The following is a 57671-nucleotide window of genomic DNA, read 5'->3' as shown; positions in this document are numbered from 1 at the left end:
CCGTCACGAACACCGGCGGAACGCCCCTCGCCGCTCCGAGCCTCGCCGACGCGGACGGCACGCGGGCTGCCGCGGAGGCGGATCCGCTCCAGCCCGGCGCCAGCACCACGCTGCGCGCGGTCACGCCGGTGGCCGAAGGAGCCCAGACCTTCTCCGCCGAGGTGCGAGCGGAGCCGCTCAACGCAGACGGCGTCCGCCTGCGCATCGCTCCCGCGGCGGGCGGCGTCCCCGCCCGGATCGTCGGCGCCGGCGAGACGGCCCCGCCCGCCGAAGAGCCGGAAGGCCCCGAGCCGCCGCGCGGCGGTGACGCCCCCGCACCCCAGCCGGCCCCGCAGGAGAGACTCGCCCGCACCGGCGGAGCCGGTACCGCCTGGCAGATCGGCGCAGCGGGAGCAGCGCTCGTCGCAGCCGGTCTCGCGCTGAGCGGTGCGCGGCGACTTCGCCGCCGCTGAGATCCGCCCACGGCGCCCGTGCGTCACGCCGCCGGGAGCGCCCCCGTCCCCCATACTTCATCCAGACCGGACCACCGCAGAAGGAGCCGCAGAGCATGACCCCCTCAGAAACCCATCCCCGCGCGCGGCGGGGCGGCGCACCCCGCGCCGCCGTCGCCACCGCGGTCCTCGCCGCGGGCGCGCTCATGCTCAGCGGATGCGGCTCCTCCGACGGCGGCGCGGGCGGCGCCCGGGACGCCGTCAACGTCGTCGCCCCGGCGCAGCCCGAGAGCCTCGACCCGCAGATCGCGACCGACGCGATCATGGCGGAGATCACGCTTCCCGTCTACGAGACCCTCGTCACGGCGGACGCCGATCTGCAGGCGAAGCCGATGCTCGCCGAGTCCTTCGAGAGCAGCGAAGACGGTCGCGAGTACACCTTCCACCTCCGCGAAGGACTCACCTTCCAGGACGGCAGTGACCTCGACGCTGACGACGTCGTCGCCTCGATGAACCGCTGGAACCGGGTCTCGATCGCCGCCCAGGAGGCCTTCGCGGGGACCGAGTGGAGCAAGGTCGACCAGTACACGGTCAAGCTCACCGCCCCCTCGGCCAGCTTCCTCCACCTGCTCTACCTCTCCCAAGTCACGACCGCATATCCGGCGATCATGCCCTCCGAGGTCATCGATCGGGTCGGCGACGAGCCGATCAGCGACGTCGCCGACGTGATCGGCACCGGCCCCTACCAGCTCGAAAGCTGGGACGCAGACCGCTCCATCGTGATCTCGAAGTGGGACGGCTACCAGTCGCGCGAGGAGGCCTCGAGCGGCTTCGCGGGCGCCAAGAACGCGCAGCTCGAGCAGATCGTGTTCAACTTCGTGGCAGACGCCTCCACGCGCGCGCTCGGCGTGCAGTCGGGTCAGTACGATGCGACCACCGAGCTGCCCTTCGACAGCCTCGAACAGTTCGCGGACGACCCCAATCTCGTGCTCGACACCTACCTCGTCGGTCCCATCAACCTCGTCTACAGCGACGACCCGTCGAGCCCCTTCTCGAAGCTCGAGAACCGGCAAGCGATCAACGCCGCGCTCGATCGCGACCCCATCATGCTGGCCGCCGTGGGCTCCGAGAAGCTCTACGACCTCGTCCACCACAACATGACCGAGAACCAGCAGGCCATCTGGGACACCGAGGTCGGCAAGGCCGAGTTCAATCGGCACGACGCAGAGCGGGCGAAGGAGATGCTCGCCGAGGGCGGCTACGCGGGCGAGACGGTCACGCTGCTCGCCAACAAGGACTACAGCGAGGCCTACAACGCGGCCGTCGTCGTCGCCGAGCAGCTGAAGTCCCTCGGCGTGGACGTGCAGCTTGACGCCTACGAGTGGGGCGCCTTCAGCGAGAAGTACCGCGAGAACCGTGACGAGTGGGACCTGGTCGTGTTCCCCTTCAGCACCGAGGTGGATCCGACCCAGACCATCGGGTTCCTCCCGGACCGCGCCGGCTACTTCGACGGCCCCGAGCTGCAGGAGCTGCTGCAGCGCTTCCGATCCGCCCCCACCCAGGCGGAGGCGAGCGCGCTCTACGACGACATGCAGGGCTACATCGAGCAGACCCGCCCGATGAGCCGCATCGGAGACGCGCACAACGTCTACGCTGCGAACAAGGACCTCGAGCTGCCCTGGTTCAGCGAGCACTTCGTGTGGTGGAACGCCGCCTGGAAGCAGAGCTCCTGACCATCTGAGGCCCCGCCACGCGGGGGCGGCGGCGCACGGTGCCCCGCCTCGGTCTCGGGGGCTGGGAGAGGTGTATAAGAGACACCCCCCCCGTCGTCCCCGATCCGGAACCCCGATGCTGAAATTCATCCTCCGCAGGCTGCTCAGCCTGATCCCCGTACTGTTCGTGGTGTCGGTCGTGATCTTCTCACTGATCCACCTCACCCCGGGAGACCCGGCCCGCCGCATCCTCGGGCAGAAAGCCCCGGACGAGCAGGTCGCCGCGCTGCGCGAGACGATGGGCCTCGAGCAGCCGGTCGTCACGCAGTACCTCAACTGGGTGGGCGGCGTCCTCCGCGGCGACCTCGGCGACTCCTACTTCCTGCACAAGAGCGTCGTCGAGGCGATCGGCGACAACGCGGTGCCGACGATCCAGCTCGCGCTCATCGCGATCCTCGTCGCGCTCCTGCTCTCCGTGCCCTTCGGCACCCTCGCCGCCCGGTACCGGGGAGGCGGGCTCGACCGCGCCGTCACCGGCTTCACCCTCGTGGGCATGACCGTCCCGAGCTTCGTGCTCGCCCTCGCGATGATGCTGCTCTTCGGGCTCGCCCTGCGCTGGCTCCCGCTCTCGGGCTACGTCAACCCGTTCGACGACTTCGCCGCAGGCATCAAGACGCTCATCATGCCGGGCGTCGCGCTGGGCGCCATCACCGCTGCGCTCATCACCCGCACCACCCGCGCCGCCGTGCTCGACGTGCTCAGCGCCGACTACATCGAGGCCGCCCGATCACGTGGCGTCACCGAGGCGCGGCTGCTGTTCTCGCACACCCTGAAGAACGCGAGCCTGCCGATCCTCACCATCGTCGGGCTCTCACTCGGCGGGCTCGTCACGGGAGCCGCGGTCACCGAGACGATCTTCAACATCCCCGGCCTCGGGCAGCTGCTCGTCACCGCGATCTCACGGCGCGACTACCCCGTCATCCAGGGCGTCATCCTGTTCGTCACCCTCATCTACCTGCTCACGAACCTGCTCATCGACCTGCTCTACGGCATCGTCGACCCGCGGGTCCGCGTCGGAAAGGCCTGAACCGATGGCCGAGAATCCCCCCTCGACACAGCGCACGACGGTACCGAGCACCACGATGCTGTCCCTGCAAGCGGAGCCGAAGCGCATCAGCCTCTGGCAGCGCATCCTCGGCAGCACCGGCCTCGTGACCGGCGCCATCGTGATCCTCGCCATCATCGTCGTCTCCTCTCTCCTGCCGCCCCTGCTGCACCTCGACCCCTACGCCGTCGACCCCGCGCAGCGACTCGGCGCCCCCTCCGCAAGCCACCTCTTCGGCACCGACAACTTCGGCCGCGACCTCTTCGCCCGCATCGTCTCCGGCGCCTCGACCTCGCTGCTCGTCGGCTTCGTGGTCGCGCTCGTGAGCAGCGTGCTCGGCGCGATCATCGGGGTCGCGGCAGTGTTCTCACCGGTGCTCGACGCGATCCTCATGCGGATCTGCGACGGGCTCATGGCGATCCCCGCGATCCTGCTCGCGGTCGCCCTCGCCGCCGCGCTCGGGCCGAGCGTCACCAACCTCATCATCGCGCTCGCGATCGTCTACACACCGGGGATCGCGCGCCTCGTCCGAGCGCGCGCCCTCGCCGTCACCTCCGAGACCTTCGTGACCGCCAGCACCATGCAGGGCGCCGGAATGCTCCACATCATGTGGCGGCACATCCTGCCCAACACCCTCTCGGTGCTCGTCGTGCAGGCGACCTTCACCTTCGCCGAGTCCATCATCACCGAGGCCGCCATGAGCTTCCTCGGCGCAGGGGTCCCGGCCCCGCACGCCAGCTGGGGCAACATCCTCTACGACGGCAAGGCCGTCATCATGCAGGCACCCCAGATGATCCTCGTCACCAGCGCGTTCCTCATCGTCACCGTGCTCGCGCTCAATCTCATCGGAGACGGGCTCCGCGACCTCGTCGATCAACGCTCCCGGGCGCTCGTCGGCAGGCCCGGACTCTTCGCACGGCTCGCAGCCACCGTCGTCCCCCGCCGCACCACCACCGAGGAGCCGCAGCGATGAGCACACCCGCCTCCCCTCCCGCAGACCGTCGAGCCGTGACCGCCGCCGGCCCGGCCGGTGCTCCGCTCAGCATCCAGCGCCTGAGCCTCGACATCGACTCGCCCCAGGGGACCGTCCACGCCGTCGCAGGGATAAGCCTCGAACTGCGGCCGCGCGAGATCCTGGCCGTCGTCGGCGAATCGGGATCCGGGAAGACGCTCACCGCCCGCGCCGCGCTCGGCCTCCTGCCACCGCGCACGCGCGCGGGCGGCGCGGTGCTGCTCTCCGGCACCGGGGTGCTCACCGCGAGCCGGCAGCGCCTGCGCGAGCTCCGCGGCAGCGACGCGGCAATGATCTTCCAGGAGCCGTCGACCGCACTGAACCCGGTGTTCCGAGTGGGGTGGCAGCTGGAGGAGGGACTGCGCGCGCACGGCATGTCCGACCGTCGCGAGCGACGGACGCGCGCGGTCGCCATGCTCCGCGCGGTGGGCATCCCCGATCCTGAGCGACGCATCGACGACTACCCGCACCAGTTCTCGGGGGGCCAGAAGCAGCGGATCGTCATCGCGATGGCGCTCGCCCTACGGCCCGCTGTGATCATCGCCGACGAGCCGACGACCGCGCTCGACGTCACCGTGCAGGCCGAGATCCTCGAGCTGCTGCGCGAGTGCCGCGACGAGTTCGGCGCCGCGATCATGCTCATCACCCACAACATGGGCGTCGTCGCCGACATCGCGGATCGCGTCGCCGTGATGCACCGCGGCCGGCTCGTCGAGCAGGCCCCCGTCGATCAGCTCTTCGCCGCGCCGCGCGAGGCGTACACGCGTGAGCTGCTCGCCGCCGTGCCGAGGCTGGGTGCGGGGCGCGACGGCGCGGCCGACGGGCTGCCCCGGGTGGCGGAGCGCGCGGCCGCGGCGGCGAGCGCATCCGAGGCGGACCCCGCAGTGCGGGTCACCGGCCTCGAGGTCATCTACCGCGGCGGTTTCGGCAAGGATCCCGTGCGGGCGGTCGGCGACGTGAGCTTCGAGATCGGGCGCGGCGAGGTGCTGGGCCTCGTCGGCGAGTCGGGCTCGGGCAAGTCGACGATCGGTCGCGCGATCGGCGGACTCGAGGCGATCGCTGCGGGATCGGTGCGCGTCCTCGGCGCCGAGATGCGGCGGTTGCGCGGGCGGTCGCTGCGGGAGCTGCGGCGCCGGATCGGTTTCGTCTTCCAGGACCCGGCTGCCTCGTTCAACTCCTTCATGACGGTCGAGGAGTGCATCGTCGAGCCGCTCCGCGTGCACCGCGAACCCGGCGGCACCGCCGCCTACCGCGCCCGTGCCGCCGAGCTGCTCGACGCCGTGGAGCTGCCCGCCGGCTTCGCCACCCGCTACCCCTTCGAGCTCTCCGGCGGCCAGCGGCAGCGCGTCGGCCTCGCGCGGGCGCTCGCCCTCCGTCCCGAACTGGTCATCGCCGACGAACCCACCTCCGCGCTCGACGTCTCGGTGCAGGCACGGGTCCTCGAGATCTTCACCGCGCTCCAAGCGGAACTGGGCTTCGCCGCGCTGTTCATCAGCCACGACCTCGCCGTGGTGGAGCTGCTCGCGCACCGCGTCGGCGTGCTGCGGCGCGGCGAGCTGGTGGAGCTGGGGCCGACCGAGCGCGTGCTGCACGAACCCCGGCACGAGTACACGCAGCGCCTCATCGCAGCCGTGCCGGTGCCCGATCCCGTCGTGCAGCGGAGGCGCCGGAGGCAGCACGACGCCGAGCACCCGATCCTGCTCGGAGAGGAGACCGCATGACCCCCGAAAGCCCGGTCCCGGGCCCCGTCCGCGCCGAGCTGGTGCTGCTCGGCGGACGCGTCCGCACGGGTGCGCCCGAGCACACCGGCACCGTCGCACCCCCCGGAGCGCCGGGAACGCCACAGGCGGTCGCCGTCAGCGGGCGCCGCATCGTCGCCGTCGGCACCCGTGCCGAGGCGGCCGACTGGGACGCCGAAGGGGGCGAGGTGATCGACCTCGGCGACGCGACGATCACCGCGGGCTTCGTCGACGCACACGTCCACCCGCTCTCGGGAGCCGAGTCGCGGCACCGCGCCCTCATGCTGCACGACTGCGAGAGCCTGGAGGAGGTGGCGGAGCGGATCGCCGCCTTTGTCGCGGACCGGGGGCCAGATGAGTGGGTGCGCGGCTTCGGCCTCTCCTTCGACCTGTTCGTGGGCCGAGAGGTGACGAACGAGCCCTTCGCCGACGCCTTCGGCGGGCGCCCCGGCTACCTGCTGCTCTTCGACGGCCACTCCGTCATCGCGAGCCCCCGGGCACTGGAGCTCGCCGGCATCGACGGTCCCCGCGACTTCGGCAACAACTCCTCGATCGAGGTGCACCCGGACGGCTCCCCCACGGGCTACCTCATCGAGTCCGACGCGGAGATGCTCGTCACGGAGCTCTTCCCGCGAATGCCCTTCCCGCAGCGGGTCGAGGCGGTGCGCGACAAGCTCGCCGAGTTCGCAGCCACCGGCTACACATCGCTCCACCAGATGAACATGGAGGACGGCGACATCGAGGTGCTGGGCGCCATCGAGGAGGACGGGGAGCTGCCGGTGCGCCTGCGCGTCTCGCCGCTGTGGCGCGCCACGGAGCCGTGGGCGGAGACCCTGCAGCGCATGCTCGCGCTGCAGGGCGCCGGAGGCCGCCGCTGGCGGATCGAGGGCGTGAAGTTCATGCTCGACGGCAGCATCGACAACGGCTCGGCGTGGTTGTTCGAGCCGGACACGCGCGGCGGCGGGCGAGAGCCCTACTGGGTGCCCGGCGAGCGCTTCACCCGCACGATCCACGCGCTCGCCGAGCGCGGCGTGCCGACCGCGACCCACGCGATCGGCGACCGGGCCGTCGAGTTCGTGCTCGACGCCGTCGCCTCGATCCCCGCTCACGCCCCGCGGGTCACGCACCGCGTCGAGCACCTGGAGACGATCCCGGACCGGCTCGTGCCGCGCTTCGCCGAACTCGGCGTGCCCGCAAGCATGCAACCGATCCACGCCTTCACCCAGCGGCCCGACGGCTGCGACATGTGGACGACCCTGCTGGGCCGCGGTTCGGAGCGGGCGGGCCACGGCTGGCGGGTCGCGGATCTCGACGCCGCCGGGGCGACGGTGGCTCTCGGCTCCGACTGGCCCGTCGAGGAGTTCGATGCGCGGCGGGTGTTCTCGGCGACGGTGACCCGCCGCAGGCACGGCTCCGACCGGCCCGCCGTCGACCCCCACCAGGCGCTCAGCCCCGAGCGCGCGCTGGCCGGGCTCACCCGGAACTGCTGGGCGGCGATCGGGCGACCGCAGGAGGGCGTGGTCACCCCCGGCGCACTCGCCGACCTCACCGTGTTCGCCGCCGACCCGCTCGCGGCCAACCCGGACGACTTCGCGCAGAGCGCCGTGCTGCTCACCGTGGTGGACGGGCGGATCGCCCACCGGGGCTGAAGGCGGGTGGACGCCTCGCCGTCTGCGGGCTCGATCCGGATCGCCCCTCGAGGATCAGCGGGTCTCCGGGGCCGCCTCGATCGCCGCTTCCAGCCGCTCCAGCTTCCCGTCGAGCTCCCCCTCGTACCCGGGCCGGATGTCTGCCTTCATGACGAGCGACACCCGCGAACCGAAGGGAAGGACAGCTTCCGTCGCACGCTTCACCACGTCGAAGACCTCGTCCCACTCCCCCTCGATCTCGGTGAACATGGACGAGGTGCGGTTCGGCAGCCCGGACTCGCGGACCACGCGCACGGCGGCCGCGACGGCCTCGTGCACCGATCCGTCGGGCGAGCTGCCCGCGCCGGATGGGGCGACTGAGAATGCGAGGATCATGGAGCTTCCTTCCGCCTGGGTCGTTCGCAAGCCGCCGCGGTCACCCGCGGCCGCCCGCAGCCGTCTTCGTCCAGGCTACCGGCCCGCCACCGGTCCGCACCGGAGCGGCTGCGGATGGCGGGGGCCGGTGCTCTGGCAGGGCGGGGCGCGGGAAACATAAACTGTGTCCATGAGCATGGGGGTTGCACGGGAGCCGGACGCCGACGGCCGCGCGCCGGGCGGGACGAGCACGGACAGGCGACAGCCCTCCTGGGCGGCCAGGGTGATCCGCCGCACGCCCCTCACCATCGGGCTCGTGCTCGCCCTGCTCGTCGTCGGCGCCTCGACCGGCTCGCTGCTCGCCCCCGCCTCCCGGCAGCCCTGGTACCCGGAGATCGCGACCGGCCTGCCCGCCCTCGCAGAGGGCCACTGGTGGAGCCTCTTCACCGCCATCTTCTTCCTCGACCGCCCGATCGTCTACCTCGTGCTGCTGCCCCTCGTCGTGGGCGGCATCGGCTGGGGAGAGTGGCGCTTCGGCTCGCTGCGCACCGCCGGCATCTTCATCGCCGGTCATCTCGTCGGCGTGCTCGGCGGAGCGGGGGTCCTCGCCCTCGTCTCCCGCACCGGCTGGCCCTGGGCCGAGCGGCTCGCAACCGAGCTCGACGTGGGGCCCTCCTGCGGCGCGCTCGCGGTCCTCGTATTCGCGATCGCGACGCTCCCCGCGCCGTGGCGCCTGCGGGCGCGCATCGCGGTCGGCACCTGGGCGGGAGTCTCCCTGCTGTACCTCGGCCAGCTGCACGACCTCGAGCACGCAATCTCGGTGCTCGTCGCGCTGCTCGCCAGCGGGTGGCTGCCGGCCTTCCGGCGACCGGCGGGCCGCCCCACCCAGCGCGAGTGGCGGCTCATCGGGCTCGCCGGGCTGATCACGGTCGGCGCCGTCCAGGTGTTCGACCTCATCGTCCCCTTCGACGGACCTCTCGGCAGCAACGACCCCACCGCCTCCCTCGTCGACGTCGCCGTCGACGTGGTCGTGATCCTCGTCATCGCGAACGGCATCCGGCAGGGGTACCGGCTCGCGTGGCTCGCGGCGATCCTGCTCGGCGCCTACAACCTCGCCGCGGCCGCGCTCGGTTTCGCGATCCTGCCCCTGCTCGTCGACGCCGGCGTGCTCTCGGGACCGGGAGACGTGCTGGGGCTGCTCATCGCCCCGACCATCCTCTGGATCGGGATGATGCTGCTGCTCATCTTCGGCCGGGGCGCCTGGCGTGTACGGCTGCGCGCCTCCCGCCGCAAGCTCGACGCCCAGCCGCTCACCCGGCAGGAGCTGATCGAGCGCCTGCGACGGCACGGAGGAGACACCATCTCGTGGATGACGAGCTGGGACGCGAACACCCGGATCGCCGCGGCGGGCGACGGCGCCATCGCCTATCAGGCGCACGCCGGCGTCGCAATCATGCTCGGCGACCCGATCGTGCCCGACGGGACCCGCGCCCAGGCACTCTCCGACTTCGAGCGCATCGCCCAGCAGGCGGGACTCATCCCGTGCGTCTTCTCCGCGAGCGGGGCGAGCGCCGCCGCCCGCCCGGCGGGCTGGCGCTCCGTGATCGTCGCGGAGGACACCATCGTCGACCTGCCGGGCCTCGCCTTCACCGGCAAGGCCTGGGGCGCCGTGCGCACCGCGATGAACCGCGCCGCTCGTGAGGGGGTCGAGTTCCGCATGGTGAGACTCGCCGAGGAGCCGTGGAACGTGCTCGCCCAGGTGCGTGCGATCTCGGAGCAGTGGACGGGCGACAAGGGCCTGCCCGAGATGCGCTTCACGCTGGGCACCGTTGAGGAGGCCCTGGATCCCGAAGTCCGCGTCGGCATCGCCGTCGACGGCGAGGGCAATCTGCACGGCGTCACCTCGTGGCTGCCCGTCTACGGACCCGCCGACCCCGAGACCGGCGCCGCGCAGGTCGCCGGCTGGACGCTCGACCTGATGCGGCGGCGCGACGGCGGCTTCGGTCCCGTCATGGAGTTCCTCATCGCGGCATCCGCGCAGCACTTCTCGGAGGAAGGGTACGCCTTCGTGTCGCTCTCGGGGGCGCCGCTCGTCCGCCCCGAGCAGGCCGACGCCGGACCCGTCGATCTCGTGCTCGAACGGATCGGCGGCCTCATCGAGCCGCTCTACGGCTTCAAGTCGCTGCACCGCTTCAAGCAGAAGTTCAACCCGCGCCACGAGTCCCTGCACCTGCTCTACCGCGACGAGGGCGACCTGCCGCGCATCGGCATCGCCCTCACCAGGGCCTACCTCCCCGACGCCTCGCTGCGCGACCTCGTCGCGTCCGCCACCGCCGCCGGAAAAGAACGATGAGCGCGGGATGAGCGCCCCCGGCGCGGACGGCGAGACCAGCCGGGACGACAGGCAGCGGGGGCACCGCTTCCGCCCGGTCGCGGGGGCGGTCGTCAGCATCGGAGCCGAGGCTTTCGGTCTCCTCCTGCAACTGCTGCTCGTCGGCCTCGGCTGGCAGATCATCTGGGGCAGCGAGGGCGAGCTCGCCGAGGACGAGGCGCTGCTGCTGATCCTGTGGTGCCTGGTCGCCACGCTGTACCTGGGTCTGACGCTGATCTGGCTCAACGTGCTCGTCCGCCTCGACACCCCCGACCCGGCCGTCGCCCGGCTGATGGTGGGCCACCCGATCACCCGCCTGCTCTCGATGGCGTTCACCTTCGGCGCGAGCCTGCTCGGCCTCACCGTCGCGCTCGACCTGATCACGAGCATCGGGAAGGACATCCACGATCCGCTGCTCGAGGGAAGCGCCGTGTGGGCGATGCTGCTCTCGTGGGTGCTCTTCAACTGGGGCTACGCGCGCATCTACTTCTCACGCTTCCACCGGTCCGCGCGGCCCCCGCTGGAGTTCCCGGACACCGATCAGCCGCGCATCGTCGACTTCGCCTACTTCGCGTTCACGAACGCGACCACCTTCGCCGTGTCCGATGTGCGGGTGCTGGACACCCGCATGCGCTGGACGGTGGTGTGGCACACCACCCTCGCCTTCTTCTTCAACGCGCTGATCATCGTGCTCACCATGAACGTGATCGCGAACGGATCACTGTTCGCCGCCCTGTTCGACTAGTGATCGGGCGTCACCGAGGATCGCCCTGAGCGAACCCGGCGCGAAATGGGTCTACAGTAGAGCTGTTCCGGGGTCGGTGAGAATCCGAACCGGCGGTCACAGCCCGCGAACCTCGCACCCGCGAGGCCGAACCGGTGGGATTCCGGTGCCGACAGTGATGGCCGCGACACGTGTCGCGGTCGAGTCTGGATGAGAGGAGCGCTGCCTTCGCGCACGCGAAGGCCGGCTGAGGCAACCCGGGCACGGAAGAAACGGCGAACGGGATGCTGGAGCGGACGCTCATCGAAGACGCGATGCGGCGCGCCCTGCTCATCGCGCGCCGAGGTCCCGCCGACGATCCGAACCCGCAGGTCGGCTCGGTGATCCTCGCACCGGACGGCCGCATCGTCGCCGAGGGCTGGCATCGCGGTTCGGGTTCCCCGCACGCGGAGGTCGACGCCCTCGCGCAGCTGCCGGAGCACTGGCGGGGGCGCACCGCAGAACTCACCGCCGTCGTCACTCTCGAACCCTGCAACCACACCGGGCGCACCGGGCCGTGCGCCCGGGCGCTGATCGAGGCGGGAGTCGGAGCGGTGGCGTTCGCGCTCGCAGATCCCGGCGCCGAGTCGAGCGGGGGTGCGGACACGCTCCGGGCCGCCGGCGTCGAGGTCCTCGGGGGCGTGCTCCCCGGCGAGGCGCGTGCGCTACTCGGGCCGTGGCTGGCCCGGCAGGCCGGCGCCTCGGGATCGCAGCCGAGCGCGGGATCGCAGCCGGCTCCCTCACGAACGGCTGCCTCCGCGCCGCAGCCGCGACCCCGGGTCACCGTGAAGTGGGCGCAGAGCCTCGACGGGCGGGCGGCGGCGGCCGATGGTTCGAGCCGGTGGATCACGGGCCCCGAGGCGCGCGCCGACGTGCACCGGCGGCGCGCCGAGGCCGACGCGATCCTCGTCGGCACCGGCCCCCTCATCGCCGACGACCCCGCGCTCACGGCCCGCGACGCGCGCGGCGGGCTGCTCGTGCCCGCCGCCGATCAGCCGCTTCCCGTGATCCTCGGGCACCGGCCGATCCCCGCCGGCTCGCGCGTGCTCTCCCATCCGGCGCTCGCCGCCCGCGGTCTCGACCGCCCCCTGCGCGCCGGGGGCGACGATCTCGCCTCCGATCTCGCGGCCCTGCACGCCGACGGGATCCGCAGCCTCTTCGTGGAGGGGGGGCCCGCCGTGGCGAGCGCAATCATCGCGGCCGGCCTCGCCGACGAACTGCTCGTGTACCTCGCCCCCGCGCTGCTCGGCGGGCCGCGCCTCGCGCTCGGTGATCTCGGCATCGCCGGCATGGACGCGATCCTGCGGCTGCGCGTCTCGCAGCGCAGCATGCTCGGCGCCGACCAGCTCATCATCGCCACCGTCACCCCGGCTCAGGCCGCAGCACCCGAGGAGGACTGATCCATGTTCACCGGACTCATCGAGGAAATCGGCGAGATCATCGCCGTGGAACCCGTGGGCGACTCGCTGCGCTTCACCGTGGCCGGTCCGCTCGTCACCTCCGACGCCACCCACGGTGCGTCGATCTGCGTGTCGGGCGTGTGCCTCACCGTGATCGAGCTGGGCGAGACGGATGACGGACGCGGCACCTTCACGGCCGATGTGATGGAGCAGTCGATCCGCATGTCCACCCTGGGCGAACTGGGCCCGGGCAGCCCGGTCAACCTGGAGCGCGCGGTGCGCGTCGACACGCGACTCGGCGGCCACATCGTGCAGGGCCACGTCGACGGCACCGCGACGCTGCTGTCGGTCACGCCGCACGAGGCGTGGCGCACGCTGCGCTTCTCGCTCGCCCCCGAGCTCGCGCCGCTGCTCGTCGACAAGGGCTCGGTCACGCTCTCCGGGGTCTCGCTCACGGTCTCCGCAATCGCGGACGAAACGGATCCGGAGCCGTGGTTCGAGGTCTCCCTCATCCCCGAGACCCTCACCGCGACGATCCTCGGCCGGCTGAGCCCGGGCGACCGTGTCAACGTCGAGACCGACATCCTGGCCCGTCACGTCGCGCGCATGCTGCGCCTCGGCGCGGCCGCCGCCCCCGCAGTTCCCACGAGCGAAGGACTCCCCGCATGAGCGACACCGCACCCACCCCGGCGATCTCGACCATCGAGGAGGCGGTCGCGGCGATCCGCGCCGGCCGGCCCGTCATCGTCGCGGACAACGAGGACCGCGAGAACGAGGGCGATGTGATCCTCTCGGCGGAGCTCGCCACCCCCGAGACCGTGGCCTGGACCGTGCAGTGGTCCTCGGGCCTGCTCTGCGCACCCATGACGAACGAGATCGCCGACCAGCTCGAACTCCCCATGATGGTCGAGTTCAACGAGGACGTGCGCGGCACCGCCTACACCGTGACGGTCGACGCCGCAGAGGGGATCACGACCGGGATCAGCGCCAGCGACCGCGCCACCACGGTGCGCGCGCTCGCCAACCCCGACGCGGTTCCCGGCGACGTGCGGCGCCCCGGCCACGTGCTGCCGCTGCGCGCCGTGGACGGCGGGGTGCGCGCCCGCGACGGGCACACGGAGGCCGCGGTCGAGCTGATGCGCCTCGCCGGGCTGCGGCCCGTCGCCGTGATCGCCGAGATCGTCGCCGATGACGGCGAGATGATGCGGATGCCCGGACTGCTCGAACTCGGCGCACGCGAGGGCATCCCGGTCATCACGATCGAGCGCCTCATCGCGTACCTCGACGGGCGCGAGCCCGACGAGGCGGCCCCCGACGCGGCGACCGGCCAGCGCCGCAGCGTCAGCCTGCGCGCCAACACGCTGCTGCCCACCACGCACGGCGACTTCCGCGCCCTCGCCTACCGCGATCGCCGCAGGGGTATCGACCACATCGCACTCGTGGCGCCCGCGCCCGACGGCACGATGCCCGGGCCGGAGGCGCTCGTGCGCGTGCACTCGGAGTGCATCACCGGCGAGGCTTTCGGCTCGCTGAAGTGCGAGTGCGGGCCGCAGCTCGACGCCGCGCTCGACATGGTGCAGCAGCGCGGCGGCATGGTCATCTACCTGCGCGGGCACGAAGGCCGCGGGATCGGCCTCGCCAACAAGCTGCGCGCCTACCAGCTGCAGGAGCAGGGCGTCGACACGCTCGACGCGAACCTCCAGCTGGGGCTCCCCGCGGACGCGAGAGACTACTCGGCAGCGGCGGAGATCCTCGCCGACCTCGGGATCGAACGCGTGCGCCTCATCACCAACAACCCCGAGAAGGTGGCGCAGCTGCGCGCGCACGGCATCGAGGTCGCGGAGCGGGTCCCGCTGCTCGTGGGCGTGACCGAGCAGAACGTCGGCTACCTGTCGGCGAAGCGCGACCGGATGGGGCACGAGCTGCCCGAGGACGTGCGCCACGCCTGAGCCGAGCGCCCGGCCGCACCCGGGCCGCGCCGGAGCCCCGGCCGCGCCCGGTCCGCGGCCTCAGAACCCGAACCCCCACCCCGAAGGAGCACACCCCATGAGCGGAGCAGGAGCCCCCGAACTCAGCGTCGACGCGAGCGAGCTGCGGGTCGCCGTGATCGCCGGCAGCTGGCACGAGGAGATCATGTCGGCACTGATCGACGGCGCGCGCGCGACCCTCTCGGAGTCCGGCGCCGCGCACGAGCTGTTCCGCGTCGCGGGCGCCTTCGAACTGCCGCTCGCGGCGCAGGCGGCGCTGACCCCCGCGGCGCAGGGCGGCGGCGGGTACGACGCGGTGGTGTGCCTCGGGGTCATCATCCGCGGCGGCACCCCGCACTTCGAGTACGTCTGCAATGCGGTGACGGACGGCCTCGGCCGCGTGCAGCTCGACACCGGGCGCCCCGTGGGCTTCGGGGTGCTCACCACCGACACGGAGCAGCAGGCGCTCGACCGTTCGGGCCGCCCGGGCGCCCCCGAGTCGAAGGGCCGCGAGGCCGCGGAGGCCGCCCTGCACCTCGCGGTCGTCGCGCAGCGCATCCGCGAGTCGGCGCCGCACCTCGCCTGAGCGCTCGCGCGGGGCTCGCCTCTCCCCCGGTACTCCGGCCGGTCTTCTGCGCCCCGGCTCCCCCGCACCCGCGCCGCTGGGGCGGGGGAGCCGCTCAGCGTTGAGGCCTAGAGTGGGGGCCGTGGCAGACGCATCCGACGACACCCGCCCCGACCCATCCCGCGCGCGGCGCCGACGAGTATCCCGCCCCCGTACCGCCGCGCCTCGCGGCCCCCGGGCCACCCTCGGGCAGCTGCTCCCCTACCTCTTCGAGCAGCGCGGCAAGCTGCTCTTCATCGCCGGGCTGAGCGTGCTCGGCGCGCTCGCCTCGCTCGCGCAGCCGCTGCTCGTCGGCTCCGTGATCGAGCGCGTGCAGCAGTCGCTGCCGCTCGGGGCGCTGCTCTGGGCGCTCGTCGGCCTCGTCCTCGCGAGCGCCCTGCTGAACAGCTACCAGCACTACCTCCTGCAGTGCATGGGCGAGGGCGTGGTCCTCTCCAGCCGCAAGCGCCTGATCGCGAAGATCCTGCACCTGCCCATCTCGGAGTTCGACCGCCGCCGCACCGGCGATCTCGTCTCCCGCGTCGGCAGCGACACGACGCTGCTGCGCGCGGTGCTCACGCAGGGGCTCGTCGAGGCGGTGGGCGGCGCGCTGCTCTTCGTCGGCGCGCTCGTCGGCATGCTCGTCATCGACCCCCTGCTGTTCGCGGTGACCTTCGGGGTCGTCGCGCTGGCGATCGTGGTGGTCGTCGCGCTGTCGGCGCGGATCCGCCCGGCGGTGGCGCGCTCGCAGGAGAAGGTGGGCGATCTGGCCGCCGCCGTGGACCGCGCGATCGGCTCGGTGCGGACGATCCGCGCGGCGGGCGCGGCGCAGCGCGAGCAGGCCGGCATCGAGGGCGAGGCCGAGGAGGCGTACCGGCTCGGGATCAAGGTCGCCCGCATCTCCGCGCTGATCGTGCCGGTGTCGTTCATCGCCATGCAGGTGTCGTTCCTCGCGGTGCTGGGCATCGGCGGCTACCGGGTGGCGACGGGTGCCATCTCCATCGCCGAGCTGGTCACCTTCATCATCTTCCTGTTCCTCATGGTGATGCCGCTGGGGCAGGCGCTCGGCGCGGTCTCCGCGGTGAACCAGGCGCTCGGCGCGCTCGGGCGCATCCAGGAGATCACGGAGCTGCCGACGGAGACGGCCCGGGATCCGCAGCTCTCGCCCACCGGCGCGCTCGCTCCGCTGCCCGAACCCGGCGCTCCCGCGGCGGGCACGACGCCCGCGATCCGCTTCGAGGAGGTGCGCTTCACCTACCGCTCCGCCGCCCCCGAGCGCGCCGACGCCCGCGAGCTGGTGCGCGGCGCCCGCGGCGCGGCGCGGCGCGACGCCGAGGCCGCGCCGGCCGAGATCGTGGAGACGCCGGTGCTGCACGGGGTCAGCTTCGAGGTGCCGCGCGGCGCGCGCGTGGCGCTGGTGGGCCCCTCGGGCGCGGGCAAGTCGACGATCCTCGCCCTGGTGGAGCGCTTCTACGACCCCGACAGCGGCTCGGTCTCGCTCTACGGAGCGGACCTGCGAACCCTCGACCGCGGCGAGCTGCGCGCGCAGTTCGGATATGTCGAGCAGGACGCCCCCGTCCTGGCGGGAAGCCTGCGGGACAATCTCCGCATCGCGGCGCCCGACGCCTCGGATGCGGCGTGCGAGCGGGTGCTGCGCGCCGTCAACCTGGGCGGACTGCTCGACCGGGCGGGCGGCGACCCCGCGAGCGCCCTCGGCACGCAGGTGGGCGAGAACGGGATCATGCTCTCGGGCGGCGAGAAACAGCGTCTGGCCATTGCGCGGGCGCTGCTGACGGCACCCCCGATCCTGCTCCTCGACGAGTCGACCGCGAGCCTCGACGGCGTGAACGAGCGGCTGATGCGCGACGCGCTCGACTCGGTGGCGACGGGGCGCACGCTCGTGGTGATCGCGCACCGCCTCTCGACGGTCGTCGACTCGGACAAGATCGTGGTGCTCGACGGCGGCCGTGTCGTCGGCGAGGGCACGCACGCCGAGCTGCTGCGCTCGACGCCGCTCTACCGCGAGCTCGCCCGGCACCAGCTGCTGGTGCCGGAGGAGGCCTAGCGGCGGCTGACCGCGTCGTCCGTCTCGCCGCGGGCCTGCGGCGGGCCGGGCTGATCGCGGCGCAGCAGCCAGTCGATGCGGGGCTCGATGAGGGGCCGGAAGATCCGGGGCACCCAGGCCATCGACAGCAGGATCGCGAGCGCGATCCCGAAACAGGCAATCGCGAGCACGCCCGCCGTCCCGAGCCGCCCGACGGCCGCGACGGTGCCCGTCTCGCGCAGCACCCAGATCACGGGGCCGTGCAGCAGGTAGACGTAGAGCGTGCGCGTGCCCCACTCCGTGACGGCGCTGCGCCCGCGAGGCGTCACCAGCAGCAGAGCGAGGGTCAGCGCCGCCGCCAGGGCGAGCAGCACCGCGGAGACCGCGACACCACTGAGCGTCACCCAGAACCACTGCTGCGGAGCCCAGTCGCCGAGGGGTGCGTGCGCGAACAGCCAGGCGTAGTCGTCACGCCAGGTGAGCCAGCGGTCGATGCGCCAGAACTCGCGCAGCTGCGGCGTGAGGGCGAAGGCGAGCGCGAGCGCCGCGAGGCCGGCCCAGGCGAGAGCGCGGCTGCGCCGGGAGGGCCGCGCGAACCAGTCGTCGTCGAGCCAGCCCCGCTCGCGGATCAACCAGCCGGCCACGAAGAACGGGAGGAAGCAGAGCGTGCGCGAGGCCGAGAAGGGCGTGCCGACGGCGGGCAGGATCCCCGCTGCGAGCGCGATGATGATCGAGGTGAGCAACGGCCGCCGGAGCTGCGCGACATAGGGGAGCAGGATCCGCATGGTCGCGAGCGTGACGAGGAACCAGAGCGTCCAGGCGGGCGAGACGAGCCAGTTCGGTCCCGGGGCTCTGCCGTTGACGAAAAAGTGGATCGCGGCCCAGATGCCCTCCCAGCCGAGCCACACCACGATCAGCTGCAGGGAGGAGCGGATCGCCTTCGGTGTGGCCTCGGCGCGCGAGAACAGGCCGGAGAGCAGGATCATGGCCGGCATGTGGAAGAGGTAGATGTAGGCGTAGAGCGCGAAGCCGAGGCTCGTATCCGTGCGGATCGTGGAGATGGCGTGACCGATGACCACGAGCGTCATGATCAGGAAGCGGGCGTTGTCCCAGACGGCGATGCGCGGCTTCTTCGCCGGGCTCTGGGGGGTGATCGCGGACTCTGCGCTCATCCCCACAGCATAGGCGATCCTCAGCTTTCCGGAAGGGGCTGCGCCCCGTAGCCCAGTGATCGGTTCTCAGGAAATCCGGCAGGCGGACGGAAAAGCCCCCGCCGAATGGCGGGGGCTGTGGAGCCGCCTGTCGGATTTGAACTGCGGCCGCGCGCTTGAAGCAACGCATCGCGTTGCGCGCGCACGTCGCTGGGCTGCGCCCCGCAGCCCAGTGATCGGTTCTCAGGAAATCCGGCAGGCGGACGGAAAAGCCCCCGCCGAATGGCGGGGGCTGTGGAGCCGCCTGTCGGATTTGAACCGACGACCTGTTCTTTACGAGGGAACTGCTCTACCCCTGAGCTAAGGCGGCCTGGCGCGGGATCGCTCTCGCGCACAAGCACACACTCTACCACGGCGCAGCCCGCCCTTCACACTCGCGCCGTCGCCGCGCGCGCGGTGGCGGCGAGCCGGGAGACGGGGCGCAGGCGGTCACTCGGGAGCGAGGCCCCGCGCCGCAGTCCCGCTCAGGAGCAGTGCGGATCCGCCGCCGGCACGGACCCGGTGAGGAGGTAGTCGTCGACGATGTCGCGCACGCACGCGCTCGAGGTGTAGGCGGTGTGCCCCTCCCCCTCGAAGGTGAGCAGCACGCCGCTGTCGAGCTGCCGCGCGAGCGACTCCGCCCAGCGGTACGGCGTCGCCGGGTCACCGGTCGTTCCCACCACCAGGATGGGGGCCGCCCCGCTCGCCGTCACCGGGCTGCGATCCGCGACCCCCTGCACGGGCCACGCCGCGCAGGAGATGTCGCCGTAGCCCTGGTAGCGGCCGATCGTGGGCGCGATGCGCTCCAGCTCGGCGGCTTCTTCGCGCATCCGGTCCGCGTCGGGCTCGTTCGGGTAGTCGAGGCAGTTGATCGCCGAGAACGCCTCGGTCGAGTTGCTCTGGTAGCTGCCGTCCGAGCGGTCGTAGTAGAAGTCGGCGAGTTCGAGCGCGACGTCCGCGTTCCCGTTCGACACCGTGCGCCACAGCTCGTCGAGGTAGCCCCAGTTGTCCTGCGAGTAGAGCGGGGTGATGATCGCCGTGAGCATGGTGCTGACGGAGAGCATGCGGCCGTCGGATCCGCGCAGCGGCTCGGCTTCCACGCGGGCGAGCAGCTCGCCGATGCTCGCCATCGCCTCGTCGACGGTGCCGCTCAGCGGGCAGTCGGAGCGATTCAGGCAGTCGCTTGCGTAGGCGCGCAGCGCGAGCTCGAAGCCGCGGGTCTGCTCCCGCACGACGTCGTCGAGGCCCGTGGTCGGGTCCATCGCGCCGTCGAGCACCATGCGGCCCACGCGCTCGGGATAGGCGTCCGCGTACCGCGCTCCGATGTAGGTGCCGTAGGAGAAGCCCAGGTAGTTGAGCGTGTCGTCGCCGACGATCGCGCGCAGCATGTCGAGGTCGCGCACCGTCGACGCGGTGTCGACGTGCCCGAGCAGCGCACCGGTGCCCTGCTCGCAGGCCTCACCGAAGGCCCGCGACTCGTCGAGCGCTGCGGCGATCCACTCGTCGCTGCCGGGTTCGAGCTGCGCGGTCTCGTCGACGCCGAACAGGTACTCGTCCATGCCCGCCGCATCGAAGCACGTCACCGGCGACGATTCTCCGACGCCGCGCGGATCCCAGCCGATCACGTCATAGGCGCGCTGCACTTCGGCGGGGATCGCGTAGTCGATGTTGTCGGCGACGTACTGAGCCCCGGAGGCTCCGGGACCGCCGGGGTTGACGAACAGGGTGCCGAGCGGATCGCCTCCGGTGGCCGGGTGCTTCACCATGCGCAGCGTGATCCGCTCACCCGCCGGGTCTTCCCAGTCGAGCGGCGCGTACACGTCAGCGCACTCCATGCCCTCACCGCAGGCGACCCAGTGCGGGCGCTGCGCGCCGAAGCCCTCGACGGTGCCCTGCGGTTCATCGGGCAGCGGGCCGGTGCCGTCCGTGGCGGAGTCGGGCAGCAGCTGCGGGAGGAGGCCGCAGCCCGAGAGCGCGAGGGCGGCCGCGGCGAGCAGGGCTGCGGGCAGGAGGACGGCACGGCGAGTCCGTGGGCGTCGCCTGCCGGACGTGGTCGCGCCCGCCCCGGTCCCCGCTGCCGCGACGTCCGCGCCCGCGATCCCGCTCATGCTCGCTCCCCCGTCCATTCCCGATCCCGCGCTCACGCGCTCTCCCTTCATGCCCGGTCTCCGCCTGCGAGCAGGCGCGCGAACAGCGCTTCGAGCACGAGCGCCGGCGTGATGCCGCGCCCCAGCCGCTCGCGCGCCGTCTCGACGGCCGTCACGGCGGCGAGCGCCCGTCGCGCTCCCCACCCCTCCGCCAGTTCGCTGACGCGCGCGGCCTGCTCACGGTTGACGAGCTCGACCGGCGCCGCCCCGCCGCCATCGCCCGCCTCCGAGAGGAGCGCGGTCAGCAGCACATCGCGGTAGAGGGAGAGGAGGTCGGTGAGGATCCGGTCGATGCCGTCGCGCAGGCTGCGGGTGGCTCGGCGCTTCTGGTCCTCTTCGAGCGCACGCATCTGGGCGCGCATCTGCGGCGGGATCGCGGCGCCCGGCGCCAGGCCCAGGCTCCGCATCGCGTCCTCCCGCTCCCGCGCGTCGAGCTGCTCGGTGAGCGCGTCGGCGTCGGCCTTCGCGACCCCCGCGAGCGAGGCCGCGGCCGCCATCGCCTCTCCGAGCGTGCCGACGCTCAGCGCGATCCCGATGGTGCGGTCCCGCCGCTGCATCGCCTCCGGGTCGCTGGCGAGCCGCCGCGCCATGCCGATGTGGCTCTGTGCGAGTCGCGCCGCCCGCTCGGCGGCCTCCGCGTCGATGCCGTCGCGCTCGTGCAGCAGTCCGGCGATCTCGGCGGCGCTCGGCGTGACGAGCCGCAGGGAGCGGGAGCGGGAGCGGATCGTGGGCAGCAGATCCGCCTCGCTCGGGGCGCAGAGGATCCAGATGGTGCGCTCCGGCGGCTCCTCCAGGGCTTTCAGGAGGACGTTGGAGGTGCGCTCGGGCATCCGGTCGGCGTCCTCGATCACGATGACCCGGTAGCGGCCCTCGGCGGGCGCGTAGTGGGCGGTGGTGACGATGTCGCGCGCGGCACGGATGTCGATGAGCAGTTTCTGCGTGGTGAGGACGCCGAGGTCCGGGTGGGTGCGGGCCCGCACCTGCGCCCACACCGCCTCGCGTTCGCTCTCGTCACGGGCGATCAGCGCCGCCGCGAAGCGGAAGGCGAGGTTGGAGCGGCCCGAGCCGGGAGGGCCGGTGATGAGCCAGGCGTGCGCCGGGGCGCCGTCGGCCGCCGCCGCCCGGTGCAGGATGCGCGTCGCCTCGCCCTGGCCCACGATCTCCGCCCAGAAGTCCACGGGGCAAGCGTATCGTGCGGGGCTGACACCGGCCCCGGGTGCGGCCGGGGCACGGCGCCCTGAGGCTCCGGCGTCCCGGCGCCCGGGCAAAGACAAGCCCCCGGTGGCCTGGGGGACAGGGCCGGGGGCGGGTCTTTGATCCTCGGCGACGGGGGGATTGTCGCCTCGGCTTCGATCGCCGCCCGGGGGGATTGGGCTGCGATCATTTCCATCATCACCGATTCGCGCGGAATTCGGGCGGGATCCGGGCGACCTTCACCCGGATCTTCACCTGTGCGCCGACCTCCCTCACCCTCCGCGAGCCGGGTGCTCCCCGTCGGCTCGGACCCGGCTCTCAGAGGTCGACGGTGCGGGCCTCGCCAGGCTGCACGCGCGCGTCCCCGCCGCTCAGTTCCGCGGCGAGCGCGGCGAGCGCGGCGATGTCGCTCTCGGCGACCATGAAGCACTGCGCGACGCGCGAGCCGTACTCCGCCGCGCCCACCGCGTAGCCGCGGCGGCGCGCCTCCGCCTCGATGTGCGCCGCGGCCTCGTAGCCGCTGTCGACGAGCACCTCGCGGCGGAGGCCGCGGCGGGCCCGCCGCGCACCGGCGACCGCTTCGGCCACCGCGGCCCGGTAGGCGCGGGGGAGCCCGCCGGCGCCGAGCAGCACGCCCCCGAAGTACCGGGTGACCACCGCGACCACGTCGCTCAGTCCCGCGGAGACGAGCGCATCGAGCATGGGGGCGCCTGCCGTGCCGCTCGGCTCGCCGTCGTCGTTGGAGCGCCGCACCCGGCCGTCCCAGCCGAGCACGAACGCCGAACAGTGGTGGCGCGCCCGCGGATGCGCGGCGCGGGCCCGCGCGATCGCCTCGCGCGCCGCAGTCTCGTCGTCGGCCCGCTCCAGGCGGGCGATGAAGCGGGATCGCGAGATCTCGAGCTCCGCCTCGGCGGGGCCGGCGATGGTCTCGTAGTCGGCGGTCACCCAGCCATCCTCTCAGGCGGGAGTTCCGGAGGCCGCAGCCCGCAAGCGTGTACCTCTTTCGCTGGCGTGTACCTTGCGCACGGTACTTGGGATACACGCTCGCGAGAAAGGTACACGCCCGCCTCGCAGAGGCCGCCGGTGCCAGGGACACTAGCATCGAGGCATGGGCGAGAGCGTGCGGGTGGACACCTGGGTGTGGGGCGTGCGCCTCGCCAAGACCCGCAGCCAGGCCACGGCCGCCTGCCGGGCGGGGCACGTGCGGGTGAACGGCGCGACGGCGAAGGCGGCGCAGCCGGTGCGGCTGGGCGATGAGGTGCGGGTGCGCCTGCACGGCTTCGACCGCGTGTACCGGGTCACCGGCCTGCCGCTGCGCCGGGGAAGCGCCGCCGAGGCGGCGAAGCACTTCGAGGATCTCACCCCGCCCGCGCCTCCTCGCGTCGAGCGGCCGGCACCGGTGCTGCGGGATCGCGGCGCCGGAAGGCCGACGAAGCGGGAGCGCCGCGAGCTGGATCGCCTGCGCGGTCGCGACGTCGAGAGCTGAGCCGGCGGGCTCTCCCACGGGATCCCGGACTCGGTGCCCGGGATCCCGTGAGCGCTATGCCGCGTCCGGGCGACGGCGCCGGGCTGCCAGGAGCAGCGCCGCCGCGAGGCACAGCAGCAGGGCCCCGAGCACGGCCAGTGCCGCGAGATCGGCGCCTGTGACGGCGAGCGGCGGCACCGGCTCGGCCGCCGCAACCCGCACCACCGCGTCGTCGCTCGTTCGCGACTCCGGCGTCAGTTCCGCGCCGCTCGACACCTGCACGACGTTCGTCACCGAGGGGTACGCTGCGGCGCCCACGGACACCCGCAGCGTCAGCTCGGCCCGCTCCCCCACGGCGAGGCCCTCGGGCAGGAGCCAGCTCACCACTTCGCCGTCGACCGTGACGCCGGCGTCGGGCGAGTCGTGGAAGCTGAGGCCGGCGGGGAGCGCGTCGGTCACCGTGATCGGCCCGGGATCGGCGGTCGGTCCCGCGTTCTCCACGACGATGCGATACTCGCCGACCTCGCCGACCGCGAACGGCCCCACGGCGGTCTTCTCGGTGAGCAGGGTGACGAGGGGCGGCACCGCCACGGGATCCTCGGCGCGATTGTTCGCGGGATCCCGGTCCGGCTCCGCGCCGTCCACCGTCGCAACGTTCGTCACGGCGGGGTAGGCGGACTCGAGCACGCGCGTCAGCACCGTGAGGGGCGGCGTCGCCGCGCCGGGAGCGAGCTGCTCCTCCGCGTCCGCGCGCTGCGCGACCACCGTGGTCCCGCCGTCCGCCTCCGGTGCGAGCGACACGATCGTCCATCCCTCGGCGCTGTCGCCCACCGCGCTGAGCACCTCGAGCCCCGCCGGCACCCGGTCGGTGACGGTCACCCCGCTCGCCGCCGACGGGCCGTTGTTCGACACGACGATGCCGAAGGGCAGCTCGTCGCCGATCCGGACCCGCTCGGGCGCGTGGTTCTTGACGACTGCGAGGTCGGCCTCGCGAGTCACCTGCAGCTCCGCCGTGTCGGTGTTGTTCTCCTCCCGGCTGTCCCGGGTGCCGGAGCTCACGGTCGCCGAGTTCACGAGCGCGGAGGCTTCGGCGCCGGAGGTGGGCTGCAGCGCAGGATCGAGTTGCACGTCGAACAGGATCGGGGGCGCGTCCTGTCCGGCCGCGAGGCCGGTGCCGTCGGGCAGCAGGGTGAACACGATCCGCTGCCGGGCGCCGGGATCCGCCGGAGCGGCGGGATCCTCGGCCTCCGCACGCGCGCTCCAGGCGCCCGAGGCACCGCCCGCGAGCCCCGCGAAGCTGAGTCCGGCGGGCAGCGTATCGGTCACGGTGATCGGAGCGAGCGCGTCGCTGGGACCGAGGTTGCGCACCTCCAGGCGGTAGCGCGCCCGCTCGCCGGCGACGGCCCCCGTCACCTCGCTGACGTCGTCGGACGGGTCCACGACGGTTTTGGCGAGCGCGAGGTCCGCGTCGCTCGTGACCCGGATCTCGGCCGTGTCGTCGACGCGCTTCGGCCCCTCGCCGTCGACCCAGCCGAGTTCGGCAACGTTCGTCAGCGGCGACTCGCCCTCCGCCGTCTCCGGCGCGTTCGACGCGATCCGCGCGACGACCGTGATCGTCGTGGACGCGCCGGCGCCGACCGCGTGCAGTCCGTCGTTCGCCGCGTAGTCGCAGTTCGCGACGGTCGCACCTTCGGTGACCGGAGCGCACTCCCATCCCTCGCCGGAGACGGAGCGCAGCGTCAGTCCCGCCGGAAGGGCGTCCGTCACCGAGGCGGCCACCGCGGAGGGGCCCTCGTTGGTGACGGTGAGGGTGTAGGCGACGTCCGTTCCCGCGATCCACGGGCCCGGCGCGACCTCCTTCACGATGGTCATGGCCGCGCGCGTCTCGACGTCCACCGGGTCGTCCCAGAAGTCGTTGCCCGGGTTGGGGTCGCCGGGTGCGTCGACCGTCGCACGATTCACGACTCCCCGCTGGGCGCCGAGCTGCGCGTCGATCGAGGCGGTCAGCGAGATCTCGATCGTCGCCCCGCTCGCGAGCGTCCCGCCCTCCGCCACGGGCGTCCAGCTGAGGCGCCGGCCGTCGACGGCCGGCTCGATGGCGAGCGGCTCGGCCCCGGCGACGCGCACGCGCGCGGAGCCGGGCACGTAGCCGAAGCCTGCCGGCAGCTCGTCGGCGATCTCGATCGGGCCGTCCGACACGCTCGGGCCGTTGTTCGTCGCCACGATCGTGAAGTCGAGGGTGGAGCCCGCGACGGCGAGCCCCTCGTGCGACTTCACGACGCCGAGATCCGCGACCCGGGAAGAGCCGGTCGTGCTGAGCGCGCGCGGCTTGCCGAGCGCGTTCGCCGCGGACTCCTCCACCCAGTTGTCGATGACGGTGCCCGCCGGCATCCCCGGATCCGTGTTGTAGCTCACCACGAAGGAGCGCGCATGCTCCTCGCCCGCCGCCTGCGCGCCGTCGAGGGTGAAGGTGTCCCAGCCCTCCTTCGTCGTGCCGGCCGCGTTCTTCCCGCCGCCCGTGTGACCCCACTCGCCGGCGACGCTGCGGTGCTCGCGATAGCTGAGCCCGTCGGGGGCCTCCTCCACGACGGTCACCTCGCGCGCCATCGCGGGACCCGCGTTGACGACGGTCACGAGATAGCTGACGGGGGCTCCCCACTCGACGGCCGCGGTCGTCGGCAGCCACGCCCCCGCCGCCTGGTCCCAGACGACGCGGGTCTTAGAGACGGCGATGTCGGTGGCGTCGCCGGGGGTGACCGAGACGACCGAGCGGTTGTTCTGCCGCTCGTATCCGGGTGCGGCCGGGTCGCCGGCGAAGTCCGGGTCCGGCGTGGCGCCCGGGCTGAGGAGCGCCGTGTTGCTGATGGCGCCCTCGGTCCAGCCGGCATCGATCGTGCCGGTGAGGGTGATGGCGGGGGCCGCGCCGAGCGGCATCGCGGAGCCGGTGTACGTCCAGGTGATCGTGTCGCCCGCGCTCCACGAGCCCGCGGCCGGCGGGGTCGCCGACCAGCTGCCCGAGGCGTCCGCGAAGGTGACGCCGCTCACGCCCCGCGGCACCGTGTCGGTGATCGTGATCGGGCGCTCGGAGGTGCTCACCGACACCGAGGGGCCGAGGTTGCGGGGGCTGAGCTGCCAGGTGATGCGCGCCCCCGCGTTCGGCGCGGCGGTCGTCACGGTCTTCTCGAGCGCCAGATCGGCGCTGGCGGCGACCGTGATGCCGGCCGAGTCCGTGTTGTTGCCGGGGTCGGGATCGTGCGTGCGACCGGCCCGCACCTCCGCCGTGTTGCTCAGCGCGTCTGCTGCGCTCACCGGCGCCTGCGCGGCGTCGACGCTCACGCGGACCTCGATCGGCGGGAACTCGGCCCCCGCCGCGAGGGACTCAGTGGCGTCGCTGCGCGTGCAGCTGAAGCCGGTGGCACCGGATCCGGCGTCCCGCGCCGGAGCCTCGCAGTTCCAGCCGGCGCCGCTCACGCCGCTCACCGTCACGCCCGCGGGCAGCTCGCCGGTGGTGTCGCGCACCGTGATCGGACCCTCGGCCGTGTCGGGGCCGCGGTTCTCGACCACGATGCTCCAGGCGGGCGCGTCGCTCGTGCCCGCGAGGATCGGATCGGCGGCGCCCGTCTTCGTGACGGCGAGGTCGGCCGAGCCGAGGAAGGCGTCGGCGGTGTCCGGTGCGCCCGCGTACGCGGCGGCCGAGGCGTTCCCGGTGGCGCCCGCCGTGTCGGTGACGACCGCGCGCAGGGCGTTGGTGTGCGGGACGGTCAGCCCGGCACCGGCGTCGCTCGTCGCCTCGGCCTGCGGGGTCGCGGTGAAGGTGATGACGACCGTCCGCTGCGTCGCCGTCGCGCCGGACGCGGAGCCGGGGATGATGGGCGAAGCCGGGGCATCGGCGCCGAGGTGCCAGCTCAGGATGGTCCGCCCGGCCTCGCCGCCCTCACCGGCGCCCGTCACCGGCTCCGCGAGCGGCACCGCGGGGGCGCCTCCCACGCTGATCGGGGCCGAACCGGGGTCGTAGCTCCAGTGCTTCGGCAGCACATCGTTCACGTCCACCGTCTGCGCGGCGCCCTGGCCGCCGTTCACGAGGGTGAGCGTCCAACCGAAGCTCTCACCGACGTGGGCGAGGGTGACGTCGGAGGCGCGCTTGTCGAGGCTGACGCTGGGGAAGAGGGCGCGGGCCTCGGCGGTGTCGCGCACCGCGGGCTGTCCGCCCTGGCCCGGCGTGTAGCTCCGGCCCACGGCCGTCCCCGGCTCCTCCGGGTCGCGGGGGAACGACTCGAAGCCGGTGACGCTCGCGGTGTTGACGAGCGCCGAGCCGAGCCCGTCCGCGGAAGCCTGCAGCGCGCCGGGCGCGGCGAACTCCGCCGCGTAGGCGAGGACGATCTGCTTGTTGCCTCCGGTGCCGCTCTGAGGATCGAGCGGGCCCTCCAGGGTCCAGCTGATCGTGCCGCCCCCGTTCGCCCCGGCGCCGGAGATCGTGCCCCCGTGGGAGATGCTCGCGGGATCCACCACGACGCCCGCCGGCACCGCGTCCGTGACGGTCACGTGGTGCGCAGGCGTACTGCCCGTGTTGGTCACCGTCAGCGTGTAGGGCAGTGCGGCGTCGGGGGCCCGCTTCACCGCGTCCTGCCCGTCGAGCTGCTTCACGATCCTGAGCTGCGGGTTCTGCACGTTCACGGTCGCCGCCTGCTGGAGCGTCGTCCGCGTGCTGTCGTCGCCCTTCACCCGATCCCAGCTGAAACGAGCGGTGTTGGGCAGCGCGTTCGTCGAGAACGGCACGGCATTCGTCAGATCGACGCGGTAGCTGAGGCGCAGGACACGCTCGGACTGCGCGGATCCGATGTCTCCGTCGTAGTTCCAGCTGTGCGTCGAACCCGAGCGGGAGTGGGTCCAGGATCCGCCCAGCGGCTCACCGTCGCCCACGACCTCCGGGCCGAGGATCGACGCCTCGTCCAGCACGGCGCCTGCGGGCAGCTGGTCGGTGATGCGCGGCGCGTAGTAGTGGACGTTCGCGCGCAGGGTCACATCGACCTGGTACTCCATCGTCTGCCCGATCGGCGCTGAGGCGGAGCGGCCGAACGCCGCGGAGGAGCCGGCGATCCGCACGCCCTTCGCGATCGCAGCGGTGATGGCGGTCACGGTCGCGCTCGCCGTGTGCGTGCGGTCGCCGCGCCGGGCGTCTGCGCCGGGCAGGGTGCCGGGCAGCGTGGCGCCGGTGACCCGCACCGTGTTCGTGTAGCTGCGGCCCGCGCCCGTCGTCGGGTCGATCACGGCCGTGTAGCTCAGTCCCGCGGTGTTCGGCACGCGGGCCAGCTGCGGGAACTGCTCGGCGCGCCACGTGATCGTGCCGCCGAGCCCGTCGCGCAGCGCCTGCGCGTCGTCGAAGCTCGCTCCGGCGAGCGCGGCCTGCGCCGGGTCGACCTTGAGGCCCGCGGGCACCGTGTCGACCACGACGTTGTCGTAGCTCGCGACACGTCCCGTGTTCGTGACCGAGAGGGTGAAGGTGATCGACTCGCCCGCGCGCACGTTACTCGCGGGGCTCGCGGACTTCGTGACCCGCAGATCGGGCTCGCGGTACTGCACCTCGGCGCTGTCCGAGACGCGGTCGTTCTGGCCGCCCGCCGTGTTCTTCGAGTCGAAGTGCGCCGTGTTGCGCAGCGTCTCGCCATTCGCGATCTGGGGTCGGTCGGCGTTCGGCAGCGGGCTCTGCGCCGGATGCGAGGCGTCGATGTCGGGCGTCCAGACGACGAGCCTGACGGTGAAGGTGCGCGGCTGCTCGCCCGAGCTGTAGTACCCGGGGAAGCTCAGCTTCCCCTGCTCGTCGAGGGTGAACCCCGCAGGCACGTCGATCGGGGCCCCGTCGCCGTCGACGAGGGTGGCCGAGCGCACCTGGTACTTCGCCGAGCCGGGGGTCATGGCGCTCCCGCCGGTGCCCTGGCCCACGAAGCGGCCCGCGTCGAAGAGCAGGCCGTCGCGCACGGTGGCGTGCGCGGGGACCGTCACCGAGTAGTCGAAGGTCGCATACTCGCCCTGCACGATGACGCCGGGCAGGTTGAGCGGGTCGGTGTCCGTGCCGAGTTCGGTGGCGACGAGTGTCTTCTCGACGGAGGCGTTCGGCAGCTGGAAGCCGGAGGGATCGCTCGCGAGGTCTGCGGGGATGGCGAGCTCGCCGGAGGCGGGGTCCGCCTGGCGGGCGGACACGGGGATCGTCGTGTCCGCCGGAGACCCGCCGCCCCACGCGGCGCCGGTCTCGACGCGGCCCTGGCCCGGCTCGCGGCTGGGCACGACGGTCGTGGTGCCGCCGGACACGTTCCGGTAGTCGAACTGGACGATCGATGCGGTGTTCTCGTAGCGCTGCTGCAACAGGGCGGCCGGGCCGGCGCTCCCGTCGGGGACGACGAGCGTGTAGCCGAGGGTCACGCCGCGCTCCTTCGCCGGCGCGTCGGCCGTGGCGCGGGTGGTGCCGGGCACGGCCCCGTTCACCGCGAACACGACGATCGAGCGGCCCGCGTAGGCGGGGTCGACGTCGTCCTTCACGCTCGCCGGCAGCTCAGCCCAGTCGTAGGCGCGCGCGGAGAGGCCGACCGGCGCGTCACCGCTGCCCTCGCCCCAGAGCCTGGCCGTCGCGGAGACCGCGGCCGGGTCGCCGGCGTCCTCCCCGTATCCCGCGAGGTCGGCCGCGTGCACGCCCTCGGGCAGCGCATCCCAGATCTCGTAGCCGTCCGTGGTCGTCGCGGGCGCGGTCACGTCGAGACGGAAGGCAACCCGGTTCCGCTGCACCGCCGTGTCACCGTCCGCGTTCGTGTTGACGCCGGCGTTCCGCGTGGCGGCGGGGCTCCCCGCGTAGTCGTTGTCGGCGATGCCCTTCACGAGGCGGGCGCCCGTGTCGAGCGCGATACCGGCCTGGTCGCGCTGGAAGAAGATCTCGCCGTCAACGTTGTTCTGCTGGTACTTGGCGAGGTTCTGGCTCAGATCGCTCACGCCGAATGCCTCGGCGTCGGTTACGGTGACCCGCACGTACAGGTCGAGCGTCACCCCGGTGGGCCAGAAGCGGTCGGGAGAGGCGCTGGGGGCGTCGTTCGGGAAGCAGGCGTCCGAGCCGAGCTTCCAGCTCAGCTTGCGGTCCCCGTCCCCGAGCTCGATGGGACCCACCAGCTCCGCATACGCCTGCTGCGGCGAGGTGATGTCGCAGCTCCCCATCTCAATGGGCAGCCGGGCGTCGACGGGAGCGTTCCCGTCGGAGCTGAGCACGGCCCGGAAGTTCGGCGAGTCCTGCCACTGGTTGCCCGCATCGAGCAGATCACGGTCGAACTCGACGCCCTCGGGGAGGAAATCGCTGAGCGCGGGGTTGCGCACATCCGCGCCGACGGCGGGCCGCCAGTGGATCTTGAACCAGACCTCGTCCCCCACGGCGAACGGCGTCGCCTCGTCCTTCGTCCAGATATCCGCCGGCGCACCCTGCTCGGGGTGGTCCAGCGCAAGGAGCTGCGCGGCGTCCGCCACGCCGGCGTCGTGCCGGAGCACGGTCTTCTCCATGGCGCTCAGGCGCGCTTCGACGCGCGCCGCCGAGGTGTCGGAAACCCGGAAGCGGTCGCCCGCGCTCGCGCCGCCCGCGGCGAGGAGCCCGTTCACGCCGGTGCGGGCGGTCGTCGTCGCCCGCACCGTCGCGTCGTTGCGCACCGTGTCGCCCGAGCTCGTCGCTCCGTCCTGGCCGTCGGTGTCGAGGTAGCTGGCGTTCTGCCGGGCCGAGTAGATCACGTCGTGCGTGGCGTTCGGATCCGCCAGCGCCCCGGACGGCGCCAGCGAGAACCGCTGCACGAAGTGGCCGCTGGTGGTGTCGAAGGAGAGCGCGAGCAGCTGGGCACCCGCGAAGCGCGCGTCGGCGGTGAAACGGTCGCCCCAGGTGCACACTCCGAGGCCGAGCTCGCGCAGCTTCGCGTTGTAGGCGTCGCGATCCACGACCGTGCTGGTGCCGTCGGCACCGATCAGCGCGAACTCGGGGTCGCCGTCGCCGGCGACAGCGGCACTCGGGAACACCGGGCACATGCCGTTCGCGAGATCATCGGTCACCACGTCACCGCTCGCGGCATCCCCGTCGAGCTCGGCGCCCACGTACTCGCTGGTCTGGAGCCGCAGGCGGTAGTCGGCGATGTCGCCCTTCTCGAACGACGCCGTCGAGCCCCAGCCGCCGCTCACATCGGGGAAGTCGCCGATGCGCACGCGCTTCACCATCCGCACGTCGACCGCCTGCACGGTCTCCGCACCGGCGTCGGAGGACTCCTCGCCCTTCCACACGCCCGTGGCGACGGCGACGTTGGTGAGCGCGCGGGCGGCCCGTGCGCTCGGGTCCGCTGCGTCGCCGCTCGCCGCATCGGCGCCGTGCCGCGTCGACGCGCCGCGGTTGTTGTCCAGATTCGCGGTCTGCGCTCCGTCGGTGCCGGGCTGTGCTCCGTCGCCGAAGTCGAGGGTGTTCTCGAAGAGCGGGATCCCGGCGCGGTAGCTGATGCGCGTCGTGGCGGTCTCGCCCGCCGTGCCCGGGAAGACCTGCGGAGATCCGCCTCCGCTCGCCGCCTCCCAGGTACCCAGATCCCAGGTCACCCGGGTGTAGACCTTGCCGGCCTCAAGGCCCCGATCCGGGAACGCGTCGGCGATCTCCCGGGTCATCTCGATCGCCTCCACCGTCTGCGCGGGCAGGCAGCCGTCGACGGCCGGCGTCGCATCGAGGCGGCCGGCGCCGTCGTACTCGGTGGAGGCCGCGCCGCCTCCCCGGTTTCCGTTCGCGTTCGTCGTGTGGTCGACGGCGCCGCAGCCGAGGAACTCGAGACCGGCGGGAAGGTAGTCGACCACGGTCGCCGAGCCGAGATCGCCCTCGCCGGTGTGGTGGACCGTGATCGTGTACACGGTGCTCTGCTCGTGGACGCCGCGCAGCAGCTTGCCCTCGTCGCTCGGCTCGGACTTGCTCACGCGCAGCGCTCGCACGGGCGGCGCGATGTCGGCGGCGCCCCGCGGCGAGGTCGCCGCCTCCGCGACGGCCCCGCCCTTGCCGGTGGCGCCCGGGAACACCGGAACGTAGCGCTCATCGGAGCTCGTGTAGGCGCCGATGCGCACCGGAACCGTGTCGCCGACGCGGAAGCCGTCGGCCGGCTGCCCCTCGGGTGCTGAGTCGACACGGGGCCGCAGGCGCAGCACGGAGTCGAAGCGCGCGCCCGCCGGCAGATCGGAGACGTTCTCGAAGACGAGCAGCCGCATTCCGGCAGGCACGGAGCAGGCGGTGGCGGCGGAGCCGCCGTCCAGGCCGAGCGCGGCGCAGTTCTCGCCGGCGGGAATCCGGCCGGCGAGGGGGGTGCCCGCCTCGTAGCTGCTCGTGGGCTCGCCCAGGCGCTCGGCGCCGGCGAGCACCACCGTGTCGGGGACGAGCACCGTCACGGAGAGGTTGTAGATCGAGTCAGCGCCCTGGGGGTTCGAGACCGTCACGTCCACCGTTGCATCCTCGCCGAGCACCAGGGTGCCGGCGGGCTCGGCCGAGACGAGCGGCCGCAGCTGCTCGGCGAGCGCGCTCTGCGCCCCCACGCCCACGGCGATGAACGACCCCGCGATCAGCGCCCCCGCCACGGTCGCGGCGATGAGCGAACGAAGCCGGACGCGCCTCGGCGTCGGTGCGTGATTGGTCATGGCTGGCGTTCCCCTACGTCTTCCCTGAACTCCGGCCGGCGCGATGCGACCGGCCCGTGATGCGCGCCGGATGACGGCCCGGACGCACGCGAAGGGCCCCCGCGTCGCGCTGACGCAAGGACCCCCCACCGTCCACCTCAGCACCCGCCGGCGCGAATCCGCGCACCTTTCCGGCGATCTTCACCCGGATCTTCCACCCGGGCCCCGCGCCCCTCACCCCACCCCTCGCCCCGTCCGCGCCCTGCGTCTCTGCGTCGGACACGGGCGCCGAGTGGGGAGAAAAGCAGCTCGGATGGACTGAGGATCCTGCGCTCTTCCCCTCTCGGCATCGGCGCGGCGGGAGAAGGGGGAGAGAGGGAGAGGGAGAGGATCGGGAGAGGGAGAGGATCGGGAGGGAGTGGCTGGGAGCGCTACACTCGCAGCGTGTTCTCTGCCGTTCTCGCCGCCCCCGAGTGGCGCGCCCGGGAGCGCGCGCACCGGGAGCGGGCCGACGCCCTGACCGCCGGGCACCGGGAGCGGAAGCGGCGAGGCGAGGCGCACCCGGTCGAGGACTTCCTCTGGACGTACTACTCGGTGCGCCCGGATGCCAGCGGCGGAACGGTCGACTACGTGGAGCGCCTGCTCGCGGCGACCCTGCAGCACACGCCGCGCTACGGCTGCTTCGGGCTGCACGAGTGGGCCATGGTCTACCGCATGTCCCCCGAGCAGCTGCGGCACTCGGCGCTCCCCCTGCGCATCGGCCACGCCGAGACCGACCGCGTCGTCGAGTCGCACCCGATCGGCTGCTCGCACTTCGACGCCTACCGCTTCTTCACCGAGGAGGCGGCGCCGCTCAACGCGCTCCGCCCCACCCGCGAGACGCAGCCCGCCCTCGAGCAGTCCGCCTGCCTGCACGCCGGCATGGACGTCTACAAGTGGGCGGCGAAGCTGGGCCCGATCGTGCCCGGCGAGATCCTGCTCGACGCCTTCGTCCTCGCGCGCGACATCCGCGAGGTCGACATGCGGGCCTCGCCCTACGACGTCAGCGGGATCCTCGGAGCCTCGGGTGCGCCGCTGACCCCGATTCCCATCGAGATCCCGGAGGGCAAGCGGGAGTACGTGCGCCTGCAGCGCGGATTCGCCGCCAGGGGGAACGCGCTGCGCGAGCGGGTGCTCACGGCGATCGCCGCGGCCCGCGCGGCGGCCCCCGCCTAGGGTGTGCCTGGCACACCCTGCGCCTCCTGCACGGCCCTAGAACAGGGTGGGCGCGGGGAGGCCGGGCGCCGCGGCGAGCCGCTCGGGCTCGCGCGGGGCGGCGGGCGCGGAGCGCGGGCCGCGATCCCGAGCCGTCTGCTCCAGGCCGTACCGCCGGATCAGGGGGCGGATGCGCGCCGCGAGCTCCATGCGATACGCCTGCGGCGCGCGGCTCGCGCTCCCGGGGTAGAGCGAACGATAGGCGGGGAGCAGCTCGGGGTGCTCGCGCTCCAGCCACGCGAAGAACCACGGCTTCACGTGACTGCGCAGGTGGAGGGGGCCGTAGATCACCGAGCGGGCGCCCGCGTCGCGGATGTCGCGCAGCAGGGCGGCCAGCTGTGCCGGTGAGTCGGTGAGGTGGGGCAGCACCGGCATGATGAACACGTCGGGAGCGAAGCCCGCTTCGCGTGCGGCGGCGACGGTGGCGAGCCGGGCCCGCGTGCTCGGCGTGCCCGGCTCGATCGAACGCTGCAGATCGGGATCGCCCACCGCGATCGACAGCGCGAGGCTCACGGGCACCCGTTCGGCCGCCTCGGCGAGCGCCGGAAGGTCCCGCCGCAGCAGCGTGCCCTTCGTCAGGATCGAGAACGGGGTGCCGCCGCGCGCGAGCGCCGCGATGACGCCGGGCATGAGCCGGTACCGGCCTTCCGCCCGCTGGTAGGGATCCGTGTTGGTGCCGAGCGCCACCCGCTCGCGGCCCCAGGAGGGGCGGGCCAGCTCCCGGCCGAGCACCTCGGCGACGTTCACCTTGACGACGAGCTGGGCGTCGAAGTCGGCTCCCGTGTCGAGGTCGAGGTAGCGGTGCGAGCCGCGCGCGAAGCAGTAGACGCAGGCGTGCGAGCAGCCGCGGTAGGGGTTGATCGTCCACGAGAAGGGCATGGACGACTCGCCGGGCACCCGGTTCAGCGCGCTCTTCGCGAGCACCTCGTGGAAGACGAGACCGGCGAACTCGGGAGCGCGGACCGTGCGCAGGTGCCCGGGCAGGGCGGCCACCCGTGCCCGTTCCAGCCCCGGCAGGGCCGCATCCCCTTCAGGATCCGCCCCCACCCTCTGCCCGCTCCACCTCACCCGTTCATTCGAACATATCTTCGATCGATCCGCAACTCCCGCGTCCCGCACAAGCCCACGGATACGGCCTGGTTCCTCCGAGGCGCCCCGCGAAGCCGGACAAGCCGGGGCGGATTCGAAGCGCGGGGGAAGGGGCGGGGCAGGGGCTACTCGGCGGCGTCGGCGAGGCGGGGGGGGGGGGGGGGGGGGGCCCCCGGGGGGCCCGGGGGGGGCCCCCCCCGGGGGCCCGGGGGGGGCAGGGGCTACTCGGCGGCGTCGGCGAGGCGGGTGTGGTGGCGGATCACCTCGGCGACGACGAAGTTGAACCACTTCTCGGCGAACTCGGGATCCAGGTGCGCCTCCTCGGCGAGCGCGCGCAGCCGGGCGATCTGCCGCGCCTCCCGCGCCGGATCCGAGGCGGGCATCTCGTGCCGCGCCTTCAGCACGCCGACCTCCTGCGTGCAGCGGAATCGCTCCGCGAGCATGTGGATGAGCGCGGCGTCGATGTTGTCGATGCTGGCGCGCAGCTGCTCGAGCCGCTCCTGCGGGGTGGGATCGCTCACGGCCGCTCCTCAGTCGAGCAGGTCGTGACGCACCACGACCTGCTCCCGCTCGGGGCCGACGCCGATCGCCGAGATGCGCGAGCCGCTCATCTCCTCCAGCGCGAGGATGTAATCCTGCGCGTTCTGCGGCAGCTCCTCGAAGCGGCGCGCCCCCGAGATGTCCTCGCTCCAGCCGGGGAACTCCCGGTAGATCGGCTTCGCGTGGTGGAAGTCGCTCTGGTTCACGGGCATCTCGTCGTGCCGCTCGCCGTTCACGTCGTAGGCGACGCAGACGGGGATCGTGTCGAGCCCGGAGAGGACGTCGAGCTTGGTGAGCACGAAGTCGGTGACGCCGTTGATGCGGGCCGCGTATCGCGCGATCGGCGCGTCGTACCAGCCGCAGCGGCGCGCGCGCCCGGTCGTCGTGCCGTACTCGTGGCCGACCCGCGCCAGGTGCTCGCCGTTCTCGTCGAAGAGCTCCGTGGGGAAGGGGCCGGCGCCCACGCGCGTCGTGTACGCCTTGATCACCGAGATGACGCGGTCGAGCCGCGCGGGCGGAAGGCCGGATCCGGTGCTCGCGCCGCCGGCGGTCGCGTTCGAGGAGGTGACGAACGGGTAGGTGCCGTGGTCGATGTCGAGCATCGTCGCCTGGCCCGCCTCGAAGAGCACGTTCTTGCCCGCGCTCATCGCCTCGTGCAGCAGCAGCCCGGTGTCGCACACCATCGGCTCCAGCATCTCGCGGAAGCCGAGCAGCTCGTCGATCACCTCGTCGGGCTCGATCGCCCGCCGGTTGTAGATCTTCACCAGCACCTGGTTCTTGAACTCGAGCGCGGCCTCCACCTTCTGGCGGAGGATGCTCTCGTCGAAGAGGTCCTGGATGCGGATCCCGACCCGGTTGATCTTGTCGGCGTAGGCGGGGCCGATCCCGCGACCCGTCGTACCGATCTGGCGCTTGCCCAGGAAGCGCTCGGTCACCTTGTCGAGCGTGCGGTGGTAGGCGGTGATGACGTGCGCGTTGGCGCTCACCTGCAGGCGCGAGACGTCGACGCCGCGGCTGCTCAGCGCGTCGAGCTCCTGCCGCAGCACGCCGAGGTCGACGACGACGCCGTTGCCGATCACCGGCACGACTCCGGGGGTGAGGATGCCGGAGGGCAGCAGGTGCAGGGCGTACTTCTCCTCGCCGATGACCACGGTGTGGCCCGCGTTGTTGCCGCCGTTGAACTTGACGACGTAGTCGACACGGCTGCCGAGCAGATCGGTCGCTCGCCCCTTCCCCTCGTCGCCCCACTGGGCACCGGTGATGAGCACTGCGGGCATTTCAGCCCCTTCCTTCGGCGTCGGCAGTTACCGAGCCAGTCTAGCGAGGACCCTCAGGAGGAGCCGCGGTCGATGACGGTGGAGAGCGAGAAGGAGGTGACGGTGTTGACGACGCCGGGGATCCGGCTCACGGTCTCCCAGATCTCCTGCACCCGGTCGACGGTCTGCGCGTCGATCCGCACCAGCAGGTCGAACTCCCCGGTCAGGATGTCGCAGCGCACCACCTCGGGCACCTTCGCGAGCTGCGCAAGCACCTCGGCGCCGCGCATGCGGTCGGCGCGGTAGACGAAGAGCACGGCCGACACCCGGTCCCGGACCGTCTTGCGGCCGCGCACCATCGTGTAGCCCTGGATCACGCCGTCGCGCTCCATGCGCTCGATGCGCTGCCGCACCGCGTTGCGCGAGAGGCGCACCCGCTCGCTGAGCGCCACCAGCGAGATGCGCGCGTTGGCGGTCAGCTCCGCGAGGATGTGATCGTCGATGTCGTCACGCTGCGTCACCGAGGGCCCCCTCGTCGCGGGTCCCGCCGGCCTCGGGACCGCCGAAGGTGCGATCGAGCGCCGCCGCGAGGTCGGCGATCAGGTCGGCCGTGTCCTCGAGCCCGACCGAGAGCCGCAGGTGCCCGAATCTGCGGAAGGGCTCCGGGTAGGTGGCGACGCGCCCGCCCTCGGTGCCGACGTGGACGATCAGCGAGTCGTCGTGCCCGAGGGAGAAGCCGGAGGTGATGAGCCGCAGCTCGGCGACGAAGCGGTTCTGCGTGTCGGGCGTGCCGCGCACGGCGAAGGCGATCATGCCGCCGAAGCCGGCTCCGCCGAACTGGCGCCGGGCCAGCTCGTGCTCGGGATGCTCGGGCAGCCCGGGGTAGGTGATGTACTCGATGCGCGGGTCGGACGCGAGGAACTCCGCGATGGCCTGCGCGGAGGCGAAGTGCTGGCCGAGGCGCAGCGGCAGGGTGACGGAACCGCGCTGGATCTGCCAGGCGTTGAAGGGCGAGATGATGCCGCCGACATCGACCATGGCGTCGGCCTTGATGGGCTGGATCAGCTCGCGGGATCCGATCACCGCGCCGCCCATGGCGTCGCCGTGGCCGTTGATGTACTTGGTGAGGGAGTGCACCACCAGGTCGGCCCCGTGGTCGAGGGGCCGGAAGAAGGGCGGCGGCGTGAAGGTCGAGTCGACCATCAGGATCGCGTCGTTCTCGTGGGCGATCCCGGCGATCGCGCGCACATCGGCGACCTTCGTGGTGGGGTTGGCGATCGCCTCGATGCAGACGAGGCGCGTGTTCGGGCGCATCGCCGCGCGCACCGCGTCGAGGTCGGAGACGTCCACGAAGGTGGCCTCGATGCCGTAGCGGCCGGGGAGGAGCTCGGTCCAGAGCCGCCAGGTCGCCTCGTAGGTGACATCGCTCACGAGCACGTGGTCGCCGACGCGCACGTGGGTGAAGAAGACGGCGTGGAGCGCCGCGACTCCGCTGGCGAGCGCGACCGCTTCCTCGCCGTGCTCGAGCGCCACGAGCTTCTCTTCGAGGGCGACCTGGTTGACGCCGCTGTTGCGCGTGTAGAGGCCCGGCGCGGTCGCCGACCAGCTGATCTCGCTCGGGTCCTCGGGCAGCTGATACGAGTTCGCCATGACGAGCGGGGTGCGCAGCGCCTGCGTGCTGTCGAGCCGGTTTCCGCCGTGCACCGCGAGGCTCTGGGAGGAGAGGGTCTCCGCGTGGCGGCGATCCGGACGTGATGCGGGCATGGGCACTCCTTCGGGACGTGGGCCGGTCTCGCGATCAGCGAGCTTCGTGCAGTATAGACATATTCTGCTGCCTATATTGCACTAATCTCCGAAATGTCGTCCTCATGTCCTTCGCCGGCCCCGTGGTCCCCTGCCGGGGTCCGGCGCGCCCCGGCCTCCGCCCGCCGCCCCTCCCGGATCCCCCACGATCTGCGGAGCAGGGGCAGCCCGGGGGCCCTAGGGTTGAGGCATGACCAGGACGTCGAGCATGGGCCGCGCAATGGAGGCGCTGCGCGGCCTCGGCGCCGCCGCAAGCGACGAGCCCGGCGGCACCACCGCGACCCGCCTCGCCGAGCGGCTCGAACGCGAGCGCTCGCAGCTCTCCCGCACGCTCGCCGCGCTCGCGCGCCTCGGATACGCCGAGCGCCTCGGATCCGCCTACCGCGTCTCCCCCGCGCTCTACGCCACGGCGCTCGCCCTCACCGAGCGCCGGCTGCGCACCGACGGCCTCACCGCACTCGAAGCGCTCAGCGAGCGCAGCGGCGAAGCGGCCTTCCTCGGCACGCTCTCGGGCGACAGCACCGTCACGATCGTCGAAGCCATCCCGCCGCAGAAGGGGCTCTTCGGCTCCTGGGTGGGGCGCAGCTACCCCGCGTTCTGCAGCGACGCGGGGCAGGCCGTGCTGTGGGACGCGAGCGACGCCGAGGTGCGCGATGTGCTCGGCTCGAGCGACTTCGGCTTCGGCGGCCCGAACGCGGCGCGCAGCGTCGAGGAGTTCCTGGGCCGGCTGCGCGCCGCACGCGCCCGCGGCTACTCGATCGTCGACGAGGAGGCGGAGCCCGGGCTCCTGTCGGTGGCCGCACCGGTGCTCGACTTCCGCGGCGAGGTCGTCGCCGCCATGCAGATCGTCGGAGTGAAGCGCGCGCTCGCGCCGCGGATCCCCGAACTCGGCGATCTCTGCCGCACGGCCGCGGCCGAGCTCAGCCGCCGGCTCCGCAGCGGCGCGGCCGCAGGGTGACGCGCCTCCGCGCGACGCGCGATCAGCCGGAGGCCGACCCCAGCCGCTTCGCCACCGCGCGCACCTCCTCGCCGAGCACGGGGACCAGATCCGCGTCGTCGGAGCGGCAGGCGACGCTCACCGCTCCGCGCAGCCGTCCTGCGACCAGCACCGGCGCCGCGATCTCGCGCACGCCGTACTCGAACTCCTGATCCGCCGAGACGAAGCCGCGCGCACGATCCCGCTCCATCAGCTCCCACACCCCCGCCGCCGAGTGCGCGGCCCGCGGACCGCCGACACCGACGAACTCCACGCCGCGCAGCCGCTCCTCCAGCCGCGCGCGCGAGTCGAGCCAGAGCAGGGCCCGCCCGCCCCCGGTGCACCAGATCGGCGTCACCATGCCCGGGGTCGCCGCCGTCTCGGGCGCTCCGGAGGCCGTTTCCAGCCGCAGCAGCACCGCCCTCGGTCCGTCCGCAGCGAGCACCCGCGCGCTCACGCGGAAGCGCGCCACCAGCGAACGCAGCGCCCCGCGCGCCGCGCGCAGCCACTCCTCCTGGCGCGAGGCGGCCAGCTCGAAATACGCGGGACCCGCCCGGAAGGTGGCGTCCTCATCCCGCTGCAGGAAGCCGAGTTCGACGAGCTCCTGCGTGAGCCGCGAGGTGCGGCTGCGCTCGATCCCCGTCTGCTCCGCGAGCCGCGAGGCGGAGAGGCCCGCACGTCCGCTGCGCTCACGGTCCGCGACGGCGGAGAGCAGCGCCGCGCCCTGACGCAGGGCGGAGGGCAGCGCCGCGCCGGACCCGTCTGTGCTCACCCAGCCAGACTAGAGGATCCCGACCGCAGCACCCGGAGCCGGCGGCTCACGCGCCCACCGCGACCCGGGGAACGATGCGGCCCCAGGCGGAGTAGGCGACCGCGGCGATATCGCCTGCGGCGCGCTCGAACTCGGCTCCGGTGATCTCCAGCGCGCCCTGCCGCCCCAGCAGCACCGCCTCGTCGCCCGGCTGCACACCCGGGATGGCGGTCACGTCGACGCTCAGGGCGTTCATGGCGATCGCGCCGACGACCGGGGCCCGTCGCCCGCGGACGAGCACGGCACCGCGGCCGCCGAGGCTGCGCGGAACGCCGTCGCCGTAGCCGATCGGGACGGAGGCGATCAGGGTGTCGCGCTCGAGCACGTGCGTGCGGTCGTAGCTGACGCTGCGCCCGGCGGGGTAGCGGTTCACCCCCGTGACCGGGGCGAGCAGCCGCATCGCGCGCCGCTGCCAGGGCGCATCGGCTGAGGAGTCGCCGTAGAGGGCGGCGCCGATGCGCACCAGATCGAAGCGCGAGCCGGGGACGGAGAGCGCGGCGAAGGACGTGGCGCAGTGGCGCTGCACCGCGGCCGCGCGCTCCGGGCCGAGCGCCCGGAGCACCGTCTCGGCGTCGGCGGCGAAGGCAGCGGCGCCGGCCTCCGTGTCGGCCACCTCCTCGCAGGGGAAGTGCGCGCACACGCCGCGCAGCTGCAGCCCGCGGAGGGCGAGGATCGCTGCCAGCTCGCGCGCGCCCTCCTCGCCGCCGAGGTCGAGGCACTCGCGCGAGATGCCCGGGCCGTTGGTGGCGAGATGGACCGGGACGGACGCGCCGTGCGCCAGCGCCAGCTCGGCGAGTGCCCGTGCCTGGGCGAAGCCGCCCACCCACTCCTCGACGCCGAAGCGCAACGCCTCGGCTGCCTCCTGCGGGGCGGCCGCACGCACGCGCAGGAGGCGCCCGGCGAAGCCCAGCTCCCGCGCCTCGGCGGCCTCGCGATTGCTCGCGATCCCGATCGATCCGACGCCCTCACTCATGAGTACCGGCAGCACGAGCGACAGGCCGTGGCCGTAGGCGTCGGCCTTCAGCACCGGGCAGAGTTCTGGGCCGGGGCCGATCTCGGCGCGGATCCTCCGCAGATTCGCGCGGATCGCGTCGAGATCGACCTCGATCACGGCTCCGGGACGGGTCACGCCCCGGCGCTCCCCTCTCGGCTCTCCGGAGCGGCGCCCGCGGCAGCCGCAACACCCGCGGCAGCCGCCTCCTCGGCGCCCGTCGCCGGTCCGGCCGAGCGCGCCCCACGGCCCTTGCGTCCGTGCCGCCACCAGAAGAACAGGTAGCAGAGGCCGACGAACGGCACCCCGAAGTAGAGCGCGGCGACCTGGTTCGGGTCGAAGGCGACGGCCACCATCGAGATCGCGAGCAGCACGAAGGCAAGGATCGGCACCAGCGGGTAGAGCGGGGTGCGGTAGGCGAGCTTCGACACGTCACCGCCGTCGCGCACGAACTGGCGACGGTGGAAGAACTGCGAGGCGACGATCGACATCCACACCGCGACGACCGCGAAGCCCGCGACCGAGACGAGCACGAGATAGACCGTCTCCGGTGCGATGATGCTGGAGATCAGGGCCGCGAGACCGCCGACGATGCTCACCGAGAGCGCGATGAGCGGGATGCCGCGCTTCGTCAGGCGGGTGAAGATCCGGGGCGCGTGCCCCTCATCGGCCAGCGAGAAGAGCATGCGGGCGCAGGAGAACAGTCCCGAGTTGCCGGCCGAGAGCAGCGCCGTGATGATGACGAAGTTCATGATGTCGGCCGCGAAGGGGATGCCGATGTAGTCGTAGACCGCCACGAACGGGGAGTCGGTCACGCCGGTCTGCTCGTAGGGGATGATCGCCGCGATCACGGCGATCGCGCAGATGAAGAACAGCACCAGGCGCAGCACCGTCGAGCGCAGGGCGCGCGGGATGTTCTTGCCCGGATCCTTCGTCTCTCCGGCGGCGGTGCCGATGAGCTCCGTGCCGCTGAAGGCGTAGAAGACGGCGAGCGAGGTGATGACGATGCCCGAGACGCCGGTCGGGAAGAGCCCCTCGGCGGTCGTGTAGTTGCTGAAGAAGACGGCCGCGCGCGGCTCCTCGGAGAGCGGCGTGAAGCCGAAGATCGCGGCGCCGCCGAGCACGATGAGCACGATGATGGCCGCCACCTTCACCAGCGAGAACCAGAACTCGGTCTCGCCGAAGACCCGCGCGGAGATCGCGTTGATCGTGAAGAGCATGCCCGCGAAGAGCACCACCCACACCCACACCGGCACGGCGGGGAACCAGCGCTGCATGAGGATGCCGGCGGCCGCGAACTCGGATCCGAGCGCTGCCACCCAGCACAGCCAGTAGAGCCAGGCCGTGGTGAATCCGGTGGCGGGGCCGATGGAGCGCGAGGCGTAGATGTGGAACGCGCCAGAGACGGGGTAGGCGACGGCCAGCTCGCCGAGGCACGCCATCACGAGCCACACCACCACCGCCCCCACGCCGTAGGCGATGACGGCGCCGAGCGGCCCCGCCTGCGAGATGGTGTAGCCCGAGCTGAGGAACAGCCCCGAGCCGATCACGCCGCCCAGCGCGATCATGACGAGGTGCCTGGCGCCCATGGAGCGCTGCATCCTCCGCAGCGGGACCTGGGTCGCCGTCGTGTGCGGCAGCCGGTTGGGCAGTGTCTGGTCGGTCTGTGTCGCTGTCATCTGCGCTCACCTTCGAGTCTGGTGCGGAAGCGGTCGCACCCGGGGGGTCGTTCTGCGGGTCGCGCATGAGCGGCGCTCGGTGCGACCGACGTCAACGCTACGACGACCGCGGCCCCCGCCGCAGCGTTCCCGTCACGCTTGGTCTTTTCGTCCGCAGCGCTGACACATCGCACACCCCGATCGCCGTTTCGGAGGCCCCGCGTGGACAGGGTTTGCGGCGAGGCTGGATCCGGCGGCAGCGACCGCGGAACCAGCGCGGGATCCCGCGGGTCCGCGCGCGCCGCACTCCCGACCCGCACCCACTGCAAAGGAACGTCATGCGCTGCTACGACCTCGCCCTCATCGGCTTCGGAGGAGTCGCCCGCGCGCTCGCCGAGCTCATCCGCGACGATTCGGCGCGCCTCGAGGCCACGCTCGGCTTCTCGCTCCGCGTCGTCGCCATCACCGATCTGAACCTGGGCAGCCTGCTGCAGCCCGAGGGCATCGACCTCGCCGAGGTGCTCGCCATGCCCCGCGGCGCGAACTTCTCCGGCATGCCCGGCGGCGACCGCGACGCCGACAACGAGCGCGTGATCCGCGAGTCCGCCGCGGACATCGTCGTCGAGGCCACGTTCACGAACCCCGCGACGGGCGAGCCGGCCCTGTCGCACGTGCGCTCGGCGCTGCAGTCGGGCAAGCACGTCGTGACCACCAACAAGGGGCCCGTGGCGCTCGCCGGCGCCGAGCTGGCGGAGCTCGCCGGCGTGCACGGCCGCCGCTTCGAGTTCGAGGGCGCCGTGATGAGCGGCACTCCGGTGATCCGCTTCGCGCAGACGCAGCTCGCGGGCACCCGGATCGCCTCGGTCACCGGCATCCTCAACGGGACCTCGAACTACATCCTCGGCCGCCTCGGCGACGGGCTCGCCCTGCAGGAGGCCATCGGCGAGGCGCAGGCACTGGGCTACGCCGAGGCGGATCCGACCGCCGACATCGGCGGATCCGATGTGCGGCTGAAGGTCGCGATCCTGGCCGAGCAGGTGATGGGGGTGCGGATCCCCGTCGAGCAGATCCCCACCACCGGCATCACCGAGATCACGGGCGCCGAGGTGACGGCCGCGGCCGCCGAGGGCAAGCGCTGGAAGCTGCTCGGCACGGTCGAGCGCCATGAGGACGGCACCGTGGAGGCGCGGGTGGCCCCCGTCGCGCTCGGCGAGGAGCACCCCCTGGCGGGCGTCTCGGGTGCCACGAATGCGGTGACCTTCGACACCGATCTGCTGGGGCAGGTGACCGTCTCGGGCCCGGGAGCCGGCCGCGTCGAGACCGCCTACGCGCTGCTCTCCGACATCATCGCGATCGACCGGGCGGGCGGGCGATGAGCGCCGGCGTCATGACGGCGGAGCGCACCGGCACCGGGCGCGCCCAGGACGCCGCCAGCTCGCCCCTGCCCGAGCTCGTCGTCACCGATCCCGCGACCGGCGCCGTGATCGGCTCGCTGCCGCAGTGCGGCCCGGCCGATGTGCCCGCGATCCTCGAAACGGCGGGCGCCGGCCGGGAGCTCAGCCGCGCGCTCTCCCGCCACCGCCGCGCCGAGATCCTCGACGAGACGGCGCGGCTGCTGCGGGAGCGCGCCGAGCGCTTCGCCGAGACGATCGTCGCCGAGGCGGGCAAGACGATCCGCCAGGCGCGCAAGGAGGTGGCGCGCGCCGCCAACACGATCGCGCTCTCGGCCGCCGAGGCCCGTCGCGGCGGCGGCGAGGTGATCCCCTTCGACGCCTTCGCCGGAGCGGAGGACCGCCGCGGCTGGTTCACGCGGGAGCCGCTCGGCATCATCCTCGCGATCACGCCGTACAACGACGCCCTCAACCTGGTGGCGCACAAGATCGGCCCGGCGATCGCGGGCGGCAATTCGGTGATCCTGAAGCCCGCGCAGCAGACCCCGTATTCGGCTCGCATGCTCACCGAGCTGCTGCGCGAGTGCGGCCTGCCCGAGGCATCGATCACGGTGGTGCACGGCGACCGCGAGCTGACGCAGGCCCTCGTGGCGGCGCGCGAGGTGCGCATGGTGTCCTTCACGGGAGGTTTCCGCACCGGCGAGGCGATCTCGCGCTCGGCCGGCATCAAGAAGCTGGCGATGGAGCTCGGCGGCAACGCCCCCGTGCTCGTGTTCGCGGATGCCGATGTGGACGCGGCCGTGGATGCCTGCGTCTCCGGCGCCTTCTGGGCGGCCGGCCAGAACTGCATCGGCACCCAGCGGATCCTCGTGCACCGCTCGATCGCGGAGCGCTTCACGGAGGACTTCGTCGCGCGCACGCGGCGGCTCGTGACCGGCGATCCGCGCTCCGAGACGAGCGACGTGGGTCCCATGATCAGCCCCGAGGCCGCCGCGCGCGCCGCCGCGACCGTCGCCTCGGCGCGGCGGGCGGGGGCGACCGTACACTGCGGCGGCGAGGCCGAGGGGCCGTTCATGCCCCCGACGGTGCTCACCGGGGTGCCGGAGGGGCACGAGCTGTGCACCGAGGAGGTGTTCGCACCCGTCGTGATCATCGACGTCTTCGACGCGTACGAGGAGGCGATCGCCGCGGCGAACGCGCTCGACTACGCGCTGCACGCGGCGCTGTTCACCGGCAGCCTCGACATCGCGCTGCGCGCCTCGGCCGAGATCGAGGCCGGGGGCGTGATGATCAACGACTCCTCCGACTTCCGGATCGACGCGATGCCGTTCGGGGGCGCGAAGCACGGCAGCATGGGCCGCGAGGGCGTGCGCTTCGCCTACGAGGAGATGACGCAGCCGAAGGTGGTCTGCCTGCGCTGAGCCGGTGGCGGATCGAAGACGGGGGCGGACCGCTCAGCGCGCGGCGGCCTCGATCGCGGGAATCGCTGCCGGGTCGGCGCCGTCGAGGAAGTCGGTGAGGCGTTCGACCTCCGCCTGCTCGCCGATGCTCGCTGCGGCGCGGCGCAGCGCGTAGAGCGCGCGCAGCACGCCGCGGTTCGCTTCGTGCGCCCACGGCACGGGGCCCGCGCCCCGCCACCCGGCCTTGCGCAGCGCGTCGAGCCCGCGGTGGTAGCCGACGCGGGCATAGGCGTAGGCCTCGATCTCACGCCCGGCGGCGGCGGCCTCGTCCGCGAGCAGCGCCCACGCGAGCGGCGACTCGGGATGTGCCCGCACCGCCGCCTCGGGGGCCGCGCCCGCGGCGAGCGCGGCGGCGGCCGGATCCGTGCCGAGCCGCGTCGGCTCGGGCTCCAGCAGGTTCTCTCCGATGACCATCGGCGTCTAGCGGAAGTTCACGAATTGCAGGGCGACATCCACGTCGGCGTCCTTGAGCAGCGCGATGGTGGCCTGCAGCTCGTCGCGGCTCTTGGAGCTGACACGCAATTCGTCCCCCTGGATCTGCGACTTCACGCCCTTGGGGGCCTCGTCGCGGATGAGCTTGTTCAGCTTCTTCGCGGTGGCCTGGTCGATGCCCTCCTTGAGCTTCGAGTCGATGCGGTACTCCTTGCCGCTCGCGTAGGGCTCGCCGCTGTCGAGCGCCTTGAGCGAGAGGCCGCGCTTGATGAACTTCGACTGCAGCACGTCGAGCACGGCGTTGGCGCGCTCCTCGGTGCTGGCCTTGATCTGGATGCTCTCGCCCGAGAGCGTCACCTCGGCGCCGACGCCCTTGAAGTCGTAGCGCTGCTCGACCTCCTTGCGCGCCTGGTTCACGGCGTTCTCGACCTCCATCGAGTCGATCTTGCTCACCACGTCAAACGAAGAATCAGCCATGCCGCAAGCCTACCCGCGTTGCCCGTGCGCGCCCAGGCGCCTCCGAGCCGGCGGCGCGCCCCGGGGCGAAATCTGCAATGCCTGGCATAACTCAGCCGAATAGTTTGTTAGGGTGTGTGACGGCTCGGGCGCGGAGGCTCCGTGCGCGAGACTCGCGCTCGTGGTTCCGGCGCCCCGAATACGCAGCACCGAAAGGAAACCACGTGTCCGCTCCCTCCGCTGAGCCCGGCCACGGCCAGGGCCAGACCCGCCAGGCTCCGCGGGCCCACCAGGCCCGCCGACTGCCCCGGTGGCTCACCTCCTTCGGCTGGCAGATCCTCGCCGCCCTGATCCTCGGCCTCGTGCTCGGCGGGGTCGCGATGTCGCTCGGCCCCGACGCCGCCGGCAATCCGAACGGACTGCAGGCCACGCTCTCGACCATCGGCGGCGGTTACGTCTCGCTGCTGCGCGCCGCGGTCGTGCCGCTCATCTTCACCGCGATCGTGTCGAGCATCGTCGGCCTCCGCCAGGTCACCAACGCCGCCCGGCTCGCCGGTCAGACGCTGCTGTGGTTCGCGATCACCGCGCTGATCGCCGTGACCATCGGCATCGCCCTGGGGGTTGCGCTGCGCCCCGGCGCGGCCGCCTCGCAGGCAGAGCTGCAGGAGGGGGATCCCTCGACGGTCGGCACCTGGTGGAACTTCCTCACCGGGCTGATCCCCTCGAACTTCCTCGGCCTCTCGGTCAGCGGCTCCGCCGATCCGGAGACGGGCGTCCTGAGCGCGAGCCCCGGCTTCAACGTGCTGCAGGTCATCGTGATCTCGGTCGCCGTCGGCATCGCGGCGCTGAAGATCGGCGAGAAGGCGGAGCCATTCATCCGCCTCACGGAGTCCGCGCTCGCCGTCATCCAGAAGGTGCTGTGGTGGATCATCCGCATCGCGCCGATCGGCACCCTCGGGCTCATCGGCAACGCGGTCGCCGAGTACGGCTGGGACACGATGGGCTCCCTGACCGCCTTCGTCGGCGTGCTCTACCTCGGCCTCGTGCTCGTGCTCTTCGTCGTCTACCCGATCCTGGTGAAGTCGCACGGTCTCTCCGTGAAGCAGTACTTCTCGGGCGTGTGGCCCGCCGTCCAGCTCGGCTTCGTCAGCCGCTCCTCCATCGGCACGCTCCCGCTCACGCAGCGCGTGACCGAGCGCAATCTGGGCGTGCCGCGCGGCTACGCCTCCTTCGCGGTGCCGCTGGGCGCGACGACGAAGATGGACGGCTGCGCCGCGGTCTACCCGGCCGTCGCCGCGATCTTCATCGCGCAGTTCTTCGGGATCGAGCTGACGATCGTCCAGTATCTGCTGATCGTCCTCGTCTCGGTCGTGGGCTCCGCGGCCACCGCCGGCACGACCGGCGCCACCGTGATGCTGACGCTCACGCTGTCGACCCTGGGGCTCCCGCTGGAGGGGGTCGGCCTCCTGCTGGCGGTCGACCCGATCATCGACATGGGCCGCACCGCGGTGAACGTCGCCGGCCAGGCCCTCGTCCCCGCGATCGTCGCGAAGCGCGAGGGGATCCTCGACACGGATCTCTACAACGCCCCGCGGAAGGGCCAGGCCTTCGACAACTCGGACGTGGAGACGGGCGCGAGCGAGACGGTTCCCGCGGGCGCGGAGCGGTAGTCCGGCCCGCGGACGACGGCGCGGACGACGGCGGGGCCCCCGAACCGGGGAGCCCCGCCGTGCGTTATCGGACGGAGGCGCGGCGCATCGCCAGCCAGGTGCCCGCGAGCGAGACCGCGATCACGGCGAGCGCCACGATGGACAGCGCACCGCGGCTCAGCCCGGAGACGATGTCGCCGAGCCGCGGTGCCAGCACCAGCAGGGCGATCGCGAGCGCGAGCCCCAGTACGATCCCGAGGATCGCGGGACCGCGATTGCCGAAGCGCACCCACATCGCCCCGAAGAGGCCGCCCGCGGTGAGGAAGAACCAGACGCCGAGGAAGGCGCTGAGGCCGAGCACGGCGAGATTCCCCGCACCGAGCAGGTACACGTCGAAGACGTAGAGCCCCATGAACCAGTGGCCGCTCGCGAGCTCGATCCCGAGCAGCGCCATCATCAGCACCGCCATGTAGAGGGCCTGCAGCACATTGGCGAGCATCGTGCCGAGCACGAAATTGCGGCGGGTGGTGCCGAGGGCGAGGGCGAATGGGTAGGTGGTGGCGACCGCCTGCACCCCGTAGTAGACGAGGAAGCCGGGAAGCGACCAGACCGCGGCCTGGTTCCAGCGCGCGCCCTCGATGTACTCGGGGGCGGACGCCGGCACCCCGGTGGCGCGCATGACCGCGAACTGGATCACGACGCTCAGGACGAAGACGAATGCCAGGATGAACACCGGCACGATCGCGAAGCTCGAGAGCTTGTTGAGGTGCAGTCTCGTCACCTTGAGGATGCGGGTCATGATGCGCTCCTTGCGGTCGGCGCGCTCGCGGGCGCGGTGGCTTCGGGCTCGGCCGCGGCCGCGGGGCCTTCGCCGTTCGGGGTTGCGGCTTTTCCGGCGCCGGAGGGCTCTCCCAGCCCGTAGGCAGCGACGAGCTCCTGCAGCGAGACGTGGGAGAGCTCCAGGCCTTGCGCGGCGGCGCTCGCGCGATCCTCCTCGCCGAGACGACCCGCGACGACGGCCGTCGCGAGCCCGCCGATGGAACGCCGGGTGAGCACCTCGCGGCCGCGCACGAAGTCCTCGACGGCGGTGGCGCGCCCGGCGAGCTGGAAGGCGGCTCCGCGCAGATCCTCCACCTCGGCGTGCGTGACGACTCGGCCGCGCTCCAGGATCACCACGCGCTCCAGCAGGCGGTCCATCTCGTCGATGAGGTGGGTCGAGAGGATCACCGTGCGGGGCTGCTCGGCGTAGTCGCGCAGCAGCTCGTCGTAGAAGACGGTGCGCGCCGTCGCGTCGAGACCCAGGTAGGGCTCGTCGAAGAAGGTGATCGGCGCGCGGGAGGCGAGGCCGAGCACGATCCCGAGCGCCGAGAGCTGTCCGCGCGAGAACTTCTTGACCTCCGTCTTCGCCGGGATGCGGAAGAGCTCGGCGAGCCGCTCCGCGGTCTCGCTCGACCAGTTCGGGAAGCAGATCGCGGCGGCACGCATGGCGTGGCGGAGCCGGTAGTCGTCGGGGTATCGCTGGTTGTCGCGGATGAAGCACATCTGCTCGATGACCCCGGCGCGCTCGAAGGGGTCGCGTCCGTTCACGCGCACGCTGCCGCTGCTCGGGCGGTCCTGCGCGGTGATGAGCGACATGAGCGTGGTCTTTCCCGCGCCGTTGCGGCCGAGCAGGCCGGTGATGACGTTCGGCTGGATGTCGAGGGTGACGTCCTCGAGGGCGGCTGCGCCGCGGTAGCGGCGGGTGAGGCCGCGCGTTTCGATGGCTGCGGTCATGATGGGTCCTTCGCTTTCTCCGCCTCCCGCTCGAGGAGGCTCACGATCTCTGGAGTGGAGAGGCCGAGCGCTCGTCCCTCGGCGAGCAGCGGGGCGAGGTATCGGTCGACGAAGCCCTGCTGACGCTCGCGGGCGATCAGCGCCTTCGCGCCGTCGGAGACGAACATGCCGATCCCGCGGCGCTTCGTGAGCACCCCCGCATCGACGAGCCGGTTGAGGGCCTTCCCCGCGGTCGCGGGGTTGATGCGCAGGAAGGCGGCGAGCTCGTTGGTAGAGGGCACCTGCTGCCCCTCCGCGTAGACGCCGCGCAGCACCTCGTCGGCGATGCGATCGGCGAGCTGGATGAAGATGGGGCGCGTCTCGTCGAACACCCGTCACCTCCGTTCCTCGCGGCGGGATCGCCCTCGCCTCACTGGTTCATTACTTCACTAATGAACCTAGGGACCGTTGGACGCCCTGTCAAGCCGGGCAGGGGCGAGAGTTATCCACAGGCGCGCCCCCCACTTTCTCCACAGCCCGCCGATCCCTGTGCATAAGTTCCCGGAAGCGGGCGTGCCCGACACCGCAGAACCCCCCGGCTTCGTTGATCTCACGCGGATCCCGGCGCGCGCCACCGACGAACTACAGCCGTGTAATTCATCCACAGCCGGCTGCCGCTCGCGCCCGCCACGGCACACGAGCGCGGGCCCGCCCTCAGATCAGGCGGAGTTCGAGGGCGCGGATCGCGGCACGCGTGCGGTCGGACACGCCGAGCTTCTCGAAGACGTGCAGCAGATGGGTCTTCACGGTGGACTCGCCGATGAAGAGGCGAGCGGCGATCTGCGGGTTGCTCAGGCCCTGCGCCACGAGCGTCAGGATCTCGCGCTCCCGCGGCGTCAGATTCGGCACGGGATCTGGCGCCGCGCCCGTGTCCGCGGCGGCACCCGGGTCGCCCACGCCGCCCCGTGCGGCCTGAGCCAGCGCGACCGCCACCGAGGGCGCGAGCACCGTCTGCCCCGCGACGACGGCGCGGACTCCCGCCGCCACCTCCTCCGCGGGGGCCGCCTTCACGAGGTAGCCGCTCGCTCCGGCCTCGATGGCCGCGAGGATCTGGTCGTCGTCCTCGTAGGTGGTGAAGACGAGCACCCGTGGCGCGCTCGCGTGGCCCGAGCGCACGATGCGGCGCGTCGCCTCCACTCCGCCCATGCCGGGCATCCGCAGATCCATGAGCACCACGTGCGGCGCGGTCTCGGCGGCGAGCGCGATCGCCTCCTCGCCGGAAGCGGCCTCTCCGACCACCTCGAAGTCGGGCTCGGTGTCGAGCAGTCCCGCGATCCCGGTGCGCACGATGGGGTGGTCGTCGGCCACCACGACCCGGATCACGTCCCGGCCCCCTCGACCGCCGCAGCACCGGCTCCGGCCCGCTCGCCGGCGGGCCCCGTCCGGCTCGGGAGCGCGGGCAGGCGCACCACCAGCCGGGCCCCGCCCGCCGATCCGGCGCCGAAGACGAGCTCGCCGCCCACGGCCCGCGCCCGCCCGGCCAGCCCGCTCAGGCCGAAGCCACCGCGCCGATCCCAGTCCGGATCCGGTCCCGCACCGTCGTCCTCGATCACCAGCACCGCTCCCCCTTCGCCCACGGCCGCAAGGCGCACCGCGACCCGTTCCGCGGCGGCGTGCCGCCACGCGTTCGCGAGCCCCTCCTGCGCGGCGCGCAGCAGCACCACCTGGCGCTCACGCCCGAGCGGCACCGACGCCAGCTCGCACTCCACGCGCAAGCCGGAATCGGCGACGAAGCGCTCCGTCACCCGTTCGAGCGCCGCCTCCAGCCCGCCGTCGCCGATAGGATGACTCGCCGCGACCAGCGCACGCGCCTCGCCCACGGCCTCCCTGGCGGCGGCGCCCACCCGGGCGACCCGATCCCGGGCCCGCTCCACGTCCCCCGCGTCGAGCGCTCGCTCCGCCTGCTCGCTGAGCATCACCAGGCCGGCGAGGGTCTGCGTGAGGGTGTCGTGCAGCTCGCGCGACAGTCGCTCCCGCTCGGCGGCCGCGCCGCTCTGCGCCGAGAGGGCTGCGACCTCGGCCTGCGAGGCGCGCAGCCGCTCAGCCAGCACCCGGTACTGCTCCCCGCGCGCGAAGATGCGCGTGATCCACGTGCCCATCGCCACCGCGAATCCGAAGGACAGCAGCGCGATGATCAGAATCGCGAGCGGGCCGTCCGGCGTGTCCGCGCGCGCATCCGCCACCGCGTAGCCGCCGGCCACGGCGAGGGCGAGCACCGCGCTCCACAGCACCGCGTCGCGGTAGCGCGCGATCACGCTCCAGACCACCGGGTAGGCGATCACCTGCAGCGTCGCGTAGCTCGGCACCACCGACACCGCGTACCCGACGACGAGCACCAGCGCGGCGACCGCCACGAGGTCGATGCGGCGAGCGGGCTCGTCGCGCATGGCGCGGGCGAGCGCTCGCCGCCCGAGGCCGAGGTACCAGACCGGCAGCAGCGCGATCGCGGCAGAAGCCCCCCAGGCCTCGGCCGCAGCCCCCGGCTCGGCGCCGCCGAACCACGGCAGCAGCCCCACCCCGCCGAGCACCGCGGTGACGAGCCCCACGCCGAGATCCCACCACAGCAGGAGCCGCCGTGGCTGCGGGGACCCCTCGCGCTCTTCCTCCGTCATGCCACCCATTCTCCCGTCTCCCGGTGCGCACCGCGCCGGCCGTCGCCGGGCGCGGTGCGCGGGCCGGGGCCTCAGCTGCGCCGCTGCCAGCGGAAGGTCAGCAGGCTCGCCACGAGGCCCGCCACGAGCCAGCCGGCGAGCACGAGGACCACGAGGCCGAGGTCCCAGGCGCCGCCCGGCTCCATCGCGGCGAAGTGCTCCGGGAGGAACACCGAGCGCATGCCCTGCGCCAGCCACTTCAGCGGGAACGCTGCGGCGATGTTCTGCAGCCACTCCGGCAGCATGGTGAACTGCAGGTATACGCCCGAGATGAACTGCAGCACCAGGACGATCGGCAGCACGACCGCGGTCGCGCTGCGCGAGGACCGCGGCACCGCGGAGAGCGCCACTCCCAGCAGCGTCATCGTCGCGATCCCGAGCACGAACAGCCACGCGAAGCGCAGCCACAGCGCGGGCTCACTCGGCAGCTCGACCCCCATCACGAAGACGCCGAAGGCGATGAGCAGTGCCGTCTGCGCGAGCGCGGTGACCAGCGTCATCCCCGCCTTCCCGATGAAGTACGCGACGGGCGACATGGGCGTGCCGCCGAGCCGGCGCAGCCACCCCTCGCTGCGCTCGCGCGCGATGTCGATGGCGAGGTTCTGCACGCCCGAGAGCAGGATGCCGGCCGCGACCAGTCCCGGCAGGTAGTAGGTGGACATCGAAACGCCGCCGGTGCCGTCGGGCAGGGTGCCCACATCGCCGCTGGAGTCGAAGGCCGCGCCGAAGATGCCCAGCAGCAGGACGGGGAAGAGGAAGGTGAAGAACACCGTGTCGGGCGTGCGGAAGTACCCGCGCAGCTCAAGCCGCATCGCGCTCAGGCCGGAGCGCAGGATCCCGCTGCCGCCGCGCGCGCCGTCGCGGACCGGGCCCCGCGTCCCGGCCGGCTCGGCCGGCCCCCCGTGGCTCTCCGGCCGCGGGATCCCCGCCCGGGTTCCGGGAGCCCCCGCCGCCACCGCGGCCGGCGCCTCCTCCGTGCCTCCCGTTGCTGTCGTCTTCATGCTGTGGCTCCGATCAGTTCGAGGTAGATCTCTTCGAGCGATGGCCTGCGGACCTCCAGCTCGGCCGGCTCGCCGCCGGGCGCTCCCGCCGCGGCCGCCGCCGCGCACAGCTGCCCGACGAGGCGGCCCGGCTCGCGCGTGCGCTCCTCGCGCAGCTCCCCGGCGCCGTCGCGCCACCGCACCACCGGCACTCGCGCCTCCTCGCCGCCGAGCGCGCCCGGCGGAGCCTCGGCGACGATGCGGCCGCCGGTGAGCACGCCCACCCGGTCGGCGAGCCTGGCGGCCTCATCGAGGTAGTGGGTGGTGAGCAGGATCGCGGTGCCCTCCCCGGTGAGCCCCTCGAGCATGGCCCAGAACTGGGCGCGCGCCTCCGGATCGAAGCCGGTGGTCGGCTCGTCGAGGAAGAGCATCTCCGGCCGGCCCACGATGCCGAGCGCCACGTCGAGACGGCGCTGCTGCCCGCCGGAGAGCTTGCTCGCCCGCCGGTCCGCGTGCTCGGTGAGCCCGACGAGCCGCAGCACCTCGTCGACGCCGCGCGGCCGCGGGTACAGGGCGCCGAAGTGGGCGATCAGCTCGCGCGGGGTGAAGGGGCCGAGATCGCCGGTGCTCTGCGCGACGATGCCGACCCGTGCGCGCCACGAGCGGTCCGCCCCGAGCGGCTCGTCGCCGAGCACGCGGACCTCGCCTCCCGAGGGGCGCCGCACCCCCTCCAGGATCTCGATGCAGGTGCTCTTGCCCGCGCCGTTCGGGCCGAGCAGCGCGTAGGTCTCGCCGCGGGCGATGTCGAGGTCGATGCCGGAGAGGATCTCCCGCGATCCGTAGTGCTTCGCGAGGCCGCGCACGCGCACGGCCGGTGCCGCCGGTGCGCGAGATGCTGATGCTGATGCTGATGATGACATGCTCTCAGCCTGCCGGGCGCGGGCGAGGCGCACCAGCGACCGGGAGTGCGATCTTCCGCATCCACCGGTCGGTGGATGCGCGGTGCGGATCAGGCCGTGACGCCGCCGACGGCGAGGCGCGCGGCGATCACCAGCATGGTCGCCGCGACGACGCCGTCGAGGATCCGCCAGGAGCGGGGCGTGGCGAAGAAGCGGGTGAGCGCGCGCGCCCCGTAGCCGAGGAGGAAGAACCAGGCGATGCTCGCGAGGGCACCGCCGAGCACGAACCACCAGCGGGCCGGATCGCCCTGTGCGTTGCCGATCGAGCCCATGAGCACCATGGTGTCGAGATAGACGTGCGGGTTGAGGTAGGTGATCGCGAGACAGGCGAGCACCGTGCGTCGCAGCGACCCGCCGGAGCCCTCGGCGGCGAGGAGGGCGCCGGGCCGCATGGCGCGGCGCGCTGCCGTCCAGGCGTACCACAGCAGGAAGGCGACGCCGCCCCAGCGCACGATCTCCAGCACGAGCGGCGCGCGCTCGACGATCAGGCCGATCCCCGCCACCCCGAGCAGTTCGAGCACCGCGTCGGTGAGCCCGCAGATGAGCACCACCGGCAGCACGTGCTCGCGGCGGATGCCCTGGCGCAGCACGAAGGCGTTCTGCGCGCCGATGGCGACGATGAGGGAGAGGCCGGTGCCGATGCCGATGAGCAGTGGAAGGATCACCCAGTGAACGCTACGCGCCGGCCCGCTCGGCTTTCCACTTCAGCGTGCCTATAGTTTCTGATGTAGCTGAAGTTCTGCTTCATAAGGGAGGCACGCGTGGATCTGCCGGTCGAGCACCTGTCCACTTTCGCGGCGATCCTCGAGGAGGGAAGCCTGGAGGGCGCGGCGCGGCGCCTGCACGTCACCCCTTCGGCGGTGAGCCAGCGCGTGCGCGCCATGGAACAGCGCGTGGGGGCGGTGCTGCTGCGCCGCTCGCGACCCGTCGAGGTGACCGCGGCGGGCGCCGCGGTGCTGCGCGCCGCCCGGCAGGTGGAGCGCATCGCGGCGGACGTGGCGGCCGAGCTGGGGCAGGGCGCACCCGGCGGCTCGCTGATCCCCATCGTGGTCAACGCCGACTCGCTCGCCACCTGGTTCGTCCCGGCGATCGCCCGTGCCGCCCGCGAGACGGGGGCGCGCTTCGAACTCGTGCGCGCCGACGAGACGCTCTCCACGGAGCAGCTGCGCCGGGGCTCGGCCATGGCCGCGGTGACGGCCACTCGCGAGCCCGTTCCCGGCTGCACCGCCACCCGTCTCGGCGTCGACCGCTACCGGGCGGTCGCCAGCCCCGCCTTCGCCTCCCGCCACTTCCCCGACGGGCTCAGCGTCGACGCCCTGCGCACGGCGCCGATCGTCGAGTTCGACCGGCAGGACGTCTTCCAGCAGCGCTTCCTGCGGCGGATCAGCCGCGCCGCGATCACCCCGCCCCGGCACTACGTGCCCTCCTCCGCCGAGTTCGCGAGAGCCGTGGAGCTCGGGATGGGGTGGGGCATGCTCCCCGCCCTCCAGTGCTCCCCCGCCCTCGACGAGGGCCGGCTCATCGAGCTCGCGCCCGGCACCGCGATCGAGCTGCCGCTCTACTGGCAGCGGTGGCGGCTCGACTCCCCCGTGCTCGACACGCTGACGGAGATCGTCTCGGAGGAGGCGGCCGCCGCGCTCGGCTGAGGCCCCGATACGCTGGAGGACGCACCACCCGAGGAGGATCCATGACGCACGCGCCCGCCGGCACGCCGAGTCCACGCTGATGCTGGGGGTGCTGCAGGGTTTCGCGCTGATCCTCGGCGTCATCGGCGCCGGCTATCTGGCTGCGCGGTTCGGCGTCGTCGAGGGCGAGCAGCGCCGCGTGCTCAACAACGTCGCCTTCTTCGTGGCGACGCCGGCGCTACTGTTCTCGGTGCTGCGGCAGAGCGACCCCTCGGTGATGCTGTCCCCGGTGATCCTCGTGACCACGGCGGCCACGCTGCTCGTCGCCGCCGTGTTCGTGCTCGCCTCACGGCTGTGGTTCAGACGTGACCTCGCCGGCACCACGCTCGGGGCGACCACCGCCGGATACGTCAACGCGAACAATCTGGGCCTGCCCGTCGCCGTCTACATCCTCGGCGACGCGGCCTATGTGGCGCCCCTGATGCTCGTGCAGCTGCTCGTCTTCGCACCGACGATCCTCACGATCCTGGAGTCGACGCGGGACGCGCCGCGCCGCGCCGGGGACGCGGGGTCGGGCTCGGGTGACGGAGCGGGTTCGGGATCGCGCGGTTCGGGATCCGACGGCTCGGGATCGCGCGGTGGACGCAGCGCTCTGCGGGGACTGTCGATCGCACTCGGCCGCGCCGCCTCGAACCCGATCATCGCCGCCTCGCTCCTCGGCCTGCTCGTCGCGCTCACCGGCCTGCCCATGCCCGAGCTGGTGATGGGACCGATCGACATGCTCGGCTCGGCGGCGATCCCGATGGTGCTGCTGAGCTTCGGCATGTCGCTGAGCGGACAGCGCGCCCTGCGGGCCGGCACCGGCCGACGTGCCGTCTTCGCGGCCGCCGGCCTCAAGGTGCTCGCGATGCCGCTCCTCGCCTGGGGCATCGCGCGGCTGGCGGGGCTGCCCCCGCACGAGACCTTCGTGGCGACGACGATCGCGGCGCTCCCCACGGCGCAGAACATCTACAACTACGCGGCGACGTACCGCCGTTCGGAGACGATGGTGCGGGACACGATCTTCCTCACCACCTTCGCCTC

45 protein-coding genes, 1 tRNA gene and 1 riboswitch (2 of these 47 only partly in view) are annotated in these 57671 nt (G+C 72.7%); of the genes, 21 read left to right on the top strand and 25 right to left on the bottom strand.

What is annotated here, in order from left to right; all coding sequences use genetic code 11:
• The 6 genes from B4915_RS02070 to B4915_RS02045 all read left to right on the top strand — a co-directional run.
• A protein-coding gene (locus tag B4915_RS02070; RefSeq protein WP_105804174.1) for a cyanophycinase crosses the window boundary here: on the top strand, positions 1-452 show its end. The gene continues 1420 nt to the left of window position 1, outside the view; only the last 452 of its 1872 coding nucleotides appear in the window; the start codon falls outside the window, past its left edge; its stop codon occupies positions 450-452.
• A 95-nt stretch (positions 453-547) separates the two neighbouring features.
• Positions 548-2164 (top strand): ABC transporter substrate-binding protein, encoded by a 1617-nt coding sequence (locus B4915_RS02065; protein ID WP_105804173.1) that lies wholly within the window; start codon positions 548-550, stop codon positions 2162-2164.
• 115 nt (positions 2165-2279) lie between these two features.
• Entirely contained in the window at positions 2280-3230 is a 951-nt protein-coding gene (locus B4915_RS02060; RefSeq protein WP_105804172.1) for an ABC transporter permease, read from the top strand.
• Positions 3231-3234: 4 nt separating this feature from the next.
• Positions 3235-4221 carry an ABC transporter permease gene (locus B4915_RS02055; RefSeq protein ID WP_219845069.1) on the top strand — a complete coding sequence of 329 codons (987 nt, stop codon included), beginning with the start codon at positions 3235-3237 and terminating at the stop codon, positions 4219-4221.
• Positions 4218-5981: a dipeptide ABC transporter ATP-binding protein gene (locus B4915_RS02050; protein ID WP_105804171.1), complete on the top strand. Its 1764-nt coding sequence runs from the start codon at positions 4218-4220 to the stop codon at positions 5979-5981. The genes B4915_RS02055 and B4915_RS02050 overlap by 4 nt, the downstream gene beginning before the upstream one ends.
• Positions 5978-7648 (top strand): amidohydrolase, encoded by a 1671-nt coding sequence (locus B4915_RS02045; RefSeq protein ID WP_105804170.1) that lies wholly within the window; start codon positions 5978-5980, stop codon positions 7646-7648. The genes B4915_RS02050 and B4915_RS02045 overlap by 4 nt, the downstream gene beginning before the upstream one ends.
• Before the next feature lie 54 nt (positions 7649-7702).
• Here the strand turns inward: B4915_RS02045 and B4915_RS02040 are convergent, their stop codons facing one another.
• Entirely contained in the window at positions 7703-8023 is a 321-nt protein-coding gene (locus B4915_RS02040) for a thiamine-binding protein (protein ID WP_105804169.1), read from the bottom strand.
• Between the two features lie 169 nt (positions 8024-8192).
• On the opposite strand from B4915_RS02040, the gene B4915_RS02035 reads away from it, so the two are divergent.
• From B4915_RS02035 to B4915_RS02005, 7 genes are all read left to right on the top strand, one after another.
• Positions 8193-10355 carry a bifunctional lysylphosphatidylglycerol flippase/synthetase MprF gene (locus B4915_RS02035; protein ID WP_245907296.1) on the top strand — a complete coding sequence of 721 codons (2163 nt, stop codon included), beginning with the start codon at positions 8193-8195 and terminating at the stop codon, positions 10353-10355.
• A 7-nt stretch (positions 10356-10362) separates the two neighbouring features.
• Positions 10363-11118: a DUF1345 domain-containing protein gene (locus B4915_RS02030; RefSeq protein WP_105804168.1), complete on the top strand. Its 756-nt coding sequence runs from the start codon at positions 10363-10365 to the stop codon at positions 11116-11118.
• 58 nt (positions 11119-11176) lie between these two features.
• A riboswitch (FMN riboswitch) is annotated at positions 11177-11323 on the top strand.
• 58 nt (positions 11324-11381) lie between these two features.
• On the top strand, positions 11382-12536 hold the full coding sequence (locus B4915_RS02025) for a bifunctional diaminohydroxyphosphoribosylaminopyrimidine deaminase/5-amino-6-(5-phosphoribosylamino)uracil reductase RibD (protein ID WP_105804167.1): 1155 nt from the start codon (positions 11382-11384) through the stop codon (positions 12534-12536).
• 3 nt (positions 12537-12539) lie between these two features.
• A complete protein-coding gene (locus B4915_RS02020) occupies positions 12540-13205 on the top strand; it encodes a riboflavin synthase (protein WP_105804166.1) in 666 nt (221 codons plus the stop codon).
• Positions 13202-14485, top strand: a complete 1284-nt coding sequence (gene ribB / locus B4915_RS02015; RefSeq protein WP_105804165.1) for a 3,4-dihydroxy-2-butanone-4-phosphate synthase — start codon at positions 13202-13204, stop codon at positions 14483-14485. The genes B4915_RS02020 and ribB overlap by 4 nt, the downstream gene beginning before the upstream one ends.
• A gap of 97 nt (positions 14486-14582) precedes the next feature.
• Positions 14583-15089: a 6,7-dimethyl-8-ribityllumazine synthase gene (ribH, locus tag B4915_RS02010; RefSeq protein ID WP_105804164.1), complete on the top strand. Its 507-nt coding sequence runs from the start codon at positions 14583-14585 to the stop codon at positions 15087-15089.
• Positions 15090-15210: 121 nt separating this feature from the next.
• Positions 15211-17172 carry an ABC transporter ATP-binding protein gene (locus B4915_RS02005; protein ID WP_105804200.1) on the top strand — a complete coding sequence of 654 codons (1962 nt, stop codon included), beginning with the start codon at positions 15211-15213 and terminating at the stop codon, positions 17170-17172.
• Here B4915_RS02005 and B4915_RS02000 read toward each other — a convergent pair.
• The 5 genes from B4915_RS02000 to B4915_RS01980 form a co-directional block, all read right to left on the bottom strand.
• Positions 17169-18323 carry an acyltransferase family protein gene (locus tag B4915_RS02000; protein ID WP_105804163.1) on the bottom strand — a complete coding sequence of 385 codons (1155 nt, stop codon included), beginning with the start codon at positions 18321-18323 and terminating at the stop codon, positions 17169-17171. The genes B4915_RS02005 and B4915_RS02000 overlap by 4 nt on opposite strands.
• 274 nt (positions 18324-18597) lie before the next feature.
• Positions 18598-18672: transfer RNA gene (locus B4915_RS01995), tRNA-Thr, on the bottom strand.
• Positions 18673-18826: 154 nt separating this feature from the next.
• Positions 18827-20500, bottom strand: coding sequence for an alpha/beta hydrolase (locus tag B4915_RS01990; RefSeq protein ID WP_245907295.1), 1674 nt, complete (start codon positions 20498-20500; stop codon positions 18827-18829).
• On the bottom strand, positions 20497-21666 hold the full coding sequence (locus B4915_RS01985) for a DNA polymerase III subunit delta' (protein WP_105804162.1): 1170 nt from the start codon (positions 21664-21666) through the stop codon (positions 20497-20499). The genes B4915_RS01990 and B4915_RS01985 overlap by 4 nt, the downstream gene beginning before the upstream one ends.
• 334 nt (positions 21667-22000) lie before the next feature.
• Positions 22001-22627: a YigZ family protein gene (locus tag B4915_RS01980; RefSeq protein WP_105804161.1), complete on the bottom strand. Its 627-nt coding sequence runs from the start codon at positions 22625-22627 to the stop codon at positions 22001-22003.
• A 163-nt stretch (positions 22628-22790) separates the two neighbouring features.
• Between B4915_RS01980 and B4915_RS01975 the strand changes: the two genes are divergently transcribed.
• A complete protein-coding gene (locus B4915_RS01975) occupies positions 22791-23168 on the top strand; it encodes an RNA-binding S4 domain-containing protein (protein ID WP_105804160.1) in 378 nt (125 codons plus the stop codon).
• Between the two features lie 54 nt (positions 23169-23222).
• Here B4915_RS01975 and B4915_RS01970 read toward each other — a convergent pair whose 3' ends face one another.
• Positions 23223-32816, bottom strand: coding sequence for a DUF11 domain-containing protein (locus B4915_RS01970; RefSeq protein ID WP_105804159.1), 9594 nt, complete (start codon positions 32814-32816; stop codon positions 23223-23225).
• A gap of 423 nt (positions 32817-33239) precedes the next feature.
• Between B4915_RS01970 and B4915_RS01965 the strand changes: the two genes are divergently transcribed.
• Complete coding sequence (locus B4915_RS01965; RefSeq protein WP_105804158.1) at positions 33240-34010, top strand: 3-methyladenine DNA glycosylase; 771 nt, start codon at positions 33240-33242, stop codon at positions 34008-34010.
• 36 nt (positions 34011-34046) lie between these two features.
• Here the strand turns inward: B4915_RS01965 and B4915_RS01960 are convergent, their stop codons facing one another.
• The 5 genes from B4915_RS01960 to B4915_RS01940 form a co-directional block, all read right to left on the bottom strand.
• A complete protein-coding gene (locus tag B4915_RS01960; protein ID WP_105804157.1) occupies positions 34047-35117 on the bottom strand; it encodes an Rv2578c family radical SAM protein in 1071 nt (356 codons plus the stop codon).
• A 242-nt stretch (positions 35118-35359) separates the two neighbouring features.
• On the bottom strand, positions 35360-35659 hold the full coding sequence (locus B4915_RS01955; protein ID WP_105804156.1) for a chorismate mutase: 300 nt from the start codon (positions 35657-35659) through the stop codon (positions 35360-35362).
• A gap of 9 nt (positions 35660-35668) precedes the next feature.
• A complete protein-coding gene (locus B4915_RS01950; RefSeq protein ID WP_105804155.1) occupies positions 35669-36955 on the bottom strand; it encodes an adenylosuccinate synthase in 1287 nt (428 codons plus the stop codon).
• Between the two features lie 53 nt (positions 36956-37008).
• Entirely contained in the window at positions 37009-37455 is a 447-nt protein-coding gene (locus B4915_RS01945) for an Lrp/AsnC family transcriptional regulator (protein WP_105804154.1), read from the bottom strand.
• Positions 37442-38698, bottom strand: a complete 1257-nt coding sequence (locus B4915_RS01940; RefSeq protein WP_105804153.1) for a trans-sulfuration enzyme family protein — start codon at positions 38696-38698, stop codon at positions 37442-37444. The genes B4915_RS01945 and B4915_RS01940 overlap by 14 nt, the downstream gene beginning before the upstream one ends.
• A 229-nt stretch (positions 38699-38927) precedes the next feature.
• Between B4915_RS01940 and B4915_RS01935 the strand changes: the two genes are divergently transcribed.
• The gene (locus tag B4915_RS01935) at positions 38928-39695 is read left to right on the top strand and encodes an IclR family transcriptional regulator (protein ID WP_105804152.1); all 768 of its coding nucleotides are present in this window, start codon (positions 38928-38930) and stop codon (positions 39693-39695) included.
• A 22-nt stretch (positions 39696-39717) separates the two neighbouring features.
• Here B4915_RS01935 and B4915_RS01930 read toward each other — a convergent pair whose 3' ends face one another.
• Genes B4915_RS01930 through B4915_RS01920 form a run of 3 tightly spaced genes read right to left on the bottom strand, consistent with a single transcriptional unit; the run spans position 39718 to position 43194 of the window.
• A complete protein-coding gene (locus B4915_RS01930) occupies positions 39718-40485 on the bottom strand; it encodes an IclR family transcriptional regulator (protein WP_105804151.1) in 768 nt (255 codons plus the stop codon).
• 46 nt (positions 40486-40531) lie between these two features.
• Positions 40532-41653, bottom strand: coding sequence for an alanine racemase (gene alr, locus B4915_RS01925; RefSeq protein WP_181158427.1), 1122 nt, complete (start codon positions 41651-41653; stop codon positions 40532-40534).
• Entirely contained in the window at positions 41650-43194 is a 1545-nt protein-coding gene (locus B4915_RS01920; RefSeq protein ID WP_105804149.1) for an amino acid permease, read from the bottom strand. Before B4915_RS01920 ends, alr begins: the two co-directional genes overlap by 4 nt.
• A 317-nt stretch (positions 43195-43511) precedes the next feature.
• Between B4915_RS01920 and B4915_RS01915 the strand changes: the two genes are divergently transcribed.
• Both B4915_RS01915 and B4915_RS01910 read left to right on the top strand, forming a co-directional pair.
• Positions 43512-44549 carry a homoserine dehydrogenase gene (locus B4915_RS01915; protein ID WP_105804148.1) on the top strand — a complete coding sequence of 346 codons (1038 nt, stop codon included), beginning with the start codon at positions 43512-43514 and terminating at the stop codon, positions 44547-44549.
• On the top strand, positions 44546-45985 hold the full coding sequence (locus B4915_RS01910) for an aldehyde dehydrogenase family protein (protein WP_105804147.1): 1440 nt from the start codon (positions 44546-44548) through the stop codon (positions 45983-45985). The genes B4915_RS01915 and B4915_RS01910 overlap by 4 nt, the downstream gene beginning before the upstream one ends.
• Positions 45986-46018: 33 nt before the next feature.
• On the opposite strand, the gene B4915_RS01905 is transcribed toward B4915_RS01910, so the two are convergent.
• Entirely contained in the window at positions 46019-46438 is a 420-nt protein-coding gene (locus tag B4915_RS01905) for a DUF3151 family protein (protein WP_105804146.1), read from the bottom strand.
• A gap of 6 nt (positions 46439-46444) precedes the next feature.
• Positions 46445-46933, bottom strand: coding sequence for a YajQ family cyclic di-GMP-binding protein (locus B4915_RS01900; RefSeq protein WP_105804145.1), 489 nt, complete (start codon positions 46931-46933; stop codon positions 46445-46447).
• 281 nt (positions 46934-47214) lie between these two features.
• Here B4915_RS01900 and B4915_RS01895 point away from each other — a divergent pair, with 281 nt between their 5' ends.
• Positions 47215-48582 carry a dicarboxylate/amino acid:cation symporter gene (locus B4915_RS01895; protein ID WP_105804198.1) on the top strand — a complete coding sequence of 456 codons (1368 nt, stop codon included), beginning with the start codon at positions 47215-47217 and terminating at the stop codon, positions 48580-48582.
• Positions 48583-48646: 64 nt separating this feature from the next.
• On the opposite strand, the gene B4915_RS01890 is transcribed toward B4915_RS01895, so the two are convergent.
• From B4915_RS01890 to B4915_RS01855, 8 genes are all read right to left on the bottom strand, one after another.
• On the bottom strand, positions 48647-49360 hold the full coding sequence (locus tag B4915_RS01890; RefSeq protein ID WP_105804144.1) for a hypothetical protein: 714 nt from the start codon (positions 49358-49360) through the stop codon (positions 48647-48649).
• On the bottom strand, positions 49357-50334 hold the full coding sequence (locus B4915_RS01885; RefSeq protein WP_105804143.1) for an ABC transporter ATP-binding protein: 978 nt from the start codon (positions 50332-50334) through the stop codon (positions 49357-49359). Before B4915_RS01885 ends, B4915_RS01890 begins: the two co-directional genes overlap by 4 nt.
• Positions 50331-50705 carry a GntR family transcriptional regulator gene (locus tag B4915_RS01880; protein ID WP_105804142.1) on the bottom strand — a complete coding sequence of 125 codons (375 nt, stop codon included), beginning with the start codon at positions 50703-50705 and terminating at the stop codon, positions 50331-50333. Before B4915_RS01880 ends, B4915_RS01885 begins: the two co-directional genes overlap by 4 nt.
• A 322-nt stretch (positions 50706-51027) precedes the next feature.
• Positions 51028-51696: a response regulator gene (locus B4915_RS01875; RefSeq protein ID WP_105804141.1), complete on the bottom strand. Its 669-nt coding sequence runs from the start codon at positions 51694-51696 to the stop codon at positions 51028-51030.
• On the bottom strand, positions 51693-52985 hold the full coding sequence (locus B4915_RS01870) for a sensor histidine kinase (RefSeq protein WP_105804140.1): 1293 nt from the start codon (positions 52983-52985) through the stop codon (positions 51693-51695). The genes B4915_RS01875 and B4915_RS01870 overlap by 4 nt, the downstream gene beginning before the upstream one ends.
• Before the next feature lie 71 nt (positions 52986-53056).
• A complete protein-coding gene (locus B4915_RS01865; protein ID WP_181158430.1) occupies positions 53057-53836 on the bottom strand; it encodes an ABC transporter permease in 780 nt (259 codons plus the stop codon).
• Between the two features lie 185 nt (positions 53837-54021).
• Positions 54022-54924 carry an ABC transporter ATP-binding protein gene (locus B4915_RS01860; RefSeq protein WP_105804197.1) on the bottom strand — a complete coding sequence of 301 codons (903 nt, stop codon included), beginning with the start codon at positions 54922-54924 and terminating at the stop codon, positions 54022-54024.
• Between the two features lie 89 nt (positions 54925-55013).
• A complete protein-coding gene (locus B4915_RS01855; protein WP_105804138.1) occupies positions 55014-55628 on the bottom strand; it encodes a LysE/ArgO family amino acid transporter in 615 nt (204 codons plus the stop codon).
• 96 nt (positions 55629-55724) lie between these two features.
• On the opposite strand from B4915_RS01855, the gene B4915_RS01850 reads away from it, so the two are divergent.
• Together B4915_RS01850 and B4915_RS01845 are read left to right on the top strand one after the other, a co-directional pair.
• Positions 55725-56609 carry a LysR family transcriptional regulator ArgP gene (locus tag B4915_RS01850; protein WP_105804137.1) on the top strand — a complete coding sequence of 295 codons (885 nt, stop codon included), beginning with the start codon at positions 55725-55727 and terminating at the stop codon, positions 56607-56609.
• Positions 56610-56688: 79 nt separating this feature from the next.
• Positions 56689-57671: the 5' portion of an AEC family transporter gene (locus B4915_RS01845; protein WP_105804136.1), read on the top strand. 40 nt of this gene lie beyond the right edge of the window; only the first 983 of its 1023 coding nucleotides appear in the window; it begins with the start codon at positions 56689-56691; its stop codon lies beyond the right edge, outside the window.

It is taken from the genome of Leucobacter massiliensis, from assembly GCF_002982315.1.
GTDB lineage: Bacteria > Actinomycetota > Actinomycetes > Actinomycetales > Microbacteriaceae > Leucobacter > Leucobacter massiliensis.
The sequence above is the reverse complement of the archived record's forward strand: the minus strand, read 5'-3'. Positions and strand labels throughout refer to the sequence as shown.

Bases quoted from the DNA above. Each gene is read 5' to 3' on its own strand.
- B4915_RS01885 (WP_105804143.1), bottom strand. From the start codon at position 50,334: ATGACCGCAGCCATCGAAACGCGCGGCCTCACCCGCCGCTACCGCGGC.
- B4915_RS02055 (WP_219845069.1), top strand. From the start codon at position 3,235: ATGGCCGAGAATCCCCCCTCGACACAGCGCACGACGGTACCGAGCACC.
- B4915_RS01935 (WP_105804152.1), top strand. From the start codon at position 38,928: ATGACCAGGACGTCGAGCATGGGCCGCGCAATGGAGGCGCTGCGCGGC.
- B4915_RS01975 (WP_105804160.1), top strand. From the start codon at position 22,791: ATGGGCGAGAGCGTGCGGGTGGACACCTGGGTGTGGGGCGTGCGCCTC.
- B4915_RS02040 (WP_105804169.1), bottom strand. From the start codon at position 8,023: ATGATCCTCGCATTCTCAGTCGCCCCATCCGGCGCGGGCAGCTCGCCC.
- B4915_RS01920 (WP_105804149.1), bottom strand. From the start codon at position 43,194: ATGACAGCGACACAGACCGACCAGACACTGCCCAACCGGCTGCCGCAC.
- B4915_RS01940 (WP_105804153.1), bottom strand. From the start codon at position 38,698: ATGCCCGCATCACGTCCGGATCGCCGCCACGCGGAGACCCTCTCCTCC.
- B4915_RS01950 (WP_105804155.1), bottom strand. From the start codon at position 36,955: ATGCCCGCAGTGCTCATCACCGGTGCCCAGTGGGGCGACGAGGGGAAG.
- B4915_RS01900 (WP_105804145.1), bottom strand. From the start codon at position 46,933: ATGGCTGATTCTTCGTTTGACGTGGTGAGCAAGATCGACTCGATGGAG.
- B4915_RS02020 (WP_105804166.1), top strand. From the start codon at position 12,540: ATGTTCACCGGACTCATCGAGGAAATCGGCGAGATCATCGCCGTGGAA.
- B4915_RS02050 (WP_105804171.1), top strand. From the start codon at position 4,218: ATGAGCACACCCGCCTCCCCTCCCGCAGACCGTCGAGCCGTGACCGCC.
- B4915_RS01870 (WP_105804140.1), bottom strand. From the start codon at position 52,985: ATGACGGAGGAAGAGCGCGAGGGGTCCCCGCAGCCACGGCGGCTCCTG.
- ribH (WP_105804164.1), top strand. From the start codon at position 14,583: ATGAGCGGAGCAGGAGCCCCCGAACTCAGCGTCGACGCGAGCGAGCTG.
- B4915_RS02065 (WP_105804173.1), top strand. From the start codon at position 548: ATGACCCCCTCAGAAACCCATCCCCGCGCGCGGCGGGGCGGCGCACCC.
- B4915_RS01915 (WP_105804148.1), top strand. From the start codon at position 43,512: ATGCGCTGCTACGACCTCGCCCTCATCGGCTTCGGAGGAGTCGCCCGC.
- B4915_RS02060 (WP_105804172.1), top strand. From the start codon at position 2,280: ATGCTGAAATTCATCCTCCGCAGGCTGCTCAGCCTGATCCCCGTACTG.
- B4915_RS01905 (WP_105804146.1), bottom strand. From the start codon at position 46,438: ATGGTCATCGGAGAGAACCTGCTGGAGCCCGAGCCGACGCGGCTCGGC.
- B4915_RS01890 (WP_105804144.1), bottom strand. From the start codon at position 49,360: ATGACCCGCATCCTCAAGGTGACGAGACTGCACCTCAACAAGCTCTCG.
- B4915_RS02035 (WP_245907296.1), top strand. From the start codon at position 8,193: ATGAGCATGGGGGTTGCACGGGAGCCGGACGCCGACGGCCGCGCGCCG.
- B4915_RS01910 (WP_105804147.1), top strand. From the start codon at position 44,546: ATGAGCGCCGGCGTCATGACGGCGGAGCGCACCGGCACCGGGCGCGCC.
- B4915_RS02030 (WP_105804168.1), top strand. From the start codon at position 10,363: ATGAGCGCCCCCGGCGCGGACGGCGAGACCAGCCGGGACGACAGGCAG.
- B4915_RS01865 (WP_181158430.1), bottom strand. From the start codon at position 53,836: ATGCGGCTTGAGCTGCGCGGGTACTTCCGCACGCCCGACACGGTGTTC.
- B4915_RS02045 (WP_105804170.1), top strand. From the start codon at position 5,978: ATGACCCCCGAAAGCCCGGTCCCGGGCCCCGTCCGCGCCGAGCTGGTG.
- B4915_RS01860 (WP_105804197.1), bottom strand. From the start codon at position 54,924: ATGTCATCATCAGCATCAGCATCAGCATCTCGCGCACCGGCGGCACCG.
- B4915_RS01970 (WP_105804159.1), bottom strand. From the start codon at position 32,816: ATGACCAATCACGCACCGACGCCGAGGCGCGTCCGGCTTCGTTCGCTC.
- B4915_RS01990 (WP_245907295.1), bottom strand. From the start codon at position 20,500: ATGAAGGGAGAGCGCGTGAGCGCGGGATCGGGAATGGACGGGGGAGCG.
- B4915_RS02025 (WP_105804167.1), top strand. From the start codon at position 11,382: ATGCTGGAGCGGACGCTCATCGAAGACGCGATGCGGCGCGCCCTGCTC.
- B4915_RS02000 (WP_105804163.1), bottom strand. From the start codon at position 18,323: ATGAGCGCAGAGTCCGCGATCACCCCCCAGAGCCCGGCGAAGAAGCCG.
- ribB (WP_105804165.1), top strand. From the start codon at position 13,202: ATGAGCGACACCGCACCCACCCCGGCGATCTCGACCATCGAGGAGGCG.